This is a genomic window from Testudinibacter crocodili, from assembly GCF_006228025.1.
GTDB lineage: Bacteria > Pseudomonadota > Gammaproteobacteria > Enterobacterales > Pasteurellaceae > Chelonobacter.
This window is the reverse complement of sequence record NZ_VDHF01000078.1, coordinates 1-56,223: the sequence shown is the minus strand read 5'-3', so window position 1 is coordinate 56,223 and position 56,223 is coordinate 1. Positions and strand designations below refer to the sequence as shown.

Annotated in this window: 55 protein-coding genes, 1 tRNA gene and 1 pseudogene; 20 read left to right on the top strand and 37 right to left on the bottom strand. The window is 46.4% G+C overall.

What is annotated here, in order from left to right; all coding sequences use genetic code 11:
* Positions 1–164: 164 nt before the first annotated feature.
* Positions 165–647, top strand: coding sequence for an SsrA-binding protein SmpB (gene smpB, locus FHQ23_RS08970; RefSeq protein WP_139614027.1), 483 nt, complete (start codon positions 165–167; stop codon positions 645–647).
* A gap of 79 nt (positions 648–726) precedes the next feature.
* Here smpB and truB read toward each other — a convergent pair whose 3' ends face one another.
* The 9 genes from truB to FHQ23_RS08930 all read right to left on the bottom strand — a co-directional run bounded on the left by truB (position 727) and on the right by FHQ23_RS08930 (position 8,938).
* Complete coding sequence (truB, locus tag FHQ23_RS08965) at positions 727–1,653, bottom strand: tRNA pseudouridine(55) synthase TruB (protein WP_139614026.1); 927 nt, start codon at positions 1,651–1,653, stop codon at positions 727–729.
* A gap of 11 nt (positions 1,654–1,664) precedes the next feature.
* A complete protein-coding gene (gene rbfA, locus FHQ23_RS08960; RefSeq protein WP_139614025.1) occupies positions 1,665–2,051 on the bottom strand; it encodes a 30S ribosome-binding factor RbfA in 387 nt (128 codons plus the stop codon).
* Positions 2,052–2,190: 139 nt separating this feature from the next.
* Positions 2,191–4,851: a translation initiation factor IF-2 gene (gene infB / locus FHQ23_RS08955; RefSeq protein WP_139614024.1), complete on the bottom strand. Its 2,661-nt coding sequence runs from the start codon at positions 4,849–4,851 to the stop codon at positions 2,191–2,193.
* Positions 4,852–4,866: 15 nt separating this feature from the next.
* Entirely contained in the window at positions 4,867–6,351 is a 1,485-nt protein-coding gene (nusA, locus tag FHQ23_RS08950; RefSeq protein WP_139614023.1) for a transcription termination factor NusA, read from the bottom strand.
* Between the two features lie 47 nt (positions 6,352–6,398).
* Entirely contained in the window at positions 6,399–6,860 is a 462-nt protein-coding gene (rimP, locus tag FHQ23_RS08945; protein ID WP_139614022.1) for a ribosome maturation factor RimP, read from the bottom strand.
* 240 nt (positions 6,861–7,100) lie between these two features.
* Positions 7,101–7,177, bottom strand: a tRNA-Met gene (locus tag FHQ23_RS08940).
* Between the two features lie 124 nt (positions 7,178–7,301).
* Complete coding sequence (locus tag FHQ23_RS12595; protein WP_267963674.1) at positions 7,302–7,436, bottom strand: hypothetical protein; 135 nt, start codon at positions 7,434–7,436, stop codon at positions 7,302–7,304.
* Complete coding sequence (locus FHQ23_RS08935; RefSeq protein WP_176552291.1) at positions 7,433–8,170, bottom strand: phosphotransferase; 738 nt, start codon at positions 8,168–8,170, stop codon at positions 7,433–7,435. Before FHQ23_RS08935 ends, FHQ23_RS12595 begins: the two co-directional genes overlap by 4 nt.
* A gap of 75 nt (positions 8,171–8,245) precedes the next feature.
* The gene (locus FHQ23_RS08930; RefSeq protein WP_139614020.1) at positions 8,246–8,938 is read right to left on the bottom strand and encodes a hypothetical protein; all 693 of its coding nucleotides are present in this window, start codon (positions 8,936–8,938) and stop codon (positions 8,246–8,248) included.
* Between the two features lie 157 nt (positions 8,939–9,095).
* On the opposite strand from FHQ23_RS08930, the gene FHQ23_RS08925 reads away from it, so the two are divergent.
* The gene (locus FHQ23_RS08925; RefSeq protein WP_176552290.1) at positions 9,096–9,674 is read left to right on the top strand and encodes a YceB family lipoprotein; all 579 of its coding nucleotides are present in this window, start codon (positions 9,096–9,098) and stop codon (positions 9,672–9,674) included.
* Between the two features lie 3 nt (positions 9,675–9,677).
* Here the strand turns inward: FHQ23_RS08925 and nagK are convergent, their stop codons facing one another.
* Positions 9,678–10,595, bottom strand: a complete 918-nt coding sequence (gene nagK / locus FHQ23_RS08920) for an N-acetylglucosamine kinase (protein WP_139614018.1) — start codon at positions 10,593–10,595, stop codon at positions 9,678–9,680.
* Positions 10,596–10,799: 204 nt separating this feature from the next.
* Here nagK and ribA point away from each other — a divergent pair, with 204 nt between their 5' ends.
* Complete coding sequence (ribA, locus tag FHQ23_RS08915; protein WP_139614017.1) at positions 10,800–11,474, top strand: GTP cyclohydrolase II; 675 nt, start codon at positions 10,800–10,802, stop codon at positions 11,472–11,474.
* A 117-nt stretch (positions 11,475–11,591) separates the two neighbouring features.
* Here the strand turns inward: ribA and FHQ23_RS08910 are convergent, their stop codons facing one another.
* The 3 genes from FHQ23_RS08910 to FHQ23_RS08900 form a co-directional block, all read right to left on the bottom strand.
* Entirely contained in the window at positions 11,592–13,217 is a 1,626-nt protein-coding gene (locus tag FHQ23_RS08910) for a peptide ABC transporter substrate-binding protein (RefSeq protein WP_139614016.1), read from the bottom strand.
* Positions 13,217–13,864 carry a YchE family NAAT transporter gene (locus FHQ23_RS08905; protein ID WP_139614015.1) on the bottom strand — a complete coding sequence of 216 codons (648 nt, stop codon included), beginning with the start codon at positions 13,862–13,864 and terminating at the stop codon, positions 13,217–13,219. The genes FHQ23_RS08910 and FHQ23_RS08905 overlap by 1 nt, the downstream gene beginning before the upstream one ends.
* A 72-nt stretch (positions 13,865–13,936) precedes the next feature.
* Complete coding sequence (locus FHQ23_RS08900) at positions 13,937–14,596, bottom strand: hypothetical protein (RefSeq protein ID WP_139614014.1); 660 nt, start codon at positions 14,594–14,596, stop codon at positions 13,937–13,939.
* 296 nt (positions 14,597–14,892) lie between these two features.
* Between FHQ23_RS08900 and parE the strand changes: the two genes are divergently transcribed.
* Together parE and parC are read left to right on the top strand one after the other, a co-directional pair.
* Positions 14,893–16,836, top strand: coding sequence for a DNA topoisomerase IV subunit B (parE, locus tag FHQ23_RS08895; RefSeq protein ID WP_139614013.1), 1,944 nt, complete (start codon positions 14,893–14,895; stop codon positions 16,834–16,836).
* Positions 16,837–16,855: 19 nt separating this feature from the next.
* Positions 16,856–19,099: a DNA topoisomerase IV subunit A gene (gene parC / locus FHQ23_RS08890; protein ID WP_139614012.1), complete on the top strand. Its 2,244-nt coding sequence runs from the start codon at positions 16,856–16,858 to the stop codon at positions 19,097–19,099.
* A 78-nt stretch (positions 19,100–19,177) separates the two neighbouring features.
* Here parC and ptsG read toward each other — a convergent pair whose 3' ends face one another.
* The 4 genes from ptsG to FHQ23_RS08870 all read right to left on the bottom strand — a co-directional run bounded on the left by ptsG (position 19,178) and on the right by FHQ23_RS08870 (position 23,053).
* Complete coding sequence (ptsG, locus tag FHQ23_RS08885) at positions 19,178–20,617, bottom strand: PTS glucose transporter subunit IIBC (protein ID WP_139614011.1); 1,440 nt, start codon at positions 20,615–20,617, stop codon at positions 19,178–19,180.
* A 249-nt stretch (positions 20,618–20,866) separates the two neighbouring features.
* Positions 20,867–21,526 (bottom strand): M15 family metallopeptidase, encoded by a 660-nt coding sequence (locus FHQ23_RS08880; RefSeq protein WP_139614032.1) that lies wholly within the window; start codon positions 21,524–21,526, stop codon positions 20,867–20,869.
* Between the two features lie 36 nt (positions 21,527–21,562).
* Positions 21,563–22,693 (bottom strand): succinyl-diaminopimelate desuccinylase, encoded by a 1,131-nt coding sequence (gene dapE, locus FHQ23_RS08875; protein ID WP_139614010.1) that lies wholly within the window; start codon positions 22,691–22,693, stop codon positions 21,563–21,565.
* Positions 22,694–22,705: 12 nt separating this feature from the next.
* Entirely contained in the window at positions 22,706–23,053 is a 348-nt protein-coding gene (locus FHQ23_RS08870) for an ArsC family reductase (RefSeq protein ID WP_139614009.1), read from the bottom strand.
* Between the two features lie 150 nt (positions 23,054–23,203).
* Here FHQ23_RS08870 and FHQ23_RS08865 point away from each other — a divergent pair, with 150 nt between their 5' ends.
* Complete coding sequence (locus tag FHQ23_RS08865; RefSeq protein WP_139614008.1) at positions 23,204–24,583, top strand: sodium-dependent transporter; 1,380 nt, start codon at positions 23,204–23,206, stop codon at positions 24,581–24,583.
* Positions 24,584–24,883: 300 nt separating this feature from the next.
* Here the strand turns inward: FHQ23_RS08865 and pheA are convergent, their stop codons facing one another.
* From pheA to pntA, 9 genes are all read right to left on the bottom strand, one after another.
* Positions 24,884–26,044 carry a prephenate dehydratase gene (pheA, locus tag FHQ23_RS08860; protein WP_139614031.1) on the bottom strand — a complete coding sequence of 387 codons (1,161 nt, stop codon included), beginning with the start codon at positions 26,042–26,044 and terminating at the stop codon, positions 24,884–24,886.
* A 114-nt stretch (positions 26,045–26,158) separates the two neighbouring features.
* Positions 26,159–26,482 carry a ribosome-associated translation inhibitor RaiA gene (gene raiA, locus FHQ23_RS08855; protein ID WP_132964684.1) on the bottom strand — a complete coding sequence of 108 codons (324 nt, stop codon included), beginning with the start codon at positions 26,480–26,482 and terminating at the stop codon, positions 26,159–26,161.
* Positions 26,483–26,742: 260 nt separating this feature from the next.
* A complete protein-coding gene (locus tag FHQ23_RS08850) occupies positions 26,743–27,009 on the bottom strand; it encodes a GNAT family N-acetyltransferase (protein ID WP_139614007.1) in 267 nt (88 codons plus the stop codon).
* A 14-nt stretch (positions 27,010–27,023) separates the two neighbouring features.
* Positions 27,024–27,239 carry a DNA gyrase inhibitor YacG gene (gene yacG / locus FHQ23_RS08845; RefSeq protein ID WP_139614006.1) on the bottom strand — a complete coding sequence of 72 codons (216 nt, stop codon included), beginning with the start codon at positions 27,237–27,239 and terminating at the stop codon, positions 27,024–27,026.
* On the bottom strand, positions 27,229–27,852 hold the full coding sequence (coaE, locus tag FHQ23_RS08840; RefSeq protein ID WP_139614005.1) for a dephospho-CoA kinase: 624 nt from the start codon (positions 27,850–27,852) through the stop codon (positions 27,229–27,231). Before coaE ends, yacG begins: the two co-directional genes overlap by 11 nt.
* A 9-nt stretch (positions 27,853–27,861) precedes the next feature.
* On the bottom strand, positions 27,862–28,143 hold the full coding sequence (locus FHQ23_RS08835; protein WP_139614004.1) for a type II toxin-antitoxin system RelE family toxin: 282 nt from the start codon (positions 28,141–28,143) through the stop codon (positions 27,862–27,864).
* On the bottom strand, positions 28,133–28,387 hold the full coding sequence (locus FHQ23_RS08830) for a type II toxin-antitoxin system Phd/YefM family antitoxin (RefSeq protein WP_139614003.1): 255 nt from the start codon (positions 28,385–28,387) through the stop codon (positions 28,133–28,135). The genes FHQ23_RS08835 and FHQ23_RS08830 overlap by 11 nt, the downstream gene beginning before the upstream one ends.
* Positions 28,388–28,515: 128 nt before the next feature.
* The gene (gene pntB, locus FHQ23_RS08825; protein WP_139614002.1) at positions 28,516–29,889 is read right to left on the bottom strand and encodes a Re/Si-specific NAD(P)(+) transhydrogenase subunit beta; all 1,374 of its coding nucleotides are present in this window, start codon (positions 29,887–29,889) and stop codon (positions 28,516–28,518) included.
* A gap of 10 nt (positions 29,890–29,899) precedes the next feature.
* Complete coding sequence (pntA, locus tag FHQ23_RS08820) at positions 29,900–31,432, bottom strand: Re/Si-specific NAD(P)(+) transhydrogenase subunit alpha (RefSeq protein ID WP_139614001.1); 1,533 nt, start codon at positions 31,430–31,432, stop codon at positions 29,900–29,902.
* 251 nt (positions 31,433–31,683) lie between these two features.
* Here pntA and sfsA point away from each other — a divergent pair, with 251 nt between their 5' ends.
* The 4 genes from sfsA (at position 31,684) to FHQ23_RS08800 (ending at position 34,754) form a co-directional block, all read left to right on the top strand.
* Entirely contained in the window at positions 31,684–32,415 is a 732-nt protein-coding gene (gene sfsA, locus FHQ23_RS08815) for a DNA/RNA nuclease SfsA (protein ID WP_139614000.1), read from the top strand.
* A gap of 386 nt (positions 32,416–32,801) precedes the next feature.
* A complete protein-coding gene (gene tyrS, locus FHQ23_RS08810) occupies positions 32,802–33,989 on the top strand; it encodes a tyrosine--tRNA ligase (RefSeq protein WP_139613999.1) in 1,188 nt (395 codons plus the stop codon).
* Positions 33,990–34,152: 163 nt separating this feature from the next.
* Positions 34,153–34,356, top strand: a complete 204-nt coding sequence (locus tag FHQ23_RS08805; protein WP_139613998.1) for a YMGG-like glycine zipper-containing protein — start codon at positions 34,153–34,155, stop codon at positions 34,354–34,356.
* 95 nt (positions 34,357–34,451) lie between these two features.
* Positions 34,452–34,754 carry a hypothetical protein gene (locus tag FHQ23_RS08800; protein ID WP_139613997.1) on the top strand — a complete coding sequence of 101 codons (303 nt, stop codon included), beginning with the start codon at positions 34,452–34,454 and terminating at the stop codon, positions 34,752–34,754.
* A 136-nt stretch (positions 34,755–34,890) separates the two neighbouring features.
* On the opposite strand, the gene FHQ23_RS12590 is transcribed toward FHQ23_RS08800, so the two are convergent.
* Together FHQ23_RS12590 and FHQ23_RS08790 are read right to left on the bottom strand one after the other, a co-directional pair.
* Complete coding sequence (locus FHQ23_RS12590; protein WP_267963673.1) at positions 34,891–35,034, bottom strand: hypothetical protein; 144 nt, start codon at positions 35,032–35,034, stop codon at positions 34,891–34,893.
* A 167-nt stretch (positions 35,035–35,201) separates the two neighbouring features.
* A pseudogene (locus tag FHQ23_RS08790) lies at positions 35,202–35,402 on the bottom strand (XRE family transcriptional regulator); the annotation flags it as partial.
* A 296-nt stretch (positions 35,403–35,698) separates the two neighbouring features.
* On the opposite strand from FHQ23_RS08790, the gene glnE reads away from it, so the two are divergent.
* The 3 genes from glnE to FHQ23_RS08775 all read left to right on the top strand — a co-directional run bounded on the left by glnE (position 35,699) and on the right by FHQ23_RS08775 (position 40,709).
* Positions 35,699–38,596: a bifunctional [glutamate--ammonia ligase]-adenylyl-L-tyrosine phosphorylase/[glutamate--ammonia-ligase] adenylyltransferase gene (glnE, locus tag FHQ23_RS08785; protein WP_139613995.1), complete on the top strand. Its 2,898-nt coding sequence runs from the start codon at positions 35,699–35,701 to the stop codon at positions 38,594–38,596.
* A gap of 84 nt (positions 38,597–38,680) precedes the next feature.
* On the top strand, positions 38,681–40,048 hold the full coding sequence (gene argA, locus FHQ23_RS08780) for an amino-acid N-acetyltransferase (RefSeq protein WP_139614030.1): 1,368 nt from the start codon (positions 38,681–38,683) through the stop codon (positions 40,046–40,048).
* Positions 40,014–40,709, top strand: a complete 696-nt coding sequence (locus FHQ23_RS08775) for a hypothetical protein (protein ID WP_267963671.1) — start codon at positions 40,014–40,016, stop codon at positions 40,707–40,709. Before argA ends, FHQ23_RS08775 begins: the two co-directional genes overlap by 35 nt.
* Here FHQ23_RS08775 and bacA read toward each other — a convergent pair.
* Both bacA and epmA read right to left on the bottom strand, forming a co-directional pair.
* Positions 40,706–41,509 carry an undecaprenyl-diphosphate phosphatase gene (bacA, locus tag FHQ23_RS08770; RefSeq protein ID WP_139613994.1) on the bottom strand — a complete coding sequence of 268 codons (804 nt, stop codon included), beginning with the start codon at positions 41,507–41,509 and terminating at the stop codon, positions 40,706–40,708. The genes FHQ23_RS08775 and bacA overlap by 4 nt on opposite strands.
* 48 nt (positions 41,510–41,557) lie before the next feature.
* On the bottom strand, positions 41,558–42,529 hold the full coding sequence (gene epmA, locus FHQ23_RS08765; protein ID WP_139613993.1) for an elongation factor P--(R)-beta-lysine ligase: 972 nt from the start codon (positions 42,527–42,529) through the stop codon (positions 41,558–41,560).
* A 504-nt stretch (positions 42,530–43,033) separates the two neighbouring features.
* Between epmA and frdA the strand changes: the two genes are divergently transcribed.
* Genes frdA through frdD form a run of 4 tightly spaced genes read left to right on the top strand, consistent with a single transcriptional unit; the run spans position 43,034 to position 46,329 of the window.
* Entirely contained in the window at positions 43,034–44,821 is a 1,788-nt protein-coding gene (gene frdA / locus FHQ23_RS08760) for a fumarate reductase (quinol) flavoprotein subunit (RefSeq protein WP_139613992.1), read from the top strand.
* 3 nt (positions 44,822–44,824) lie between these two features.
* Entirely contained in the window at positions 44,825–45,565 is a 741-nt protein-coding gene (locus FHQ23_RS08755) for a succinate dehydrogenase/fumarate reductase iron-sulfur subunit (protein WP_139610293.1), read from the top strand.
* Positions 45,566–45,575: 10 nt separating this feature from the next.
* Positions 45,576–45,974, top strand: a complete 399-nt coding sequence (gene frdC / locus FHQ23_RS08750; protein ID WP_139613991.1) for a fumarate reductase subunit FrdC — start codon at positions 45,576–45,578, stop codon at positions 45,972–45,974.
* Positions 45,975–45,984: 10 nt separating this feature from the next.
* A complete protein-coding gene (gene frdD, locus FHQ23_RS08745) occupies positions 45,985–46,329 on the top strand; it encodes a fumarate reductase subunit FrdD (protein ID WP_139613990.1) in 345 nt (114 codons plus the stop codon).
* Between the two features lie 76 nt (positions 46,330–46,405).
* Here the strand turns inward: frdD and modC are convergent, their stop codons facing one another.
* From modC to modA, 3 genes are all read right to left on the bottom strand, one after another.
* Positions 46,406–47,464, bottom strand: a complete 1,059-nt coding sequence (gene modC / locus FHQ23_RS08740) for a molybdenum ABC transporter ATP-binding protein ModC (protein ID WP_139613989.1) — start codon at positions 47,462–47,464, stop codon at positions 46,406–46,408.
* A gap of 4 nt (positions 47,465–47,468) precedes the next feature.
* Positions 47,469–48,194 carry a molybdate ABC transporter permease subunit gene (gene modB / locus FHQ23_RS08735; protein ID WP_176552289.1) on the bottom strand — a complete coding sequence of 242 codons (726 nt, stop codon included), beginning with the start codon at positions 48,192–48,194 and terminating at the stop codon, positions 47,469–47,471.
* A 181-nt stretch (positions 48,195–48,375) separates the two neighbouring features.
* The gene (gene modA / locus FHQ23_RS08730) at positions 48,376–49,155 is read right to left on the bottom strand and encodes a molybdate ABC transporter substrate-binding protein (RefSeq protein WP_139613988.1); all 780 of its coding nucleotides are present in this window, start codon (positions 49,153–49,155) and stop codon (positions 48,376–48,378) included.
* A gap of 150 nt (positions 49,156–49,305) precedes the next feature.
* Between modA and FHQ23_RS08725 the strand changes: the two genes are divergently transcribed.
* On the top strand, positions 49,306–50,073 hold the full coding sequence (locus tag FHQ23_RS08725; protein ID WP_139613987.1) for a TOBE domain-containing protein: 768 nt from the start codon (positions 49,306–49,308) through the stop codon (positions 50,071–50,073).
* Here FHQ23_RS08725 and FHQ23_RS08720 read toward each other — a convergent pair.
* Genes FHQ23_RS08720 through FHQ23_RS08705 form a run of 4 tightly spaced genes read right to left on the bottom strand, consistent with a single transcriptional unit; the run spans position 50,068 to position 53,957 of the window.
* Positions 50,068–50,769, bottom strand: coding sequence for a prepilin peptidase (locus FHQ23_RS08720; protein ID WP_139613986.1), 702 nt, complete (start codon positions 50,767–50,769; stop codon positions 50,068–50,070). The two genes, FHQ23_RS08725 and FHQ23_RS08720, sit on opposite strands and share 6 nt — an antisense overlap.
* Before the next feature lie 10 nt (positions 50,770–50,779).
* Positions 50,780–51,973, bottom strand: coding sequence for a type II secretion system F family protein (locus FHQ23_RS08715; protein ID WP_139613985.1), 1,194 nt, complete (start codon positions 51,971–51,973; stop codon positions 50,780–50,782).
* Positions 51,960–53,477 carry a GspE/PulE family protein gene (locus FHQ23_RS08710; protein ID WP_139613984.1) on the bottom strand — a complete coding sequence of 506 codons (1,518 nt, stop codon included), beginning with the start codon at positions 53,475–53,477 and terminating at the stop codon, positions 51,960–51,962. Before FHQ23_RS08710 ends, FHQ23_RS08715 begins: the two co-directional genes overlap by 14 nt.
* Positions 53,478–53,492: 15 nt before the next feature.
* Positions 53,493–53,957, bottom strand: a complete 465-nt coding sequence (locus FHQ23_RS08705; RefSeq protein WP_139613983.1) for a prepilin-type N-terminal cleavage/methylation domain-containing protein — start codon at positions 53,955–53,957, stop codon at positions 53,493–53,495.
* A 115-nt stretch (positions 53,958–54,072) separates the two neighbouring features.
* On the opposite strand from FHQ23_RS08705, the gene ampD reads away from it, so the two are divergent.
* Together ampD and FHQ23_RS08695 are read left to right on the top strand one after the other, a co-directional pair.
* A complete protein-coding gene (ampD, locus tag FHQ23_RS08700) occupies positions 54,073–54,633 on the top strand; it encodes a 1,6-anhydro-N-acetylmuramyl-L-alanine amidase AmpD (protein ID WP_139613982.1) in 561 nt (186 codons plus the stop codon).
* Positions 54,634–54,769: 136 nt separating this feature from the next.
* Positions 54,770–56,140 carry a hypothetical protein gene (locus FHQ23_RS08695; protein WP_139613981.1) on the top strand — a complete coding sequence of 457 codons (1,371 nt, stop codon included), beginning with the start codon at positions 54,770–54,772 and terminating at the stop codon, positions 56,138–56,140.
* Positions 56,141–56,223 lie beyond the last annotated feature (83 nt).

Sequence of the window (56,223 nt, the reverse complement as noted above, 5' to 3'; positions counted from 1 at the left end):
GCCTAGATTGTGCTCATTTTAAAACAACAACTCAAAATATAAACAAAGATCAACAGACCCTAGGCTCTGTTGAAATTTTATTGCGCTTTTTCCTTTATGCTTTGTCGACTTATTGATACAATTTGCGCTATCTTTTAACTAAATGACTTTGAAGCAGAAAAATAATGACCAAGAAAAAACCAAAAGTCGGTTCCAACACCATCTCCCTCAATAAAAGAGCGCGCCACGACTATTTTATTGAAGAAGAGATCGAAGCCGGTTTGTCGCTGCAAGGCTGGGAAGTCAAGTCAATGCGTGCCGGCAAAGCAAATATCAGTGACAGTTATGTAATTTTCAAAGACGGTGAAGCCTATCTGTTCGGTGCAATGATCACCCCGTTGAATGTTGCCTCTACCCATGTGGTCGCTGATCCGACCCGCACCCGCAAATTGCTGCTCAGCAAACGAGAGCTGGACAATTTGTTCGGCAAAGCCAACCGTGACGGCTTCACCATCGTCGCCCTCTCCTTATATTGGAAAAATGCTTGGGCAAAAGTCAAAATCGGCTTGGCAAAAGGTAAAAAGCAACATGATAAGCGTGATGCGATCCAAGACCGAGAATGGCAGCGCACGAAAGAACGGATTATGAAACACAGCAGTAGAGGTTAATTATCTAACTGATGGAAAGATTGAAGCCAAATCTGTAACCCAGATTTGGCTTTTTTATCGATATCAAATTGAATTAGGGCTAGACTAAAAACTGAGTCACCAGCCGTTTCGGGTGAATCACGCTGTATTGGTCCACTTCTGCCACGCCTAAAAAACGCCCTTGATCGCTGTACAACCGCACTTGCCCTTGTAGCTGTTGCGGATTATCAAAACGCAGCCGCTGCCCAAAGCTGATTGCTCGGGTCTGTTCTGGGTTCAGATCGATTTTTGCCAAGTTTGCCACCGCAGTATCTGCCGCCAACAAATGTTGATCCAATAAGTTCAACGCTTGCTGTTCCGCCAGTTGTTGCAGGGTCTGCAGCGTCACCATCGACTGGGTTGGGTAATTCGCCACCGCACTTCGGTGCAACACGGTAACGTGTGCGCCACAGCCGAGAAATTCACCGAGATCGTCAATCAAAGTCCGAATATAAGTACCTTTTGAACAATGTACCTCAAGGGTTAAAAATGGCGCTTGATAATCAATAAATTCCAATTCAAAAATCGTAATCGGGCGAGCTTCACGTTCAACCGTAATGCCGGCACGGGCATATTCGTACAACGGTTTGCCTTGGTGTTTCAAGGCCGAAAACATGGTCGGCACTTGTTGCAACTCACCACGGAAGTGCGGTAGCGCCGCCAAAATGTGCTCCAGACCGCACTTGACTTCACGCTCGGCAACCACTTGTCCTTCGGCGTCGGAGGTGTCGGTGCGCTCTCCCAATTTTGCGGTGACACGATAGCGTTTATCAGCATCCAACAGAAATTGAGAAAACTTGGTCGCTTCGCCCAAGCAGATCGGCAACATTCCGGTTGCCAGCGGATCCAAAGCACCGGTATGCCCGGCTTTATTGGCTTGATACAGACGTTTGACTTTCTGCAACAGATCGTTGGAGCTCAACCCTTGTGGTTTATCGAGCAGCACGATACCGTCAATATCACGCCCTCGTTTTCTTGGTTTAGACACAATTTTTCCGTTTATTCACTATCATCTTTATGTTTGGCTTTGTCTTCATTCAACACTTGGCTGACTAAGTTTGACATCCGCATCCCTTCGACCAACGAATTGTCGTATTCAAAACGCAATTCCGGTACAATTCGCAACCGCATCGCCTTGCCAAGTAATGAACGAATATAACCGGACGCCTGATGCAGCCCTTCCATACCATTTTTTACCGCTTCCTGATCTTGATCGAACAAGAACGTGACAAATACTTTGGCATACACCAAATCACGCGAAAGCTCTACATCAGACACGGTTACCATGCCGATACGCGGATCTTTCACTTCACGCTGCAAAATTACTGCGATCTCTTTTTTTATCTCTTGCGCCACTCGCTGCGAACGGCTAAATTCTCTCGCCATTTTATTTTCCTTTGTTTATGCAAAAGGCGATCAAATGATCGCCTCGGTTTCTTGACAAAGATATTTGATGAGGCAACGTAGGGGCAGATTGTATATCCGCCCCTACTTTTGTCATAACGCTCGTATTATTATGATACGATTAAATACTGCGCTTAACCTCAATCGTTTCAAATACTTCAATTTGGTCGCCGACGCGAACATCATTGTAGTTTTTAACCCCGATACCGCACTCCATGCCGTTACGCACTTCGTTGACATCATCTTTAAAGCGACGTAATGATTCCAGTTCACCTTCATAGATCACCACGTTATCACGCAGAACCCGAATCGGATTATTACGTTTCACCACCCCTTCTGTGACCATACAACCAGCAATCGCACCCAGTTTAGGTGATTTGAATACATCACGCACTTCTGCCAAGCCGATAATTTGCTGCTTGAATTCCGGCGCCAACATGCCACTCATCGCGGCTTTCACTTCGTTGATCAAATCATAGATCACCGAGTAATAACGCAAATCGATATTTTCCGATTCCACCACACGGCGGGCAGAAGCATCGGCACGCACATTGAAACCAACCAGAATCGCATTCGACGCTGCTGCCAAGGTTGCATCGGTTTCTGAGATTCCACCAACACCGGAGCCAACAATTTTCACTTTCACTTCATCGGTCGACAATTCAACCAAGGATTGGCAAATTGCTTCGACCGAACCTTGAACATCGGCTTTCACCACAATATTCACTTCGGCAACATCGCCTTCGGTCATGTTGGTAAACATATTTTCCAACTTGGCTTTTTGCTGACGAGCCAGTTTTACTTCACGGAATTTTCCTTGGCGGTGCAATGCCACTTCGCGCGCTTTTTTCTCGTCACGCACTACCGTCGCTTCATCACCGGCTGATGGTACGCCGGAAAGTCCCAAAATTTCGACCGGAATAGATGGACCAGCTTCGGCAATTTCTTTACCGTTTTCATCACGCATCGCACGCACACGACCATATTCCAAACCGCACAGGACAATATCGCCACGACGCAAGGTACCGGATTGAATCAGCACGGTTGCAACCGGACCACGCCCTTTATCCAGATAAGACTCAATCACCACACCACTTGCCATTGCCTCGGTGACGGCGGTCAGTTCCAACACTTCTGACTGCACCAAAATCGCATCCAGCAACTCATCAATCCCCAAGCCTTTTTTAGCGGAAACATGGATAAATTGCGTATCGCCGCCCCACTCTTCGGAAATAACATCATATTGTGATAATTCATTTTTGACACGATCTGGATCAGCTTCCGGTTTATCAATTTTATTCACCGCCACCACCAACGGCACTTTTGCCGCTTTGGCGTGTTGAATCGCTTCGATAGTTTGTGGCATCACACCGTCATCAGACGCTACCACCAATACCACGATATCGGTGGCTTTGGCACCACGCGCCCGCATCGAAGTAAACGCAGCGTGTCCCGGTGTATCCAAGAAGGTGATCATGCCGTTATCGGTTTCAACATGATAAGCCCCGATATGTTGGGTAATCCCGCCGGCTTCACCGGAAGCCACTTTGGTTTTGCGGATATAATCCAACAATGAGGTTTTACCATGGTCAACGTGTCCCATAATGGTCACCACTGGCGCACGGTTGACTTCCACCGCAGTGCTGTCACGATCACTGAGCAACGACTCTTCCAGTTCGTTCTCACGGCGCAACATCACTTTATGCCCCATCTCTTCCGCCACCAGTTGCGCAGTCTCTTGATCGATCACCTGATTAATAGTCGCCATAGCGCCCATGCCCATCATGGTTTTGATCACTTCCGTGGCTTTCACTGCCATTTTTGCCGCCAATTCGCCGACAGTAATGGTTTCACCTATCACCACTTCACGGTTAACCGGTTGTGCCGGTTTGGTGAACTCTTGCTGTAGCGAGCTGCCACGGCGTTGATTTTTGCCACCTTTGATATTTTTCTGATTGCGGCGATTGGCTTCGCGCTCAGTTTTGGTGCTTTTATCATCATCACGACCGCCTTTTTTGGCTTTTTTCGCACGACCACGCCCTTCTTTACGCAGTTCTTCCTCACTTTCCGCTTCTTGGGCGTAACGTGAAGTCAGATGCAGATCGGTGAAGCTTTCGGTTTTTGGTTGCTCTTCTTTATGATGAGCGCTCAATTCCGCTAGCTTACGCGCTTCTTCTGCGGCTTTACGTGCTTTCTCTTCTGCTTTTTGTTGTGCCAACGCTTCGGCTTTACGGCGCAATTCGGCTTCTTGAGCTTTTAATTTCTCTTTTTCCGGATCGGTTTTCTTGCTCTCTTTGGCTTCAACCGCACTTTGTTCAGCTTTAGCCGCCGCTTCTTGTCGTGCTTTCTGTTGTGCTTCACGTTTGGCTTTTTCTTCCGCTTCCCGTTTTGCTCGCAGTTCAGCTTCTGCTTTGGCTTTCTGTTCGGCTTCACGTTTTGCCGCAGCTTCTGCTTCCAGACGAGCTTGCTCTTCGGCTTTTTGTTTCGCGATATCCTCAGCAGATGTCGGAGTAAAGGTTCGTTTTTTCCGCACTTCTACCTGAACTTCCTTGTTTTTACCACCGGAACCGGCGATTTTCAAGGTGCTGCGCTCTTTTTTCTGTAGCGTTAATTTTTTTGGTTTAACGCCTTCGCCACTCAACGATTTCAACAACTGTCGTTCTTCTTCTGCCGTAATCGGATCGCTCTCAAGTTTTTTGATCCCGGCATCAGATAATTGTTTTAATAACTGTTCAAGCGGGGTGCTAATCTCATTAGCAAGCTGTTTAACTGTTTTACTCATCTATTCCCCCTCAATTTACTCTGCGCCAAACCAGCAGATATTTCTCGCTGCCATAATCAATGTTGCAGCTTTTTCTTCGCTTAATTCTTCGATATCGGATAAATCGTCAACACTCTGTTCTGCCAACTCTTCCAAATTGGTAATCCCTTTTTCAGCAAACTTAAAGGCTAAATGGCGATCCATACCGTCCAATTCCAGTAATTCCGGCTGAATATTTGACTGCGACAACTTTTCCTGTTCGGTCAACGCAATGGTAGTTAACGCACTTTTCGCGCGATCACGCAGCTCTTCGATCAAATCTTCATCCATGCCATCAATTTCCATCAAATCATCGGTCGGCACATAGGCGATTTGCTCCAGTGAGGTGAAGCCTTCATCAACCAACAACTCAGCAAAGTCTTCATCGATATCCAGATGTTGCACAAACAGATTCAATGATTTGCTGGTTTCCTGCTGATGTTTCTCGTTCAGCTCTTCAGTGGTCATCACATTCAGTGTCCAACCGGTCAACTGGGTTGCCAAGCGTACATTCTGACCGTTACGACCGATGGCTTGTGCTAAATTCGCTGACTCTACTGCGATGTCCATCGAATGTTTATCTTCATCGACCACAATCGAGCTGACATCGGCAGGTGCCATCGCATTAATCACAAATTGCGCCGGATTGTCATCCCATAATACGATATCGACACGCTCACCACCCAATTCATTGGTGATCGCCTGCACCCGAGCCCCACGCATACCGACACAAGCCCCGACCGGATCAATTCGGCGGTCGTTGCTTTTCACTGCAATTTTAGCGCGTGATCCCGGATCGCGAGCCGCACCTTTGATTTCAATCAGCTCTTCGCCGATTTCCGGCACTTCGATACGGAACAGTTCAATGATCATTTCCGGTTTAGCACGCGTAACGAACAGCTGTGCGCCTTTGGACTCTGGTTTAATTTGATACAACACACCACGCACCCGATCGCCCGGGCGGAAATTTTCACGCGGCAGCATATCTTCTTTCATAATCACGGCTTCCGCTTGGTTGCCCAAATCCAGTTGAATCACATCACGGCTGACTTTTTTCACCACACCGGTGACGATTTCCCCCTCTTGGCTACGGAACTGCTCTAGCACTTTGTTTCTTTCCGCTTCACGAATTTTGCTGCTGATCACTTGGCGTGCGGTCTGCATCGTGATGCGGTCAAAAGCAATGGATTCGATTTCATCTTCAATGAATTCGCCCAACTGAATTTCCGGCTCTTCGTAACGCGCAGCCTCCAAAGTAATCTCTTTGGTTGGCGCAGTGACTTCTTCGACCACTAACCAACGGCGGAAGGTTTCAAAATCGCCGGTTTTACGGTCAATAACCACACGCACATCGATATCCATTTCATGTTTTTTCTTGGTCGAAATTGCCAAAGCATTTTCCAACGCATCAAAAATCTTTTCACGCGGTAATAATCTTTCGTTAGATACGGCTTCGGCCGCTAATAAAATTTCTTTACTCATTTTCGCCTCTGTCTACATCACCGCACTTTGCTGTGCCATGATCAAAATTAATCTTCAAATTTATAAACAATATTGCCTTTTTGGATATTCCCAAAGGCAAATACTTGCGGGTTGCCATCCACGGTCAGGGTAATCACATCGCCTGCAACACCGTCCAGTTTGCCGGTCCATTTACGGCGATCCAACACCGGCACACGCAAATGTACGCTGACCTCTTGTCCGATAAAACGCTGATAATGCGCTAAGCTGAACAGCGGTCTGTCCAATCCCGGCGATGACACTTCCAAATTATATTTGTCGGCGATCAAATCTTCGACATCCATAATCGCACTGACTTGGCGGCTGACATCGGCACAATCATCAACACTCACGCCGCCGTCTTTATCAATATAGACTCGCACCGTCAGAAAACGACCGCTGCGTTGGCACTCAATGCCGACCAACTCACAATTCAGTGCCTCAATGGAATCCTGTACCAATTCCTGTATTTTTTGTTCCAATGTTGCCAAGACAACCCCCAATCAAGAAAACGATTTATTGAAAAATAAGATATAAAAAAAGGGCTGACAGCCCGTTTCAAAATGGTTCAGCCAAGGCTAAACAGTCAAAATTATTGCACAAAAAAACCCCATATCGGGGCTTTGTAGGCTAGAACCGGAAGCTGATGTTTTTGTTTTAAAACCGCTAAAACAAAGCACCCGTTGCGTTTTGGCTTTACATTGAAACTTGAGCTGAAAGCAAATTTCAATTGGTTGCGGGGGCTGGATTTGAACCAACGACCTTCGGGTTATGAGCCCGACGAGCTACCAAGCTGCTCCACCCCGCGTCCGAAAATATGGGCGTATTGTAATGAGTTAAACCAGAAATAGCAAGTTTTCCGTCAATAAAAAGCGCTGAAATCCAAATTCAATCCGATTATTACCTCAACAGCACACAAAAGTGCGCTACCTTTAAAGCCCGATGCCACCGGAAATCCCGATTTGACCGCCAATACCAATGCTACCGCCACCAACACCGCCGCTGATACTGCCATTGTTGCAAGCCGCCAACCCCAGCGCTAACACAACGATTAAAATCCATTTCATTTATTCACCTCTTGCTTGCCATTATTCTTTTGCCAATACTCAAAAAGCTTTAAACCTGCCAGCAGATCTTTGCCAGCAATCGAATAAAACGGTTTAAATAACGGATATAAAAAACGGTATTTATGTAATATCTGCAATGCATATTGCCAATTTTGCTCACCGTTTGCCTGCTGACAATAGCGGGATACCGCACTTTCAACCATTTGCTGAGGCAAACTGTTACGATAAAGATCGTGAATAAAAATAATCAAATCTCTGGCTTTATTCCACTGCAAACGGTCGATATTCAACGTTGATTCGAAATCAATAAACCGCACTTTGCCATTTTCCCAGCCGATATCCCGTGTTGCCGGACGACCATGCACCAGATCCAAAGCATGCAATTCTGCCAAAGCGATTGCACAATCATTGATGATCTGCTGTTTTTGTTGTTGGTCACAGGCAGAATTTTGCAGCCATTGATCGACCGTTGCGCCAACATCCTTCAGCACCAAATAATCATCGTCCCACGCCACCAGCTCGGCACAAGGCGCCCCCACTTTATTCAGGTATTGCAGCGCCTGAATTTCTTGCGCCAGCGCCCGCTGCGGATTCGCTTTCAAAATACGCATAAATCCAGTACTTTTTTCCGCTTGTTTCAGCCAATATTTCTGATGGCCAACATCGAACGCAACGACACGTTCACCTCGATTGGCATTTAACACTTGCACAATAGTTTGCTGTAAATTTGTCATTATCATTTTTCAAAAAGGCAAAGAGCGGTTGGCACTCCGAACCGCTCTTTTATATTCCCATCCGGTTTAGATAAATTATTTTTGAATTAAACTCAGCAACACGACACGCTCACCCTGTAGTTGACAATCCATATTGTAATACTGGTTGCCATTCAAACGTACATCTGCGGTCAAGCGACTGGTGCTGCCGGCTTTATTCGGTGAGCTGCGAAATACCCGTTTGGTCGATGCCACTTGTTGAATTTTGGCAATACACAAATAATTTAGCTTAGCATCGCCACCGGTTCTGATCGATCCGACCGAGCGATCCGCTGAATTGCTGCTCAACATTGCGGCTAATTTTTTGCCAGTGGCATTCAATTCCTGCTGTTTTTTCGCCAGCGCTTCAGCCGACAATGACAAAGCATTACCGCTAGAATTTAACGCAGTGATCAATTTTCCAGCTGCATCAAATTCGTAACTGCCCTCGGCATCTTGTACCCCATACAGTTTTCCTGCTTTATAAAAAACTTTACGCTCACCTTTTTCACCCTGCTGCAACACATAGCTGAGTGAACCACCATTGAAATAAGCTTTATACATCTCTTTATTCAATTGGTACTGAAAGCTGTTTTGATTAGCCGCCGCTTGCTCCAACTGAGCAAAAGACTGATTCAACACTGATTGAGCCGATGTTGAACTTGTGCCGCTTTGATCGGTCAAATGACTACAAGCGGTCAATGCTAACACCGCAGACAGCACTGCTGTTTTTATAAGAGAGTTTTTCATAGAATTCCTTATTTTATTTGAAACGGATTCATTGAGAATCACTTAATGAAAAATAGATTGGCTCAAAACCAAGTGATTAAAATTTATTCACAAAATAGAAAAATTGCTTCATTCTATCGTTTTTTTTCACTGATTTAAACCTTCAAGGATGTTTTTTATGCTTCAAATGCCCGTTATTCGTATTCTGTTCATGCTGTTTTTTATGTTGCCGTTTGCCTTGCCGTTGTCGGCTAATGCCAACAACATCGAGATTAGTGAGGCACAAATCAATCACTATCTGAGCCAAAAATTGGGCTTTAACGATCAATTTAATCTGCCCGGAATAATCAATATCCGCTATAAAGTCGATCAAATGCAAGCAAACGTCGGGCGCAATAACAGTAATAAAATCGAGTTGGACGGCATTGTCAGTGCAGCATTTTCTTATAACAACCAGCAATTCGACAGTCGGATTAACTTGGTATTTGATGTGGAACCCGAATATAACGCCGAGCAGGGCGCAGTTTATCTGAAAAACTTGCGGATGTTGCGCTGGTCGTCGCAGCCGCAAAAATATGCCGACCAGCTGCAATTGATTATGCCGATGTTAAACAGTACTGTGCAAACGCTGCTGAACCAATTTCCGGTGTACACTCTCGACAGCAACGATACCACCCAAAATATGATTAAACAGATGGTGAAAAAATTGCGTGTCAGCGACGGGAAAATCGTATTGGAAACTTCAACGTTGTTATAAATTCTAACGGCTCAAGAAGAGTGCCGCTGCACCACGCACACCGCCGGAGTCACCATATTTGGCTTTTTTGATCACCGGCACCACCGCACTTCGCATCAAATGCGCCGGCAAGGCTTTCGGCAACGCTTGGTACAGATAATCAAAGTTAGACAAGCCACCGCCCAGTACGATCATATCCGGATCCAATGCCGTAATAATATTGCCGATGCTGATCGCGGTTAATTCAATAAATAGCTGTACGAAACTGACTGCTGTGGCATCGTTGGCATAAAATCGTTCAATAATGGTTTTTGCCGACAGCGCCTCACCTTTGAGATCACGATACAACATTTCAAAGCCGCGACCGGACAGGTAAGTATCCAAACAGGCACGATTGCCGCAACCGCACTCATAGATTGGGGCTTTATCCCAACCTAATAATTTTAAGGCGTGATAGTTGAGTTGAAGATGTCCCAACTCGCCTGCCATACCGACATGGCCGGCATGGGCTTTGCCATTGAACACCAAGCCACCGCCAAAACCAGTGCCCAAAATCAAGCCCAACACAAACGGATATTGCTGATTCTCTTCCGCCCAAGCTTCGGAAATAGCAAAACAGTTGGCATCATTTTCTGCCCGCACTTCACGATCTAAACGCTGGCTCAAATCAAAAATAATCGGGCGATTATCCGCCGCACGAATATTGGTGATCTCCGCTAATCCACTTTCACGATTGACAAATCCCGGAATCCCGATTCCCACCGTTCCCTTACATTCAAAACGGCTGTCGGCACGCTCCACCAAGCCGGCAACCGCTTCAAGCCACTCATGGTAATCCTCTTTCGGGGTGTTGACCCGCTCACTGTGCAATTTTTCCAACTTTTGGTTAAAAACCGCCAATTCAATTTTGGTGCCGCCAATATCCAATCCGTAATAATACATAATCTACTCCGTTAACAATGATTGCTTAGATTCTAGCGAAAAACGGCGGTTATTTCTTTGATACATTGCACGGAATCGCAAAAAAAGGTGGAAAAATGCAAAAGGTGGCGCTGTCTATTGAATCCATTTAAAAAAAGAGACAAGCTTTAAGCTAAGTGCGGTTATACTGCCGTATGTTAAATCAGCATAGAACAAGGAAAAATAATGTCAAAAATTCAATTAGTCGCGGAAGCTCAGTTGCCGACTAAATTCGGTATTTTCCGGATGGTCGGTTTTGAATTTCCCGATACCCACAAAGAACATGCGGCTCTGGTGATGGGCGACATCAGCGACAGTGAACACAATCCGGTGCTGGCACGAATCCACTCCGAGTGTTTAACCGGTGATGCCTTGCACAGCCTGAAATGTGACTGCGGCTTTCAATTGGAAACCGCACTTCGCCAAATCAGTGAAGCCGGGCGTGGCGTGCTGATTTATCACCGTGAAGAGGGGCGCGGAATTGGCTTGATCAATAAAATCAAGGCGTATTCACTGCAAGATCAAGGCTTGGATACCATCGAAGCCAATGAAGCACTGGGTTTTGCTGCCGATGAGCGCAATTTTGCGGTCTGTGCTGATATTTTCGAGCTACTAGGCGTTAAAAAAGTGCGGTTGCTGACCAACAATCCCAACAAAATCGACACAATGCGCGAAGCGGGCATCAACGTGGTCGAGCGAGTGGCACTGAATGTGGGCGAAAACCGTTATAACACTGCTTATTTAAGCACTAAAGCCGAGAAAATGGGGCACTTGATTGTGCATAGCCATGAGCATAGCGAACATAGCCATCATCAACACGGCGTTTGCTGCTCTTGCCAACGTGAACAAATTGGCGAATAAGTTAACACTACCAACAGTGCCAACCACCATTGCAAGTTGAAAGTACGGTTCCAGTTCACCTAATAATGGGGTTGGCAATTTGGCATGGGCGCTCACAACAGGTTTTGATCTGGCACGTTACTGCTCAGCCTGCCCAGGTAGTTGTTCTGATTGAGTCAGGCGGATTCTGCGGTACAAATCACGGCTATAAATACTGCTAGTAACTGCTGGATTGGCATAGCCCGCCAAATCAGATTTGATCAAATAGTAGTTATAATACTGAAACAGTGGCAATACCAACTGTTCCTGATTGATCACTTGCTCAATTTGTTGATAAATTTGCAACCGTTCGGCTTCAGTTACCGCACTTTCAACACTTTTTTGCAACAGCTCGTCCAGCTGTGGGTTGTGGTAAGCGACTTTGTTATTGGCGCTCTGGCTGTGAAAAATACTAAAAAAAGCCGAAGGATCGGGATAGTCTGCACACCAACCGGAACCAATCAAATCAAAATCCCCTTGCTCTCGTTGTTGCAACAATTGCTGGCGTGTGACCGCCTGCGCCTGGATCTGAATCAAGTCAGACTGTGACAACATCCGAATCAAGCGTTGTGCAAGTTGTGGGTGAATACCCTGCTGCTCATAAGTCAAACGCAAACGCAGTGGCTGACTGCCATCCACCCCTGCCTGTGCCAGCAATTGTTCGGTCACTGTTGGCGTCCAGCTCTGCTCCGCCTGTTGTGACTGCATATCGCGTGGTAAAAATTTGGTATTGATCCGCCCGATATTCGCAATATCGCTATTGATTTCCGGCAGAGAGATCATCGCTGTCAATGCTTTACGCACCGCACTTTGCGCTAGCCGTGGATGACGAAAATTAAATTCGTAATAATAACTGCAGAGTGTCGGCAGTGCCAATTGTTGCATCTGCGGCGGAGCAGGCTGTGCTATTTGACGCACCAGATCATAGTGCGCCGGATTATCGCTGCTGTCGAGCGCATGATAACTGACATTACGGAACGAAACATTATCAACATCCCAATAAAATGGATTTTTTTCCAACAATAAATCGGTCGTGTGACGGTATAGCAGATTATAAGCACCGTTGCTAACCAAGGTGCCATTGCTTTCCCCTTGATATTGTGGCAACAACGCAACATGGCTTAACATTTGCGGTAGATAGGGCATCGGTTGCGATAAGGTGATTTGTAGCGTCTCGGCATCCAACGCTTTAATACCCAACATTTCGACACCATATTCTTTGCTCAACACTTTTTCCGCATTTTCAATCGCCATAAAGCGCAAATATTCGCTGAGTGGATTGTCCGGTGCCTGCACTGCCAACGCATACCAACTTTGTACAAAATCCTGCGCCGTCAACGGTTCTCCATTTGACCAATGCAGCCCCGGTCTTAACTGAAAGGTCCAAATTTTATACTGTTGCTGCTGCCAAGATTGCGCCGCACCACCCTGCACTTTGCCATCTTGATCAATACGTACCAGACCTTCATATAAATCCTGAATCAGTGGCAATTGTGAGTCATCAGACAACTGTTGTGGCTGTAAAGTAAAGCCGGAAGTATAAAGCCCGCGTTTTAATAGATAACGGCTTTGATCCGGCAGCTCAAGCGTACTTTGCGGTTGCTTGGTTTCAGGCTCAGGCGACTGCCAATCGCAACCAAAAAGTGAGATCAGCAGCGACAAGCTGCCGAACATCAGTAGTGTTTTGCAACGGCAGTAATGTCTTTGCTTAAACCACTTCATCATTAACCATTCACCAAGCCGGGAAAGAGATTGCCGATCCCTGCAGCAGCAACTTCAATACCCAGCGCCATTAAGATAACCCCCATAATCCGTGTGACCACATTGCTGCCGGTATTACCCAAGGTTTTCACCACAAACGGTGCAGAACGGAACAAGAAATAACAAAATACGGAAAAGACTAAAATGGCAAGGGTGAAGCCGATGAAATCCAGCCAACTATGATAGCGCGAAGCCCATACGATGGTCGAGCTGATCGTGCCCGGCCCTGCCATAATCGGCATTGCCAGCGGCACCACTGCAATGTTGCCGTAATCAGATAGATCCGCACTTTTCTCCTCTTTGTTTTGTTTTTGTTCGCCCAATTTACCGCTGATCATGCTCATTGCAATCGAGACAATCAAAATACCGCCGGCGATACGGAACGCATTCAGTGAAATATTAAAAAGATTGAGAATGATCTGCCCCAAATACAGGCTGGTCAACAGAATCACCGCAACGGAAATACACATCGTTAAGTTGGTTCTATTGCGCTGCGCTTCGTATTGGTTAGAGGTCATACCGACGAAAATCGGTAGTACACCGAATGGATTCACCACCGCCACCAAGCCGATAAAAAATTGAATATAAATAGAATAATTAAAATCCGCCATCCCCAATGAACCTCTTTCAACAGCATAATATATTACCTATTATGCCATACCTGAGAGATAACGGCTATTGTGTTAGCCCAACTGATTAAGCAACACGCTGTAACCGACCGCAAGGGAACTGTCGTCAGTTTCAACCAGTGTTGCCGAACAGACCGCATTCATCAGCCAACGCTGTGCCGTTCCTTGACGCGGGGTTTCCCAGGTAGATTCCGGTGCGAACACTTGTGTTTCGTCGGTATTGGCGGTATAGGTGTAAGTAATCGCCGTGATACTACTACGTTCGCTACAGTTGTACACTTGGATATTGGAATAGATCTTACTTTTGTCACTTGAACCCAGCGATGCCAGACGATAATCGGCAAAGGCCCCCAAGCCAACCCGCACTTTGCCTAAACGCACATTGTACTCATCAATATAAAGGTAGGCATTTGGATTAACAGTATCAATATTGTCCAGTTTCACCGGCTTAAATTGTTCTACGGTTTTGCTTTGTTGGCTCAGTTGGTTGACCCAATCTCGGTTTTTTTGTAGGCGTTTGAGGTTATATTCATTCTGTGTACTTTGATTTGCGCTGCTAATATCATAGGAGATCTTGATGACGCTCTCGGTATTATTCCCGATGTGCAGCGAAGGGCGCGAATGTTGTTCATCCCATTGTTTAATAGCGCTATTTTGACAGCCCACGACAGACAACGATAGTGATACGATTATTCCAATTGTATTTATATTCATCTTATTTTTATACCGTTATCAAAATTGACGCTCACCAAACAAATCTCAGTGTTTTTACTTATGCCAATGACTTGATTTAAAAATACTAACTATAAGTTATTACTTTAAAAACTGGAGCCTATTCTATAGCGAATTACAATAAATGTAAAAACACTTTTCTTATTTTATCTCACTGAGATTGCCAGCAAAATAGTTAATCAGCAGCAAATAAACCGAATTAAGATTGTCGATTTCATGGCAGGTTTGATAGAATTGGGCAATTTTGCATTTAACCTGACATCTGAACAAAAGCTGATATGACAACCTCGAACTACCAAGCCGACGACATTACCGTCCTCAAAGATCTGGAACCGGTGCAACTACGACCGGGCATGTACACCGACACTACCCGTCCCAACCACTTAGGGCAAGAGGTGATTGATAACAGCGTCGATGAAGCCCTTGCCGGTTACGCCAGCAAAATCGAGGTGATTTTGCACGAAGATCAATCGCTGGAAGTGATTGATAACGGACGTGGCATGCCGGTGGATATTCACCCGATTGAAAAAATTTCCGGGGTAGAATTGATCCTAACCAAGCTGCACGCCGGCGGCAAATTTTCCAATAAAAATTACCAGTTCTCCGGCGGTTTGCACGGCGTGGGGATCTCGGTGGTGAATGCGCTGTCGGATCGAGTCGAAGTGACGGTAAAACGCAACGGCGAAATCTATCGTATTGCTTTTGCCAACGGTAAAAAAATCGAAGAGCTACAAGTGATTGGCAGCTGCGGACGGCGCAATACCGGCACCATGGTGCGTTTTTGGCCAAATCCGAAATATTTCGACTCGGCAAAATTTTCGGTTAGCCGTTTAAGCCACCTGTTACGCGCCAAAGCAGTGCTGTGTCCGAAATTGGAAATCAGTTTCACCGATAAAGTGAACGGTACGCAGGAAAGTTGGTGCTACCAAGACGGTTTGTCAGATTACCTGCAAGAAAGCGTGCAGGACGTCGCCACCATTCCTGAAATTCCGTTTGTTGGTGAATTTAAGGCTGATACTGAAGCCGTCACTTGGGCATTGATGTGGCTGCCAGACGGTGGCGAATTATTGGGCGAAAGCTATGTCAACCTGATCCCAACCCCGCAAGGCGGCACGCACGTCAACGGCTTACGCCAAGGCTTGCTCGATGCGATGCGTGAATTTTGCGAATTCCGCAATTTGTTGCCGCGCGGCGTGAAGCTGACCGCTGATGACATTTGGGATCGCTGTGCTTATGTGCTGTCACTGAAAATGCAAGATCCGCAATTTGCCGGACAGACCAAAGAACGGTTGTCATCACGCCAAAGTGCGGTTTTTGTCGCCGGCACGGTGAAAGACGCCTTCAGTTTGTGGCTGAACCAAAACGTACAACAGGCGGAATTATTGGCGGAAATGGCGATCAACTCGGCACAACGCCGTTTACGTGCCGCCAAAAAAGTGGTACGTAAAAAACTGGTCAGCGGTCCGGCACTACCCGGCAAACTCGCCGATTGCAGCAGCCAAGATCTGAATAAAACCGAACTGTTTTTAGTCGAAGGCGACTCCGCCGGTGGCTCTGCCAAACAGGCGCGCGACCGTGAATTTCAGGCAATCTTACCGTTGCGCGGCAAAATTCTGAACACCTGGGAAGTGGCTTCCGATCAAGTATTGGCATCTAACGAAATCCACGATATTGCGGTGGCGCTGGGCATCGACCCTGACAACGATGACTTATCGCAACTGCGTTACGGCAAAATCTGTATCCTCGCCGATGCCGATTCCGACGGGCTACACATCGCCACCCTGCTCTGTGCACTGTTCCTACGCCACTTTCCGAATTTGGTGCAGCAAGGGCATGTCTATGTGGCAATGCCACCGCTCTACCGTATTGATTTAGGCAAAGAGGTGTTTTACGCTTTGGACGAGGGCGAAAAAGAGGGTATTTTAGATCGCCTAAAAGGCAAGCGCGGTAAGCCGAACGTACAGCGCTTCAAAGGGTTGGGCGAAATGAATCCGCTACAACTGCGCGAAACCACCATGGATCCGAACACTCGCCGTTTAGTGCAATTGACCTATCAACAAGCAGAAACAGAAACCATAGCGCAAGATGAAAGTGCAGTTGAGCAACATCAATCGACCAACCAAACGCTTGAATTAATGGATATGCTGCTGGCGAAAAAACGTTCTGAAGATCGTAAAAACTGGCTGCAACTCAACGGCAACCACGCCGATTTAGCAGTTTAATCCTCGCAGGTAATAAAACATGAGTGAACAACAAATTAACTACGAAGGCGTAGAACAAATGCCACTGGCGCATTTCACCGAGAAAGCCTATTTAAACTATTCGATGTATGTGATTATGGATCGCGCCCTGCCGTTTATCGGCGACGGCTTGAAACCGGTGCAACGGCGGATTATTTATGCGATGTCTGAATTGGGGCTGAATGCCTCCGCCAAATACAAAAAATCGGCACGTACCGTCGGCGATGTGCTAGGCAAATTCCATCCGCACGGTGACAGCGCCTGTTATGAAGCGATGGTGCTGATGGCACAGCCTTTTTCCTATCGTTATCCGTTGGTGGACGGGCAAGGCAACTGGGGCGCAGCGGACGATCCGAAATCTTTCGCAGCAATGCGTTACACCGAATCGCGTTTGTCGAAAATTGCCGAAGTGTTGCTATCCGAATTGGGGCAAGGCACGGTCGATTATCAACCAAATTTTGACGGCACATTAGAAGAGCCGCAATATCTGCCGGCACGCTTGCCACATATTTTGCTCAACGGCACCACCGGCATTGCGGTCGGGATGGCGACTGACATTCCGCCACATAATCTGAATGAAATTGCCGAAGCAGCAGTGCTGTTGTTGGATAATCCGCAAACCACGCTTGAACAGTTATTAACCATTGTGCAAGGCCCTGATTTTCCGACCGAAGCAGAAATTATCACGCCGAAAGAGGAACTCGCCAAGCTGTACCAAAACGGGCGCGGCTCGATCAAAATGCGGGCAATTTGGAAGAAAGAGGACGGCGAAGTGATCATAACCGCACTTCCGCACCAAACCTCTGGCTCCAAAGTAATCGCACAGATTGCCGAACAGATGCGCAATAAAAAATTGCCGATGGTCGATGATTTGCGTGACGAATCCGATCACGAAAATCCGACCCGGATCGTGATTGTGCCACGTTCCAATCGGGTCGATCTCGAACCATTGATGGATCACCTGTTTGCCACTACCGATCTAGAAAAAAGCTATCGGGTCAACATGAATATGATTGGCTTGGATCAAAAACCGGCAGTCAAAAATCTACATACGATTCTCAGAGAATGGCTGACCTTCCGCCGCACCACCGTCACACGTCGTTTGCAATATCGCTTGGACAAAGTGTTGGCTCGGCTGCATATTTTGGACGGTTTGATGATCGCCTATTTAAATATTGATGAAGTGATCGAAATTATCCGCCACGAAGACGAGCCAAGAGCGGTATTGATGCAACGTTTCAATCTCAGCCAAATCCAAGCTGATGCGATTCTCGACTTGAAATTGCGCCATTTAGCCAAATTGGAAGAGGTCAAAATTCAGGCGGAACAAGACGAATTAGCGCAAGAGCGCGATCAATTGCAACTGGTTTTAGGATCAGAACGCCGTCTCAATACGTTGATCAAAAAAGAGATTCAGCAAGATGCCAAAACCTATGCCAGCCCACGCCGCTCACCGATTGTAGAACGAGCCGAGGCCAAAGCGATTTCCGAAACCGACATGCTGCCTGCCGAGCCGGTGACCGTCATTCTCTCGGAAATGGGCTGGGTGCGCTGCGCCAAGGGACATGAAATCGACGCGCAAGGCTTGAACTATAAGAGCGGCGATAAATACCTGCAGCACGCCAACGGTAAAAGCAACCAAGCGGCGGTGTTTATCGACAGCAGTGGTCGCAGCTATGCGCTCGATCCGCTCGCCTTGCCGTCCGCCCGCTCCCAAGGCGAACCCCTGACCGGCAAACTCAGCCTACCAAGCGGCGCTGTGGTGGAACAATTATTGATGGATAACGAACAACAAGACTATCTGATGGCGTCCGATTCGGGCTATGGCTTCGTGTGTAAATTTGAAGATCTGATTTCACGTAACAAAGCGGGGAAAGCCTTGATCAATCTGACCGAAAACGCCAAAGTGTTGCCACCACAAGCCGTATTAGAGGATGATATGTTATTAGTCGCGATCTCTTCGATCGGCAAAATGCTAATCTTCCCGGTCACCGATCTACCGAGCCTGTCGAAAGGCAAAGGCAATAAAATGATCAGTATTCCGCCCGCCAATGCAAAATCGCGTGAAGAGCTGTTAAGCCGAATCCTGTTAATCAAACCGGAAAATAGCCTGATTTTCCATGCCGGACGGCGCAAAGTCACGTTGAAACCGGAGGATTTGGAGAAATTCAAAGGCGAACGTGGTCGCCGTGGCGGACAATTGCCGCGCGGATTGCACAGTAGTATGGAGATTGAAGTAGTGTGACCGCACTTTAAAGTATAAAAACAAAAGCCTTGTGCCAATTGAATGACATAAGGCTTTTTAATCGCTCAACCGATTTGATTAGTTTTTATGAATCCAGTGATCCATATCGGTTTTCAAGTTTTCAGATTTAGTACCAAAAATCGCTTGGATACCACTACCCACTACCACCACACCAGCTGCGCCCAGTGCTTTCAAGCGTGGTTGATCCACTTTACTGACATCGTTGACGCCGACACGCAGACGAGTGATACAAGCATCTAAACTTTTGATATTTTCTTTGCCACCGAAGGCCGCTACCAGATTGGCTGACATTTCGTCGCCACTGCTTGCCGCTGCAGCACCCTTCTCTTCGCTGTCGTCTTCACGACCCGGCGTTTTCAGATTCAAGGCTTTGATCACAACCGTAAATACCGTGAAATAAATCACCGCATAGATACCGCCGACCACCGGGAACAACCACAGTTTATGTGAATTGGCTGATAACAAAGTGAAGTCGATGAAACCGTGTGAGAAGGTCATACCGTGCACCATGCCCAGCATATTGGTGACCACATAAGCAGAACCTGCTAATAATGCATGGATTGCATACAGAATCGGCGCAACGAACATGAAAGAGAATTCTAACGGTTCAGTGATTCCGGTCAAGAACGACGTTAAGGCTGCCGAGATCATGATACCACCGACACGGGCACGATTTTCCGGTTTTGCCGCACGCCAAATTGCGATGGCAGCAGCCGGTAAGCCGAACATTTTGAACATATAACCACCCGCCAACTGCCCGAAATAACTCATTTCAGGGGTACGGCTGGCTTCAGTCGCTGATAAGAAACAGGTAACCACGCCGTGTTGGGTCACGCCACTGGCGTCGACACAAGTCCCAGCTTGGAAAAAGAACGGTACGTTCCAGATATGGTGCAAACCGAATGGAATCAAGCTACGTTCAACCACGCCATAAATCCCAAATGCCAATGCCGGATTTTGTTCCGCAGCCCAGCGTGAAAACGTATCGATTAACCCACCGACCGGAGGCCAAACCAATGACAACACCACGCCCAGTACAATTGCCAACGAACCGGTGACAATCGGCACAAAGCGTTTTCCGGCAAAGAAGCCAAGATACGCTGGCAATTGAATGCGGTAGAAGCGGTTAAACGCCCAAGCGGCAACGGCCCCGACCAAAATTCCACCGAGCACCCCGGTTTCGATATGTTCAACACCGACCACCGGCGCCATTACTTTCAGCGTCGCAACCATAATCCCATAGCCGACAACCGACGCTAATGCGGCTACCCCGTCATTGTTGGTGAAACCCAACGCAACCCCGATAGCAAACAACAGCGCCATTTGCCCGAACACTGAGCCACCGGCCTGTTCCAATAAATTGGAAACAACTTCCGGCATCCAGCTGAAATGCGCCGCCCCGATCCCTAATAAAATCCCCGCAATCGGCAATACCGATACAGGCAACATTAATGCTTTACCGATCTTTTGCGCAACCGCAAACAGATTACTTGACATACTAACCTCTAATAAATTGGTTCTTTTGAAGAGTATCTAAACGAGACCGCCGCTTTTCAGCCAACAACAAACAGTCCCTATAAAATATGTGGTATTACGCCCGATGGATTGCTCCATAGCATAATCGAGGCGCACTATAAACGATTTGGCTAAAAAGTGCCAATGACTTTCTATTATTAAATTCAAAAAATAAAATCTAGATCACATTTTTTTAATTTAGAAAAATAAATAGGAATGTAACGATAACAATTATGCAATAAAGCGTTTGAAAATTTCCGTGATCTTTGTTGCCAACAACTCACTGCCCTCAACACGTTCATTTTGCCAACTATCTAGTAAAATTTCCGGAGTGAACCGCACTTTGGCTTGTTCCGCAAGCGGTTGGTAGCTGATATGCCAGGGTTCGCGTCCTATTTCCAAACTAGAGACGGCTTGAAACGGTAGGGTAAAGTCAAAGTGCGGTAGTCGTTCGCTCAGCCAACAGGCTAAATCATAGAAATAACCGCTTTCTTCATATTCCCACGGCTCAAGCTGCAACGCTTGCCCCTGCGGTAAGCGCGTAGGGTCGTAAATATCAATTTCCGTTCCCCAATGATGGCGGCTGGCACCCGGCAACGCCGACCAACGTAAAATCGCTTGCACTTTTTGCCAATCATCAAGGCACGTCAAATCCAGCGGGTTACCGTCATCATCATGTACTTTGCGCTGACACAAAAACTTGCCGTTCCAGATCTGCTGCTGGCGTTTAAAATCACGAAAACTGCTTGCCGGTTGCAAATCAAAACCAGCCTTGACCGCACTTTGCTGTAGTGCGCTGAAAGCACGCTGCGTATCGGCTTGCAAGCGGTGATGAGTAGCGTAGGCTGATGGCAACGGCACCAGATGGACATCCGTTTTGCCGGTCAGCATTTGGTCAGTAAACAAAAATCGGGTCACAATTTAGCCTTAGCCTAATAAATTTTGTAGTAATTGACGATGCACCAAGCCCAAACGATACAGATCTTGACAGCTCACACACTCATCAACTTTATGAATCGTCGTGTTTAGTGGGCCGAGCTCTACCACTTGCGTGCCCATCTGGGCGATAAATCGCCCGTCGGACGTGCCGCCGCCGGTATCCAGTTTCGGCTCAATATTAAGATGTTGCTTGACCGCACTTTTCACTGCCTGAATAAAGTCTCCCTGTTCAGTCACAAACGGCAAGCCGGATAGATTCCAATCCAGCCGATATTGCAATCCATATTTCGCCAATAGATCCATCACCCGCCGTTGAATCAATTCCGGCGTCATTTCGGTGGAAAAACGCAGATTAAACTGCACCAACAGCTCGCCCGGAATCACATTATTGCTGCCGGTACCGGCGTGGATATTCGCGATTTGTAAGGTGGTCGGTGGAAAAAACGCATTGCCGCGATCCCATTCGATGTTCACCAATTTATCCAACATCGCAAGGGCTTTATGCACCGGATTATCCGCCAAGTGCGGATAAGCAACGTGCCCTTGAATGCCTTGAATCGTCAAATTGGCAGTGATCGAACCACGCCGCCCGTTTTTAATCATATCACCCAGCTTGACCGCACTTGAGGGTTCGCCGACCATGCAAAAATCCACTTGCTCGCCACGCGCCATCAAGGTTTCGACCACACGTACTGTGCCGTCGGTTGCCGCCGCTTCTTCATCAGAAGTGATCAAAAAGGCAATACTGCCCTGATGATCGGGATTGGCTTGCACATAGTGTTCTGCAGCAATCACCATTGCCGCCAGCGATCCTTTCATATCGGCTGCGCCACGCCCGTATAACATATCGTCAACGATTTCGGCAGCAAAAGGCGGATATTGCCAGTGGCTTTGCTCGCCGGTTGGCACCACATCGGTATGCCCGGCAAAGGCGATACACGGGCGTTGCGTGCCACGGCGCGCCCATAAATTCAAGGTGTCGTTAAACGGTAACCATTCAATTTCAAAGCCGACTTTTGCCAAACGTTCTGCAATCAGTTGCTGACAGCCCAAATCTTGCGGGCTGATTGAAGGACGGCGGATCAGATCCTGCGCTAATTCAATAATTGTCTGTTTCATCCGACCGCACTTTTAACCGTTAAACACGTTCGTATACTGTTTATCATTAAAACCGATTAACGCTTTTGCCGCGCCCAACACAATCGGACGTTTAATCAAAGTCGGCTGCGCCAACAACAATGCAAGTGCGGTCTGTTGGTTCAGCCCGTCTTTAGTGGCTTGATCCAAATTACGCCATGTGGTGCTGCGCTTGTTCACTAGCTCCTGCCAGCCGAATAACGCCTCGACTTCAGCGAGATAAGCCGCATCAATTCCGTCGACACGATAATCATGCAATTTGGCTTCAATGCCGTTCGCCGCCAACCACGTCAATGCTTTTTTGACCGTATCGCAATTTTTAATACCGTAAACCGTCACCATTGTTTTTTATTCCTTGTTATTGATTTTAGGGTCTGTCGCAGAATAATAGCAAACTTAGCCGTTTTTTGCAGAACGATTTACATTGCCGACAAGGTATGTTAAAAAGTCGGGCTAAAACTTAGCTTTACCCCTAATTTTATCAGGCAAACTATGACAACAACCTCTCAAACACGGCAATCTCCCGAAAGACAGACTTGGAGCAGCCGCCTTACTTATATTATGACTGTCGCCGGTGCAACGGTCGGTTTTGGTGCCACTTGGCGCTTCCCTTATTTAGTCGGCGAAAACGGTGGCGGCGCTTATGTTTTGCTGTTTTGTATCGCAATGATCGTAATCGGCATTCCGATGATTTTGGTGGAAAATGTGATTGGCCGCCGTATTCGAGTTAATGCCATTGACTCCTTTAGCGGCACTATCAACGGCAAACCGATCGCCACCGGCTGGAAATATTTGGGCTATTTGGGAATGCTCGGCTCGTTCTGCATTATGGCGTATTACATGGTGCTGGGCGGCTGGGTGATCAACTATATTATCAGCTTGTTCAACGGAAATTTGGAGATTTCACAGCCGGTGAGCAAAGAGCTGACAGCGGAATTTTTTAACCAAAGCATCAACAACAGCCCATTGATGATCAGCCTTTACACCCTGCTTTTTGTGATTATCAATTATATTATTTTGGTCAAAGGCGTTATCGGCGGCATTGAAAGAGCGGTGAAATATTTGATGCCGTTGCTGTTTGTGTTTTTGATTTGTATGGTGATCCGCAATGTCACCCTGCCCGGCGCCGCCGAAGGGATTCGATTCTATCTGCAACCGGATTTCAGCAAAATCACGCCACAACTGTTTATGTTTGTTTTGGGGCAGGTCTTCTTTGCGTTGAGTTTGGGCTTTGGAGTGATCATCACCTTATCCAGCTATCTGAAAAAAGGCGAAAATCTGGTACAAACTGCGGTGATCACCGGTTTTACCAACACGTTAATTGCGGTATTAGCCGGTTTTATGATCTTCCCCTCGCTGTTCAGTTTTGGCGTTGCACCCGATTCGGGGCCGACGTTGGTATTCCAAAGTCTGCCAATTGTGTTTTCCCACCTGTGGGCTGGCAAATTTTTTGCCGTCATCTTCTTCTCACTGCTGCTAGTCGCCGCTCTCACCACGTCGTTGACGATTTATGAAGTGCTGATCACCGCCTTGCAAGAAAAAACCCGCATGAATCGGCGCAAAGCAATTATTCTGGTGCTGGCAGCGATCTATATTTTGGGCAACTTACCGTCGATTTTAAGCTATGGTCCTTGGGCGGAATGGAAAATTTTCGGCAAAAATATCTTTGATGCCTTTGATTATTTCAGCGGCAACATTCTGTTTATGCTGACCGCACTTGGCTGCGCGCTGTTTGTCGGCTTTGTGATGAAAGACGAGGCAAAGCAAGAATTGACCGCCAACAGCAACTCCAAGTTTGCCAATATATGGTTTAACTATGTCAAGTATGTGGTTCCGCTGGTGATTTTGTCTATTTTTATCAGCAACTTTTAAGCTATATAGAAGCCAAAGTGCGGTCGAGTTGACCGCACTTTTTTACTTAGTAAAAATCTAGGGTGTGTTGATCTTTTAAGTATATTATTTGAGCTAAAACTATCCCTTTAGCCTAGCACGGCAAAGCCGTACTAGGTTACGCATAGATCAGCCGCTTTGCGGCTGCTTCAGAGAGGCAAAGCCTCTCATCAATGCTTAACCGATTGCGACCGTAGGTCGCTGTCGGATAAAATCACACTCTTTTTGTTTGATTTATAAACACAAAAGATCAACAGCCCCTAGATTTAAGCCTGAACGACCTTAAGCCGGATCGACCGGTTGCACAATTTCACTGGGATAACAGCCGAGAATTTTAAGGTAGGTGCTGACCTGTTTCAGTTCCTCAAGTGCGGTTTGGGTTTGCGGATCGTTGATATTGGCTTCGATCTCCAGATAGAACATCTCCTCCCACGGGCGGCCGTAGATTGGGCGTGATTCCAATTTGCTCATTTGAATATGATGGTTTTTAAACACTAATAACGCATCTACCAAAGAACCGGCAGTTTGCGGTGTGCTCATCAACAGCAATGTTTTAGTTTGCAGTTGAGGCGAAACCGTAATGGCGTTTTTGGCAATCACGATAAAACGGGTGATGTTGTTCGCTTGGTTGGCAATCTCCGTTTTCAGCACGCGCAAACCGTACAGCTTGCCACCATCGGCATTGCCCAGTGCGGCAATATTCGCTGTATTCAGTTGTGACACCAACTGCATGGCATGCGAGCTGCTCTCGCAATAGTTGATGTGCACCCGCTCCAATTGTTGAATAAATTGGCTGCATTGGGCAATCACTTGCGGGTGGCTGTATAAGGTATCAATCTGTTCAAGTGCGGTATCTCCGGCAACCAGCACGCAGTGTTTGATCGGGTAGGTCAGCTCACCGACAATCGATAATTGGGTGTGTTGCAGCAGATCATACACATCATTGATCGCCCCCGAGGTGGTGTTTTCCAACGGTAGAATACCGTAATCTGCTTCGCCACTCTCGACTTTATCAAAAATTTGCTGAAAACTGTCACTGCTCAGTTCGACTAACTGCTTTTTATAGCGTTCGGCATACTGACGCGCCGCTAGATTAGAATACGAACCGCGCACGCCCAAAAACGCAATACTGATGCTGTTTTCACGCTGTTGATTGAGTTTATTCTGCAAATATGCCTGTTGGGTCAACACCGAATCCTCAATAATTTTCTGAAAAATTTGGGTGATATATTGCGCTTCCAGTGGGTAGTTTTGTGCTTCAGCAAAATGAATCAACTCTTGCAGCAACTGCTGTTCACGCCCGGTGTCACGCAGTGGTTTTTTGCTGTGCTCTTTACTGCGTGCCACATCATAAGCCAAGCGGTGGCGCTCGGACAGTAGTTTCAGTAGATGGCGGTCTAGCTGGGTAATCTGTTGGCGGATTTCGTTCAAATCTTTTGGCATCATTTTTTCCGTTTAACGATAAGTTGTTTCATTCTATGTAGTAACCGCACTTTTCTCAAGTTCGGAACGCAAAAAACCCGGCTTTTTTGCCGGGTTGCTCGCATCACATCGTTATCACTGTTCGAAGGAGTCTTTTAATCTTTCACTCGCACGCCGAGCTTCACCTTTATGTTGTAATTTATTGAGTTGGCGCTCCAGCTTTTCTTCTAACTCATTAATGGTTTTATACATATCTTCTCCTTCGGCACTGGCGAACAGATCACCTAATGGCGTGCCGATGGAGGCTTCCGCCGAAAAACCTTTCGGGGTTTTGTTCAAAATAAGATGCGGATTAATCAGTTGGGTTTGCCACTTTTCCAGTTTTGCGATGCGATCTTCAACGTGAGCGCGAATGGCAGGGGTAATTTCCATTTGTTTGCTTGTAATGTTTACTGTCATAGTATTTACCTCTTTTTTAGGTAGGTTGCCGAGTGCGAACACTCAAGAAAAATCCATTTAACGTTAGTTACAACATAGTCCTACTATCAACAGATTTCAAGCCTTTTTCTTTGTTTTGTAACACAATTTATCAAAAAATAGGCATAAGGCAAAAAATCGGATAATTTCCCTTTTATTTTACGTTAAAATTGCTATGATAATCGAGATATATCACATCCGCCATCGATATAACTAATTATTTTTATTATATTTTTTGCTTATTATAACCGCTTCTCACGCCGCATTTTACTTTCAATATAACTACAGCTTGGTTTCACTTGGTAGCCGTTTTGATCAACAAATTCGATAAACGCCTGATAGAGTTTATCCGCCACGCCCTGTCCGCGCAACGAGGGATCGACGTGGGTGTGATAGGCATCAAGCGTATTCTGATTTAAAGTGCGGTATGCCAACTCTGCAATCCGCGCGCCGTCACGCTCGATCACAAATACGCCTTGCCCTACCTGTTGTTGGTGTTGAATCTGCATATCATTCTCCTTTTTTAATGTTTAACCCAATCCTGTGCCTCAGGGGTGACACTGCTATCGAGCGCAAAATCGGCAGTATCCGAAGCAATAGTTTTCTCTTCATTTGCCCATTCGCCCAGATCGATCAATTGGCAGCGTTTGCTGCAAAACGGGCGAAACGGGCTGTTTTCGCTCCACTCGACTGATTTACGACAAATTGGGCACCGTACGCTGACTATCTCATTTTTCATGTTTTTTCCCTGCTAACGCTAAATAATGTTGATGTAATTGCAGCACTTGCGCGCGTAAATCATTTTTAGACTCAGATAAGATGCGATCATTGTTAATCACATCATCGGCTTTTGCCAAACGCTGCTGGCGGCCGACTTGTGCCTGCATAATTTTTTTGATCTGTTGAATATTATTGTTGTCACGCCGCACCGCTCTTTGCAGTTGAACGGCTTCACTAACGTCCACCACTAAGACCCGATCACAATACTCGGTTAATTTATTTTCAATCAACAACGGCACTACCCACAACACATAAAGTGCGGTTTGTTGTTGTAGCTGGCTCAACATACGTTGCCGAATTGCCGGGTGCAGCAGTTGATTCAGCCATTCGGTTTTCTCTTTGTCAGCAAACACGATTTGACGCAACGCCGCTCGATCCAGCACACCCTCGGCGGTGATCACCTGCTGCCCGAAATATTCGGCAATCTGCACTAATAACGGCGATCCTGGCGCCACCACTTCGCGTGCCACCACATCGGCATCCACAATCGGCACGCCCAGCTCAGCAAACAAATCGGCAATCGTACTTTTGCCACTACCAATGCCACCGGTTAGTCCTATGATATAGGCCATTTGATTTCCCTAAGGTTTATCTGCTGTCTTATACACTTCTGCGCCTTCACACTTACCAATCGCCAAAACTAGCACCGTGATTGTATTATTATTCACTTCATATACCAAACGATAACCCGAAGTACGCAGTTTAATTTTGTAACGCGCTGAATAGCCGGATAATTTATCACTCATAGTGTGCGGTGCAATCAACCTTTCTGTGAGCTTCTTTTTAAATTGCATTCGTACCGTTTCACCCAGTTTACGCCACTCTTTTAATGCACGTTTATCAAAAATTAATTCATAACTCATCAAGTGAAACCTTTACCGCTTCCAATGTTTTCAAACGTTCGTCTGCAATTCGGTTTAATCTTTGGTCTTCCAGTATTTCTTGAAAATACTCAAATAATTCCGGCGTTACGCAATAAAACGCCGGTTCGTTGCGATTTAAGATCGCAATTGCGCCACTATCACTGGCTGCAACGGTTCCCATTGGGTTTTTCTTGAGATCAGTAATGCTGGCAACGGTATTGGTTAAAATTTGATGTATAGCCATATTGCTCTCCTATATTTAAAAATTCAGAATAGCACCAATAAAAGTTTTTTTAAAGTAGCACAAACCGCACTTTGATCATAAAAAAACCTGCTGTCAACAACAGCAGGTTTGATCTTTAATCGAATAGCTTACAGTGCTTTCAAAATATCATCCACGCGCTCTTTAGCATCGCCGAACAACATTTGGGTGTTGTCTTTGAAGAACAATGGATTTTGCACCCCGGCATAACCCACCGCCATGGAACGTTTGAACACGATGACGTTTTGCGCTTTCCACACTTCTAACACCGGCATGCCGGCAATCGGACTATTCGGATCGTCTAATGCCGCCGGATTGACGGTGTCGTTGGCACCGATCACCAACACCACATCGGTGTCTGGGAAATCTTCGTTGATTTCATCCATTTCCAGCACTACATCATAAGGCACTTTGGCTTCTGCCAATAGCACGTTCATGTGTCCCGGCAAGCGACCGGCAACCGGGTGGATCCCGAAGCGGACATTGATACCTTTGTCACGCAATTTCTGGGTGATTTCCGCCACTGGATATTGCGCTTGCGCCACTGCCATGCCGTACCCTGGGGTGATGATCACCGAGCTGGCATTTTTCAACAATTCCGCCACTTCTTCAGCATTGGTTTCACGGTGTTCGCCCTGTTCTTCATCCGAACTGGCCTGCACATCGTTACCAAAGCCGCCAGCGATAACGCTGATGAAAGAGCGGTTCATGGCTTTACACATAATGTAAGACAGAATCGCACCGGAAGAACCCACCAATGCACCGGTGACGATCAGCAAATCGTTATTTAGCATAAAACCAGCCGCTGCCGCTGCCCAACCGGAATAGGAGTTCAGCATGGAGACCACCACCGGCATATCGGCACCGCCGATAGAAGCCACCAAATGCCAACCGAATGCCAAAGCAATAATTGTCATCAGAATCAACGGGAATAAGCTGGCGTCGCCAACAAACGTGAACATCAACAATACAGAAACCACCACCGCAGCCAAATTCAATTTATGGCGGTGTGGCAAGCTCAACGCTTTGGAATTGATGATGCCACGCAATTTACCAAACGCAACAATCGATCCAGTGAAAGTGACCGCACCGATAAAGATGCCTAAAAAGACTTCGACATCGTGGATATTCTGCATCACAGAATCCATCACGCCATGTGGGGCAAAATAGCTGTTAAAGCCGACTAATACCGCCGCCAAACCAACGAAGCTGTGCAAAATCGCCACCAGTTCCGGCATTTCGGTCATTTCGACTTTCAGCGCACGTTGGATCCCCAGCACTGCCCCGATCACCATCGCAATCACGATCCACCAATGACCTTGTGTTTCCGGCCCGAAAATTGTTGCCACCAACGCAATCGCCATCCCGACGATGCCATACCAACAACCGGCTTTGGCAGTTTCATGTTTAGAAAGACCGGCTAAGCTCATAATAAATAGTAGTGCTGCTACAATATAAGCGGCTTGTACAAAACCTGCAGACATGTTTTTCTCCTTAACCTTTTCTAAACATTGCCAACATGCGTTGTGTCACTTTGAAGCCACCAAAAATATTGATGCTGGCGACTAACACCGCAATAAATGACAGGAATGTCACGACCCCGTTGCCGTGCCCGATTTGCAATAATGCACCGACAATGATAATCCCGGAAATTGCATTGGTTACCGCCATCAATGGCGTATGCAACGCATGGCTGACGTTCCAAACCACATAATAACCGACCACACAAGCCAGTACGAAAACAGTAAAGTGCGACAAAAATGCCGCCGGTGCAACCGAAGCTAGCCACAAGAAGGCGGCGGCAACTGCTGCCATAATGCCGTATTTCACAGCCGGATTAACTGGTTTCTCTTCTTTTTTCGCAATCGGCGCCGCTGCTGCTTTTTGCTGTGGCTGTGCCGATACTTGAATCGGTGGCGCCGGCCAAGTCACTTCGCCGTCACGTACGATAGTCACGCCGCGTAAAATCACATCGTCAAAGTCGATATTGATCTTGCCATCTTTCTCTTTGCACAACAATTTCAATAAGTTGACTAGGTTTGTGCCATACAGTTGTGAAGATTGGGTTGGTAAACGGCTTGGCAAATCGGTATAACCGATGATTTTCACTTGATTTTCGGTAGTGACCACTTCACCGGCTTTAGTCAACTCGCAGTTGCCGCCAGTCGCCGCCGCTAAATCGACGATCACGCTGCCCGGTTTCATTGACTCAACCATCTCTTTGGTGATCAAGCGTGGCGCCGGTTTGCCCGGAATCAGTGCGGTCGTGATGATAATATCCACTTCTTTCGCTTGCTCGGCATACAGTGCCAACGCACGACGATTAAATTCATCAGACATCACTTTGGCATAGCCGTCGCCGCTGCCGCCTTCCTCTTTGAAATCGATCTCCAGGAACGAAGCGCCCATGCTTTGTACTTGCTCTTTCACTTCCGGACGAGAGTCAAACGCACGCACAATAGCGCCCAAGCTGTTTGCCGCTCCGATCGCTGCCAAGCCTGCGACGCCAGCACCGATAATCAACACTTTCGCCGGTGGTACTTTGCCCGCCGCTGTGATTTGCCCGGTGAAGAAACTACCAAATTCGTGAGCCGCTTCCACCACTGCACGATAACCGGCAATATTTGCCATCGAACTTAAGGCGTCTAATGCTTGTGCCCGTGAGATACGCGGTACAGATTCCATGCCCAGCACGTTAATTTTTTTAGCTGACAGCTTTTCGACTAATTCCGGATTTTGCGCAGGCCAGATAAAGCTAACCAAGGTTGCGCCTTCTTTAATGGCAGCAATTTCCGCATCGGTTGGTGCGTTTACTTTAAAAATGATGTCAGAATTCCAAACATCGGTCGCCGTTCCGACCGTTGCGCCGGCTTCGGCGAAAGCCTGATCTTCAAAGCTGGCTTTAAAACCGGCATTATGTTCCACAACCACTTCAAACCCGAGCTTCAAAATCTGCTCGACGGTTTTCGGTGTTGCCGCCACCCGACTCTCATTGTCGAGCAGTTCTCTAGGTACACCAATTCGCATAATCGTTAACTTCCTTAATTGACTGGTTAAAAAAGTTTGGACATTCAAATGCCCAATCCAAAAAGCATAGACTGACTCCAATCCTTGCTACTATTTTTACTGCGACCGCACTTGGCAGCAGCAAAAAATAAATCCGGTTAACTTTATCACTTCTTACAGAAAATGGGGGAAAATTTTTAAAAAAATCTGTGCACTCAAAGCAGAATATGCTATTAAAAGCGCTCTATTGATTTACCGAAAATAAAAATACCATGCAACTACCACAATTACAGTCCGCTACATTACTTCGTCGTTATAAACGTTTCCTCGCCGATATTGAATTATCCAACGGCGAAATCATGACTATCCATTGCGCCAACACCGGCGCGATGACCGGCTGTGGCGAAGCCGGCGATACCGTTTGGTACTCCACCTCCGATAATCCGAAACGTAAATATCGTCATTCATGGGAACTGAGCGAAAAAGCCAACGGTGATTTGGTGTGTGTCAATACCGCACGCGCCAACCAATTGGTGCAAGAAGCATTGCAACAAGGCAAAATCGCAGAATTAGCGCAATATCAAATAATTAAACCGGAAGTGAAATACGGCACAGAAAACAGCCGGATTGATTTTTTATTGCAAGCAAACAAGCCGCAAACCGCACTCTCCGATTGTTATCTTGAAGTCAAATCCACAACCTTATTGACTGAAAGTGCGGTCGGCATGTTCCCAGACGCCAAAACCGAACGCGGGCAGAAACACTTGCGGGAATTAATACAAATGCGGCAACAGGGACAAAGTGCGGTGATCTTTTTTGCGGCACTGCACAGCGGAATTCAGCGTTTTCAAGTTGCCGAACAGATTGATCCGCATTATGCGACATTACTGAAACAAGCGCAGCAAGCTGGCGTGCAACTGCTTTGTTATAACTGCGTCTACCATCTCGAAAACACTGCCCCGAGCGCACTTTGTTTAAATCACGCAATTCCGATTCAACTATAAAGAATTGTAAAGACACTTTTAAACATAAATGATAAGAATTATCATTAGCGCCACTAGATAAGAATATAAATAAATCTAGATAATCACTCCAACATTTCACGCCTCTCCCCACAAGAGGCTTTTTTTTGCTTAAAATTTGGTGGGTTAATCAACAAAACTCCAACATTTCACGCCACTATGCCAATTCTCCCACAACAGGCTTTTTTTTGCTTAAAATTTGGTGGGTTAATCAACAAAACTCCAACATTTCACGCCACTATGCCAATTCTCCCACAACAGGCTTTTTTTTGCTTAAAATTTGATGGGTTAACCCTTTCTATTTGCGTTTTTATGCTTATAATAATCCGTTTATTATTTATCAATATCCAATCACATTTGAGAATATTATGACTGAATTAAATACTGTGCTCGCCGAGCTGAAACGCGGTGTAGAAGAAGTGCTTTCCGAAGCGGATTTAATTGAAAAATTGAAAGAAAACCGCCCGTTGCGCATCAAACTGGGCGCTGATCCGACTGCACCGGATATTCATTTGGGGCACACGGTGGTGTTGAATAAACTACGCCAATTCCAACAATTAGGGCATGAAGTCTATTTCTTGATTGGTGATTTCACCGGCATGGTCGGCGATCCGTCCGGTAAAAACACTACTCGTCCGCCATTAACCCGCGAAGATGTGCTGGCGAATGCGGAGACCTACAAACAACAAATTTTCAAAATTCTCGATCCACAAAAAACTAAAATTGTGTTTAATTCCGAATGGTTAGGACAATTAGGCACCGAAGGTATGATCCGCCTTGCCTCGAATTACACGGTTGCACGGATGTTGGAACGGGACGATTTCAAAAAACGCTTCACCAACAATCAACCGATTGCGATCCACGAATTTATCTATCCACTGCTGCAAGGGCACGACTCGGTTGCATTACAGGCAGACGTGGAATTGGGCGGCACTGACCAAAAATTCAACCTGTTGGTCGGACGTGAACTGCAAAAATCCGCCGGACAAAAACCACAAGTGGCGATCACCCTGCCATTGCTCGAAGGCTTGGACGGTGAGAAGAAAATGTCAAAATCACTCGGCAACTATATCGGCATCAGCGAAGCGCCGGACGAAATGTTCGGCAAAGTGATGTCGATTTCCGATGACTTAATGTGGCGTTGGTATGATCTGCTCTCTTTCCGCCCGTTAAGCGAAATTGCACAATTCAAACAAGAGGTTGCCAACGGTAAAAATCCGCGCGATCTGAAAGTGTTGTTGGCAAAAGAGATTATCGCCCGTTTCCACAGTGAAGCCGACGCTGACGCTGCCGAACAAACTTTTATCAACCGTTTCCAAAAAGGCGCGATGCCCGACGAAATGCCGGAATTTGAATTCCAAGGCGAAATCGGTTTGGCAAACTTATTAAAAGAAGCCGGCTTAGTCGCTTCCACCTCCGAAGCCAACCGCATGGTGCAGCAAGGCGGCGTGAAAATTGACGGTGAGAAAGTGGAAGACGCCAAATTGGTGATCACCGCCTCAAGTGCGGTTTACCAAGTCGGCAAACGCAAATTTGCCCGCGTCACAGTAAAATAAGCACAATTTAAAAATCAATAAATGGCAAGGTAAACACAGCCTTGCCATATTCATTTGAAGCAATCCTTTTCTCATTCCCCCACATAGTTTTACACTAAAAAATACAAAATCACTGATTTCTTGTTAAGCTGAACACGATTTATTTAAGAAGTTAGGAGTTATTATGAAGAAAATTGCCTTTAAATCGACTATTTTAGCGTTAGCATTGTTATTTGCTGCTGGTTGTTCCAATATGAACACTCGACAAAAAAACACTGCAATTGGTGCGGCAATCGGTGGTGTTGCCGGCAATGTTATCGGCAACAGCACCGGTGCAACCCTTGGCGGTGCCGCGCTGGGTGGCGTTATCGGCAGCCAAATCAACTAATCATACTTCCAAGCGGGATTTTTCCCGCTTTATCTTTGCTGTTTTTCCCCGTATGCTACTAACGTTTGTTTCTCTTTTATCAAGGACAATCCGCTATGAAAAAGCCACAAAAATTTCAGAAAATGGTCAAAGTTGATGCCTATCTGATCCCCGAAAGCGAAGCCGAGCAATACATTGCCGACCGCACTTTAACTGCGCAACGTTTAGAAAAAGCGATGCTCACCTTCTGTGAACGCATCGAATACGGTGGCAAAGGCTCAGAAGACGGCGAATTTATCACCGGCATCGACCAACACGGCGAATATCAAGTTTTAATGCACCTCAGCCCGGAAGAGGTGGAAATGGTCATGGGCTGCGCAACCGAAGAAGAACTGGTTGCGTTGTTGAAAGCGCAGTAGCAGAATTATAGGTTAAACGCAAATTTCATTGTTTCTTGTTCAGATCTTGGAATACCTATTTCAAATGCGATTTTTTGCCAGTTTTTGACAGAAAAAAATGACAAAAACGGAGGCGCAGCAAGTTGTTTATTATTATCTAAAATTCACCATTCAAATCTGTTTTAAACCGTAGTGCACCCATTCGGTTCATATCGTGCACACCGAGCAAATAGTCACTATCCATTAGTGTGGCAGGACGACGATTTTCTTGATGAGCTAATGCAGCCTCACGACATTTCATCAAGAGACGCCCCCAACGATCGGGATTTGTTGAGCGAAGGGGGAAACAAGCCAATCAATATCGAAAATTTTCCTTGCCACGCACCATATCGGAAATAAGTGTTCCCACCAAAATAGGCGAAGTAAATTGTTCCCAGTGTGCAAAAACATAAATATGTCTACTCATTATTATTTTCTCAACAATTCAATATCTTGTAATTTTCTGCCTAATTCATCATCCTGAGCGACTAACTGTAAATCTTGCTCCAAACCTAAAATTCCAAGTATCATCACATAGTATCCTATTGCCACATTAGGATCACCGTGCTCAATTTTACGCACAGTATGACGACTAAGTCCTGAGCGTTCAGCAATTAAGGTTTGGGTTAATTTTCGTCTTTTAGCTGCTAATAATTTACGTTTTCACCACCGGATAATACGGATCGCCACACCTGTTCAAGTGCCATTTTATGCGTGTGGTTGCTGATGTTGGCGCTTCTCCTCGTACCTGTTCTCTGTTTAGATATTGATTTTGCATAACTCCCCTGCTCACTCATGTTTTTGCGATAGTATGCAATAACTAAAAGGCAGCGGATGCCAAACAAAACCCTAAAAACAAATTTCCTGTTTGTACTTGCGATATGCTAAATTGACCGCACTTTCACTGCTTTTTTAAGGATTCAGCCATGTCGTCCGAACTTTGTTATCCTGTGGAAAAATTTCAATCTTTGTTGCAAGCTGCCGAATTATCAACGCTTGCCGATGCTGATTTTTTATCTCAGCTGAATACCGCACTTGCGATGTCGGATTTTGTTGTTGAAGTACTGCACAAGCAACCGCCATTATTGGCACAATGGGCGCAACAGCCGCCGTCGTTGCAGACCTGTGCCGATTACCCTGCCCGCTTGCAAGCCGAATTAGCTAATATAACAACAGAAGAACAGCTTTATACCTTACTGCGCCAATTTCGTAATCGGGAGATGGCGGCGTTGAGTTTTTGTCAGAGTTTGAATCTGATGTCGGTGGAACAAACCTTTACCGCACTTTCACAATTGGCGGAGAGTCTGATTGTGGCGACGCGCGATTGGCTCTATCCGAAAATCTGTCAGGAACTGGGTACGCCGGTCAACAAGTGCGGTCAGCCACAACCGCTGTTAATTTTAGGTATGGGCAAATTAGGCGGCTTCGAACTGAATTTCTCCTCCGATATTGATCTGATTTTCACCTATCCGGAAAAAGGCGAAACCGTCGGTGCAAGACGCAGTGTCGACAATTCACAGTTTTTTATCCGCTTGGCGCAGCGGATTATCAAAGCCTTGGATCTGCACACCATCGACGGCTTTGTATACCGCACCGATATGCGGCTGCGTCCGTTCGGCGATGCCGGCGCATTGGCATTGAGTTTTGCCGCGATGGAAGATTACTATCAAGAACAGGGGCGCGATTGGGAGCGTTATGCGATGATTAAGGCTCGGCTGATGGGCGAGGACGACAGCAATCCGTATCATCAACAACTGAAAAAAATGCTGAAGCCGTTTGTGTATCGGCGCTATATTGACTTCAGTGTAATCCAGTCGTTGCGCGATATGAAAGCGATGATCGAACGTGAGATCCGGCGTCGTGGGCTGGTGGATAACATCAAACTGGGTGCCGGTGGCATTCGCGAAGTGGAGTTTATCGTACAAGTATTCCAACTGATCCGTGGCGGACGTGAGCCAGCACTGCAACACCGCAGTTTGCTGACAGTGCTACCGCACTTGGTGCAGTTGAATCTGATTCCGGCAGAAGAAGCACAGGCACTGCAAGCAGCTTATCTGTTTCTGCGCCGAGTAGAAAACGTGCTGCAAGCGATTGATGATAAACAGACGCAACTGCTGCCGCAAAACGAGGGTGACCAAGTGCGGTTGGTACATGCCTGCCGCCGCTTCCGCTGCTTAAGCCAAAACGGACAATGGATTGAGGTTGAAAATCCGATTGGCGATTGGCAGACATTTTATGCTTATTTGCAGCAACAGCAGCAAAATGTCCGTAATGTGTTTCAGCATTTGATTGGCGACGACAACGAGAATCAGTCAAACCAAGAGCATGATTCAATATGGCGTGATTTTTTGAATAGTTATCAAGATGACGAGCTCAGCAGCTTGTTACAGCAATATTCGTTTGCAGAAACGACACACAACGAATTGCTAGCGGTTTTAAGCCGTTTCCGCAGCGAAATTCAACGCCGCCAAATCGGACAACGTGGGCGTGAAGTGCTGAATAAGCTGATGCCGTGTGTATTAGATAAACTGTTTGTCCGGCCGGATATCAGCAATGTGCTGCCTAAAATTTTGAATATCATCAGCAATGTCGTCACTCGCACCACCTATCTAGAGTTGCTGCAAGAACACCCAGCAGCGTTGGATATGCTGATTCGCCTCAGTGCCGCTTCGCCGATGATTGCCGAACAGATCGCTAACTTTCCGATTCTACTCGATGAGTTGCTAGATCATAAAACCCTGTTCAATCCACCACCGTTCACCGAATATCACAACACGCTGAAAGAGTATTTAATGCGTATTCCGCAAGACGATGAAGAACAACAAATCGACGCCCTGCGCCAATTCAAACAAGCCACCCTGCTGCGCACCGCCGCCGCTGATATTTTAGAGGTGCTGCCGGTGATGAAAGTCAGCGATCACCTCACCTATTTAGCTGAAGCAATGATTAGCGCCGTGGTCAATCTGGCATGGCGACAAACTAGCGAACGTTTCGGTACGCCGGATCATTTGCAACCGGAACAGAAAAACTTTTTGGTGATTGCTTACGGCAAACTGGGCGGCATTGAGTTGGGCTACAATTCGGATTTGGATCTGGTTTTTTTATACGATGCACCGCCGAACAGTCAAACCATCGGTGGCAAACGCAGCATCGACAGCAGCCAGTTTTACTTGCGGCTGGCACAAAAGATTATCAGCATTTTCAGTATGAATACCCGTGCCGGCATTTTGTACGACGTGGATATGCGCTTGCGTCCATCCGGCGCAGCAGGCCTGCTGGTCAGTAGCCTGACGGCGTTTGAAACCTATCAACAGCAAGACGCTTGGACTTGGGAAAAACAGGCGTTGGTTCGCACTCGTGCAATCTATGGCGAAACCGCACTTCGCCAACGCTTCGAGCAGATCCGAGCCACTATTTTGGCAACACCACGTGATGTGGCGCAGTTGCGGCAAGAGGTCAGCCAAATGCGGCTAAAAATGTATGAACATCTTGCCGGAACCGAAGTAGATTGCTTTAATATCAAAACCGATCCAGGCGGCATCACCGATATTGAGTTTATCGCCCAATACTTAGTACTTGCCAACACCCCGAATCACCCCGAACTGAGCCACTGGTCGGACAACGTACGGATTTTTGATAGCATGGCGCAAGTCGGGGTGCTCAGTGCGCAACAAACCAAGCAATTAAAACGCTGTTATGTCGATTTGCGCAATGAAATTCACCATTTGAACCTGATTGGTAAAAAATCGATTGTCAATGCTGAGCAATTTAGTGTAGAAAGGGCGTTTGTCAGAGAAATGTGGCAAAGCTTATTGGGCGATTAGCCAAAGTGGCTTGTGTATTTTGTATAAAAATGCAAAATAACTAAGGTCTGTTGATGTTTATACGTTTTAAATAGGATGATTATGATACGCGATACCGAATTAGTCGAATGGTTCCGAGAATCCACGCCTTACGTCAGCCTGCACCGTGATAAAACCTTTGTGATTATGCTGGACGGCGATACGATTGCTTCAAAAAACTTTATTAATATTATCAATGATATCAGCTTATTACACAGCCTCGGTATCAAATTGGTGGTGGTATTCGGCGTGCGTCATCAAATCAACGAAACCCTACAAGCCCATGATATTGCGCCTGTCTATCATAAAAATATTCGGGTAACCGATGCTGAAACGTTGGAATTGGTGAAGCAGGTAGTCGGTAAATTGCAATTTGACATCAGCGCCCGCCTGTCAGTGCGCAGCTTTAATGCCGGCAACCACAGTAACACCAGTATTAACGTGGTCAGCGGCAATTTTGTCATCGCCCAACCGATCGGTGTTGATGATGGCGTGGACTATATGTTGAGTGGCAAAATCCGCCGGATTGATATCAAAGCCATCAAACAGCAGCTCGACAACGATGCGATTGTGTTGTTAGGCCCCATCGGCGCCTCCGTCACCGGGGAAAATTTCAATATGCCGTTTGAAGACATTGCCACCCAAGTCGCCATTAAGTTGAATGCCGAAAAACTGATCGGTTTTTGTGCCGACGACGGCATCCGTGATGAGGCAGGCGACATCATTGCCGACCTCTTCCCGCAGCGTGCAGCAGTGCATCTGCATCAACTGATCGAAAGCGGGCAATATCACAGCTCACAAGCCCGCTTCCTGCAAGCGGCAATTGATGTTAGTCGTGCCGGTATCAAGCGTTCGCACTTGCTCAGCTACGAAGAAGACGGCACGCTATTGCAAGAACTGTTCTCACGTGATGGGATCGGTACTCAGGTGTCGATGGAAAGCTCGGAAACTATTCGCATTGCCACCATTCAAGATATCGCAGCACTACTGGCACTGATTCACCCGCTGGAGCAGCAAGGTATTTTGGTCAAACGCTCGCGGGAACAGCTGGAAATGGAGATCGGCAACTACACTATTATTGAACGTGACGGAGTGATAATCGCTTGTGCCGCCTTGAATGTTTACGCTGAAGAGAGCATGGCGGAAATGGCGTGTGTGGCAGTGCATCCGGATTATCGCAACTCCTCTCGCGGCGATATTCTGCTGGAAGAGCTACAAAAACGGGCTCGAAAACTCAAAATCAAACAGCTGTTTGTGCTGACCACTCGCACGGTACATTGGTTCCAAGAGCGTGGCTTTAAAATTGCCAATGTCGAGGATTTGCCGAAAGACAAGCGTGAACACTACAACTATCAGCGCAAATCTAAAATATTAATCCAAAACTTATTTGACGGCGAACATGGGCATCGCAGCGAACGCACCGAGCGAGGCTAAGTTGTTCCTGCACAATCACCCCTATCCGCCCTTTATTCCCCCCAATGCCGACAAACTGATTGTCGGCACCTTACCGCCGCCACGCTTTTCGCAAGGCTGTCTGAAGCCTGATGATGTAGATTTTTGCTACGGCAGCCGCGACGGGCAACTCTGGCTGATTTTAGGCAAAATTTTTGGCATCGATTTTCAGTTTGAAAACAGTCAAAGTGCGGTGCAACAGCGACAACATTTTCTATGTGAACACAAGATTGGGATTTGCGATATGGTGCAGCAGTGCCAACGAGCCAAAATCGACGCCTCTGATATTGGCATGCAGCAGATCGTGCTGCGTCCGCTGTTGCACTATTTAAGCGAAAATCCGACGATAAACACACTACTATTCACCGGCGGCAACAGCAAAAATGGGCCCGAATACCTGTTTCGTCAACACTTAAAAACAGCGGGTTTAAGCCTGACATTGGTCAACAACACTATTCCGCGAATCCACCAATTTACATGGCAAAACCGCACTTTCACCACCGTCTCGCTCACCGCCCCCTCCGGCGCAGCCAATCGTGCGGTCGGCAGTATGGCTGAATATAAACGGCTGAAAGCACAACACCCTGAATTCAATACAATTGATTTCAGGGTGTTGCAATATCAGCGTTTTTTTAAAAACTAATACAAAAACACAAAATATAATACAATTGCGACCACAAAGCGGTAAATGGCAAACGGCACAAATGAAATCCGTTTAATCAGATTCAGTAGCCATTTGATGGCCAACATCGCTACCACAAACGCAGTGACGAAGCCGACGGCAAACATCGGTAAATCGTCAAGCGTCAGGAAATGCCAGCTTTTATACAGATCTAATGCGGTAGCCCCCATCATCATCGGGGCAGCTAAGATAAAGGAGAATTCAGCGGCAGCATGGCGACCGACCCCCATCAGCAATCCGCCAGAAATGGTTGCCCCAGAGCGGGAGAAGCCCGGTGACAGTGCCAAACATTGGAATAAGCCGATGGCAAATGCTTGTTTATAACTGATTTGATCCAGCGTATTAGCACTGACCTGCGGACGAAACTTTTCTGCCAACAGTAATAAAATCCCACCAACAACCAAGGCATAAATCACATTCTGAATACTGAACCATGATTTGATGGTGCTGTGAAACAGCAAACCGATCACTACCGCTGGAATCATGCCCAAAATAATGTGCAACAAGGTCAAGTGCGGTTGGTGCTGATCCGGTTTTTCGCCAAAATGAATGCCGATCAAACCGAACATTTTGCGCCAAAACACCACCACCACGGCTAGAATCGAGCCTAGCTGAATCATCACCTCGAAAGTTGCCGCTTTTTCGCCGGTGAAGCCTAAAAACTCACCAGCAATAATCAAATGCCCAGTGGAGGAAACCGGTAAAAACTCGGTCAGCCCCTCGACAATCCCCATTATTACGGCAATAAATATCTCTGACATTTTCTCTCCTATTTCCTGTCACCTAATCTTTGTTACTACCCACTAGAACTATGCATTATCAATACTAAAACTGATCACATCGGCAATATTTTGTTGCCCCAAAGCAATCATCAACAAACGATCAACACCCAGCGCCACACCAGCACACTGCGGCATACCTTGCTGCAAAGCGGCAATAAAACGTGGGTCAATTTCACGCAGTGGCAAGCCGCTTGCTGTGCGCTGCTTATTGTCTCGTTCAAAACGGTGCAATTGTTCGTCAGCATCGGTCAGCTCATTAAACCCGTTCGCCAGCTCCAAGCCTTTGTAATAAAACTCAAATCGTTCCGCCACACGGTGATCTTCCGAGCTGATTTGCGCCAGTGCCGCTTGCGAGGTGGGAAAATAATAGACCGCTGCCGGACGCTCCTGCCCGATATTCGGCTCGACAATTTGGCTGAACAAAAATTGCAGCAGCATATCGCGCGACTGCTTGGCGGCATCGACCAAGCCATGTTCGGCCGCTTTTTTTGCCAGCTCGGTTTTTTCTGCCGACAGCGGATCCAAACCAACATATTCCTGAAAAATAAACTGGTAACTAAACGATTCTGCCGGTTCGCAGTCCAGAATCTGTTGCAGCAAATCATCGACTTCATTAATCAGGCGATACATATCAAAGTGCGGTCGGTACCACTCCAACATCGTGAATTCAGGATTGTGATTCCGCCCAGCCTCTTCATTGCGGAACACTTTGCAAATCTGAAAAATCGGTCCACTGCCGGCAGCCAGCAAACGTTTCATATGATATTCGGGGCTGGTGCCTAAAAAAAGCGGTTTAGCTTCCGATTGAAAAGGTGCGTTAAACTGTGTTTCAAACACCGCAAGATGCACATCGGTGACTGCATATTCGCTTAAAATCGGGGTATCCACTTCCAATAAACCACGATCAATAAAAAAACTGCGTAATTCCGCAATAATCTTGGCACGGGCAATAATATTTTTTATCGCCGCACTGGGTTGCCATTGTTGCTGTAAAATCATACATAGGATCCCAAAAGTAAATCAAGGCATCGGCAAAGCGTTAAACACACGGTCTAGATTGCAGTAGTCGGGGCGGATTGTATATCCGCCCGTTTGCGAAGTGCGGTATAAGCATTTAATCAATAAAGAATAAATACAAAGTGCGGTTCGGGCGGATATACAATCCGCCCCTACTTTGCTACTTTGACCCTACTTTGTTTCTACTTTGCTTCTGTTGCCAATAAACATTAAGTGCGCATTTTATCGGTTATCCCGTAAAGTCACAATCGAATCTTACACAAAGGAATACCCAATACTTGACTATAAGAGTAAGTTATTAAATCTACTAACTTTTTTGAGGTAGATCACGAAACGTCCCCTTTTTCAGGGCATTTATCAAAAAACAATTAAACTGTTGGAGAAAAAATGGCAAAATGACTTTGATCAAAAAATCATACTCACGGTTTATATTACTTTTTGACTCTAAATCATTACTTTTACTTACATCTATCCTGGAGGAATATCGTGCAAACTATCAATGTCGATATTGCAATTGTCGGCGCCGGTGGCGGCGGTTTACGGGCTGCGATTGCAGCTGCGGAAGCTAACCCGAATCTCAAGATTGCCTTAATATCAAAAGTGTATCCGATGCGTAGTCATACTGTGGCAGCCGAAGGCGGTGCCGCAGCCGTCATCAAATCCGAAGATAGTTATGACAAGCATTTCCATGATACGGTAGCCGGCGGTGACTGGCTGTGCGAACAAGATGTGGTTGAACATTTTGTTGAGCATTCACCGATTGAAATGACCCAGTTAGAGCGTTGGGGCTGCCCGTGGAGTCGTCGTGACGATGGGGAAGTCAACGTACGTCGTTTCGGTGGTATGAAGATCGAGCGCACTTGGTTTGCTGCCGATAAAACTGGGTTCCACCTGCTGCACACCCTATTCCAAACCTCGATTCAGTTCCCGCAAATTATCCGCTATGACGAACACTTTGTGCTGGATATTCTGACCGACGACGGTCATGCCCGTGGTGTGGTGGCAATGAACATGATGGAAGGCACCTTGGTACAAATCAATGCCAATGCGGTGGTGATCGCTACCGGCGGCGGCTGTCGTGCGTTCCGTTTCAACACCAACGGTGGCATCGTCACCGGTGACGGTTTATCCATGGCTTACCGCCACGGTGTGCCGTTGCGTGATATGGAATTTGTACAATACCACCCGACCGGATTGCCGAATACCGGAATTTTGATGACCGAAGGTTGCCGTGGTGAAGGCGGTATTTTGGTCAATAAAGACGGCTATCGTTACCTGCAAGATTATGGTTTGGGACCGGAAACGCCAATCGGCAAACCGGAAAACAAATACATGGAATTGGGCCCACGTGACAAAGTGTCGCAAGCATTCTGGCAAGAATGGCGCTTGGGTCGCACGCTAAAAACCGCTAAAGGCGTGGATGTGGTGCATCTGGATCTGCGTCATTTGGGTGAAAAATACCTGCACGAGCGTCTGCCGTTCATCTGTGAACTGGCGAAAGCCTATGAAGGTGTGGATCCGGCGAAAGCTCCGATTCCAGTACGCCCGGTGGTGCACTACACCATGGGCGGTATTGAAGTCGATCAACAAGCGGAAACTCGCATCAAAGGATTGTTTGCAGTAGGTGAATGTGCTTCTTCTGGCTTGCACGGTGCGAACCGATTAGGTTCGAACTCTTTGGCGGAATTGGTGGTTATCGGTAAAGTGGCCGGTGAATACGCCGCACAAAGAGCGGTCGAAAGCCAAAACGTCAACACTGGGGCTGTCGATGCGCAAGCCAAAGATGTAGTCGGTCGCCTGCACGCCCTGTTGGATCAAGACGGCAATGAAAGCTGGTCGAAAATCCGTGATGAGATGGGCGACTCGATGGAAGAAGGCTGCGGTATCTACCGTACCGAAGAATCCATGCAAAAAACCGTGGATAAAATTGCCGAATTGAAAGAACGCTTCAAAAAAGTGCGGGTGTCCGACCGTTCCAGCGTATTCAATACCGATATTCTCTACACCATTGAATTAGGTACGATTCTCGATGTGGCACAATCGATCTCTTCTTCTGCGGTTGCACGAAAAGAATCACGTGGCGCACACCAACGTTTGGACTACGTTGAACGTGACGATACCAACTACTTGAAACATACTCTCGCCTATTACAATGCAGACGGCGCACCACGAATTGAATACAGTGATGTGAAGATTACCAAATCGCAACCTGCTAAACGTGTATATGGTGCGGAAGCAGAAGCCGCAGAAGCAGCAAAGGCAAACAAGGAGTAAGCAATGGGTAATCTAGCTAACAAAACAATGACTATCGAAGTGCTTCGCTATAATCCCGAAGTTGACAAAGAACCCTACTTGAAGGCTTATCAAGTACCTTATGATGATCAAACTTCATTATTGGACGCCTTGGGCTACATCAAAGACGAACTGGAACCGGAACTGTCCTACCGCTGGTCTTGCCGCATGGCAATCTGCGGATCTTGCGGCATGATGGTCAACAACAAACCAAGTTTGGCGTGTAAAACATTCTTGCGTGATTACAGCGGTTTTATGCGGGTTGAGGCACTGGCCAACTTCCCGATTGAACGTGACTTAGTGGTGGATCTCAGCCACTTTATCGAAAGTTTAGAATCGATCAAACCGTATATTATCGGCAACAAAGCACCTCCGGGCGAACGGACCAAGCAAACACCGGCACAGTTGGAAAAATACCGCACTTTCTCGATGTGTATCAACTGTGGCTTGTGCTATGCCGCCTGCCCGCAATTCGGTTTAAATCCTGAATTTGTCGGTCCGGCAGTGCTGACACTGGCGCACCGCTACAATCTGGATAACCGTGATCACGGCAAAGCCGAGCGTTTGAAAATCATGAACGGTAAAAACGGGGTGTGGAGCTGTACCTTTGTCGGTTACTGCTCGGAAGTCTGTCCGAAACACGTTGATCCGGCGGCGGGTGTGAACCAAGGCAAAGTCGAGTCAGCCAAAGACTACGTTATCGCCATGCTGAAACCGCAAAAGTAAGGAGCAAAGAATGACAACTACAACCAGCAAGCGCAATAAATATGTGCGTGAAGTCAAACCCAACTGGTGGAAAAAAATAGAGTTTTATAAGCTTTATATTCTGCGCGAATCAACCGCACTTCCGACTATTTGGTTCTGTATCGTGTTGCTGTACGGTTTCTTGTGTTTAGGCAACGGAACATTTGAAAGCAATTTCGTTTCATTCCTGAAAAATCCGTTAGTGATTATCCTGAATGTTATCACTATGGCAGGCGTGGTCTATAACACATTAACGTGGTACGGCTTAACACCAAAAGCGTTAAATTTAATCTATAAAAATGAGCGGTTACCGCAGTCTGTAATCCGAAACCTGATGTGGGTGATTACCATTGCAGCATCGGTATTAACACTTATTCTGGTTTATATCTAAAAAGGGGGAAATGATGAAACAAGCTCCAAAACGTTCCAACGAACCGGTCGTATGGCTGCTCTTCGGCGCAGGCGGAACCATCAGTGCCATTATTTTCCCGGTGTTGGCATTAATTCTGCTGTTCCTTTATCCGTTAGGCTTAGTCGATGCCAATAATATGGTGGCATTTTCACAAAGTATTATCGGAAAATTGATTTTATTAGCCGTAGCAATCTTCCCGATGTGGTGTGCCATGCACCGTTTACACCACGGATTGCATGATTTCAAAGTCCACCTGCCTGCCAGCGGTGTGATTTTCTATGGCTTAGCGGCGCTGTATTCTGTGTTGGTGTTTTTTGCAGTCATCAATATTTAATCAGTTGAAGTTTTAACAAAAGATCCCTTTTACACAAATCGTATAAAAGGGATTTTATTTTGTATCGAATAAAGAATTAAGCAATCACCGACACACTTTTCACCTGCGCATACACCCACATGCCGACCGAGAGTTTTAATTCCGCCAGTGCCCAACGGCTGATCGACGCACCGAACTGCAAGCCGTCGGCGTTTAACCGCACTTCCACCTGTTGCGCCTGAGTTTCTATATCAGTGATTTGGCACGCCAACACATTGCGGATACTGCTGCCCTTTGCCGGTTGGAGAATAATCGACACATCGGAGCTATAAATACAAATCCGCACCGAATCGCCCACGCTTTTTTCAACTTGTTGAATCCACAAGTGCTGTTCGCCAAATGCCAGTGCGGTCATTTGATACAACGGGTGCTGCATCTCAATCGGAAGGTTAAAAACCGCACTTTGCTGCTGCACGCCTTTCCAAGGCAAAAAATGCGGACTTTGCCAAATAGTTTCCAACTTGCCAAACGCCAGCACTTTGCCCTGTTCCATCAAAATCACCCTTTGCGCCAACCGCAGCAGCTCTTCCAGACTATGGCTGACATACAGAATTGGGATTTTGATCTCTTTCGCCAGGCGATCGAGGTAATCCAATAACTCCTGTTTACGTGGTAGATCCAAGGCGGCCAACGGTTCGTCCATCAGCAGCATCTGTGGTTGGGTCAGCAATGCTCGCCCAATCGCCACTCGTTGCTTTTCGCCACCGGACAGGGTGAGCGGATAACGTTTCAACAAATGCTCAATGCCCAATAATTCGATAATTTCTTGATAAACGGCTTTGCTGACATTTTTCTTGCCGTAAGCCAAGTTGCCTTTCACGGTGTAATGCGGAAACAGGCGCGCATCTTGGAACACATAGCCAAGATGGCGTTGTTCCGGCGGTAAATTGATTTTGCGTGTGGTATCAACCAAGGTGCGGTTGTTAAGCTGAATATAACCTTGATCAGGGGTTGATAAACCGCTCACTAAATTAATCAGCGACGATTTGCCGCTGCCGGATAAGCCGAAAAGTGCGGTCACACCGTTGGATGGAATTTGCAGGTTAGCCGATAACGCCAAGCTACCAAGCTGTTTTTTTACATTAATTTCAAGCATTTGGTTATCCTTGCGCCTGCTGCCCCAACCGATATTTGGCACGCTGCGCCAACCATTCGGACAAGACCAGCGACAGCAAGGCAATAATAATCGCAATAATACACAGGCGAGCCGCCGCTGCTTCTGCCGAGGGGGTTTCGATAAAAGAGTACATCGCCAGCGGAATGGTTTGGGTTTCGCCGATAATATTCGAGACAAAGGTAATGGTTGCGCCAAATTCGCCCAACGAACGGGCAAACCCCAATACTAAACCAGCCAAAATGCCGGGAAAAGAGAGTGGCAAGGTAATGGTGAAAAACACCCGCCAGCTGTTTGCGCCCAACGTGCGAGCCGCCTGCTCCAACTTAGGATCGACATTTTCCAGTGCCAAGCGAATCGCCCGCACCACCAACGGAAACGCCACCACCGCTGAAGCAATCACCGCACCACGCCAACTGAATGCCACGCTGAAATCAAACCATTGATGCAAATATTTACCAATGAAACCGTTACGTCCAAAAGCCAGCAACAACAAATAGCCAATCACCACCGGCGGCAGCACCAGCGGTAGGTGGATAATCCCGTCCAGCAGATTCTTTCCCCAGAAATCACGACGTGCCAGCAACCAGGCAAAAAATACCGCTGCTGGCAAACTGAGCAGCATTGAAAACAGCGCAACGTTTAAACTAAGCTGAATCGCGCTGATTTCCGCCGCACTGAGGCTGAGCGTTTGGATTATGCTGTCGATCAAAAAAATGTCCTTGATAAATTTTTAACATGAAAGCGCCATCAAAGTGCACGCTATCACAAAAGTAGAGCGGATTATATATCCGCCCGTTTACGAAGTGCGGTATAACCATTTAATCTAAAATAGAAAAATGTAAAATTTAGTTCGGGCGGATATATAATCCGCCCCTACACTGCCTAAGCAATTATTCTACGCTGAAACCATATTTCTGCAAAATAGCTTTCGCGTTGTCAGTGCCCAAGAATGCCATAAATGCCTGTGCTGTTTTGCTGTCATGGCCGCTGACAATTGCTGCCGGATACTCCACCGCTTCATAGCTGCCGTCCGGAAACACGCCGACGATCTGCACTTTATCGCTAGCGGCTGCATCGGTGGCATACACAATACCCAACGGGGCTTCGCCACGTTCAACCAACGTCAACGCCGCACGTACATTGGCTGCACGTGCCAGTTGTGTTTCCACTTTCTCCCATTGCTTCAACTTGGTTAATGCTGCTTTGGCATAAATTCCTGCCGGAACGTGTTCCGGATCGCCGACTGACAAAAAGTTTTTGCCCAAATATTTCAGCCATTCGTCGTTGTTCAAATCAAATTTCAATTCTCCGGCACTTGTGGGCGCAATCATCACCAATTTGTTGCCGGCAACGATTTTACGCGAATCGGCAATAATTTTACCTTTTTCCTGCAAGAAATCCGCCCATTTTAAATTTGCCGAAACAAAAATATCTGCCGGAGCACCCTCGTCAATTTGCCGTGCCAGCACTGAAGAGGAGGCAAATGAAAATACCACATCGGTTTGCGGCTGTGTCTGCTTAAATTCAGCCGACAGATCCTGCAATACATTGGTCATCGAAGCGGCGGCAAATACCGTCAACTTGTCATTTGCTAGTCCTGAAAATGATACTGCTGCCAAAGCCAGCGCCAAAACCGCACTTTTGCCGCCACGAATAATGTATTTCAACATAATCTCTCCTAATATAGATAATAAAAATTCGATATGCAATTAATTATATAACGATAAAAAAAGATGTCTATCCAGATTCCGAGTTTTCTTTTAAAATGCGAAGATAATCACAAACCTTCCTAAACAACAAGATAAGCAACAGGAATTTTTATGGCAGATATTGATATCGATCTCAGTATAAAACTGCAACAGCAACTGTTTGTCGATCCAAGACGCATTCGTCTGCTGCATGAGATCGAAAAGTGCGGTTCGATTTCACAAGCTGCGAAGCAGGTACGAATCAGCTATAAAACCGCTTGGGATAATTTAAATACAATGGACTTAATCAGCCCAAGACCGTTATTACAGCGCAGCACCGGCGGCAAAGAGGGCGGCGGCACCACACTGACCGCCTACGCTAAACGGGTGTTGCAGTTATATCAATTGCTGGAGCAAACTCAACAACGAGCATTTGTTATTTTGCAAGACGAAAACATTCCGCTCACCAGTCTGCTGTCTGCCACAGCCAAATTTAGCCTGCAAAGTAGCGCCAGAAACCAATTGATCGGCAGAGTACAACAACTTTGTATACAAGGATTGAATTGCCAAGTGCAAATTGCAGTTGAGGGGTTAGATAGTCCAATCAGCGCTTCGATCACCCAAACCAGTGCCGAACGTTTGCAGTTACAAGCAGAGCAAGAATTACTACTGATGTTTAAAGCGCCATGGGTCAGCCTGCATCAACACGCACAAAAAACCAACAGTTTTAAAGGTCAAATCCGCGCGCTGCAACAACAGCAAGACAGCCACGAAGCGATTATTCAGCTCAGTCCGCAAATCGAGTTTTGCGCCAGCTACCACTCTGCCGATCAACATCAAATCGGTGATTCAATATATGTCAGCATTGATCCGGAGAAGATTATTCTATTAGCACTATAGCAAAAATAGCACTATTGCCGATATATTCAATGCAGGCGCGAAAGGCAGCTGTTGTGTTTTCCAATCAGCCCGGCGGCGACCAACAAACAATGCTGCCAGCAACGTTAATACACTGGCAAACAGTAGTAATAACGGCAATTGCTGCCACGGATAAAACATCGCGAGGGCGCTGATTAGCCAACAATCGCCTTCACCAAATACTTCCTTACGATAAATCCAATGGCTGATTTGGAAGAACAACCCACTCACCACCGCAGCCGACAACAGGCTTTGCACACTCTGCTCCAGTGACACCAAGCCAATCTGCTGCCAAGCCCCAAACAATGCCAGCAGTGCCAATGCTTGGCAAAGTGCGGTCGAGATCAAACGGTAGTAAAAATCCAGCACCCCAATTGCTGTCAATAAGCCCAACAGCGCCAACAACCACATTTGGGTTAAGAAATCAGAAGAAAACCAACTCATCAGCAAACTCAAACCGACAAAAATCGGCGGTAATCGATTCAGCACACGGCTTTTGATTGGTAACAGCCAGTGATAATCTGCAGCTAGTGGCTGCTGCGTGTGTGGCAAATAGCAGTCTTGATACTGTTGGCGCAAAGTGCGGTTCAAGCGTTCAGCAAAATTTGCCAATGCATATTTCAACCATAACCCGATAGCCAGTGCCAAAAAAATTAACAACAGTAAGCTCGGTTGCATTATTCCAACATCATCCTAACATTGCTCCCATATCAAAAATCGGCAGGTACATCCCCAACATTACCGCACCGATCAGCCCGCCAATCAACAGCATTAGCAATGGTTCCAACAGTTGCGACAACAAATCGATCTGATGATTGAGCTGGCGTTGATAATTGTCAGCAATATGTTGCAGCATCTGTCCCAAGCAACCGCTCTTTTCGCCTACCACCAACATCTGCTGCGCCTGCTGCGGAAACCAACGGCTGCTGACACTTTGCGAAAAAGCGTACCCCTGTTGTAGCAACTGCAAACTCTGGCTAATCTCCTGCTGTAACAGGCTGTATTCCGCCGACTTCTGTGGATTTAAAAACGTTTGCAACGCTTGGTTCAATGAAATCCCGGCATTCAGCATCAACGCCAGATTGCGACTGGAATCGACAATCAAGCTAAGCTGATTTAAGCGCCCAAATAGCGGCAACATCTCCAACCATTGCGCCAACTTGCGACGCATTCTGCCATTTTGGCGGTAAACACGGATTATGATGGCGATCAGCAAAGCGAATAACAGTGCCAAACGTCCGCCGTAATCCTGCAAGATCTGTGATTGTTGCAACAAAAATTGAGTAAATAGCGGCAATTGCTGCTGATTTTGTTGATACATTTCGGCAAATTGCGGCACCACAAACAGCAACAACAGCACCGTCAAACTAAAAGAGATTAGCAGCACCATCATCGGATATAACAAAATTTTCTGCAATTTGCGCTGTAATGCTAATTTTTTGGCTTTATCTTCGCCGATTTGACGACATATCTGTGCAAGCTGTCCGCTGGTTTCACCAATTCTAATCAACTGCCGATCACGCTCGCTCAAAAACTGTGGATCTTGGGATAAGGTCTGTGAAAACGAATATCCCGCAGCGATTCCATATTCTAACCGCTGTAACCAACGCTGTAATTTTTCGCTTTGGCAATTCAGGCTCAACATTTGTAACACGGTTTTTAACGGCAGCGTTGCTTGCAGCAACATCGCCATTTGCTGCATCAATTCGCACATCTCGGCATGACTGACTGCCGATGACAAGCGCCAATTGCGCCGCACTTTCACCTGCTGTAAACCACGCGCCAGTAACTGCACTTTTGCCTGTTCGACATTTGGCGCTAAAATCATACCGCTCTGTTGCCGTTGCAACTGATTCACTGCCTGCCAGCTAAATTCCGCCATTGCCGTCTCCCAATACTCGCTGGATCTCTGCCAGATCGGTCACGCCAGACCGCACTTTTTCGATTCCACTGTGATACAAACTGTCAAAATCCAACTGATATTCCACCGTCGGTAAGTGACGGTTGGTTTTATCGTTAAAGTGCGGTTGAGCAAAGCTCGATTGAAAAAAGTGCGGTTGTAAAAATTGATAAGTGCCAATTCGACCGTAATAGCCTTGATGACATTTGCCACAGCTATCTTGCCCCACTTGCCGACATTCACAACGACGGCGCAGCAAGCGTTGCGCAATCACCAATAACAGACAAGACGCCAGTTCATATTCTGGGACGCCCAACTGTTGCAAACGCCCAATCGCCGCTGGTGCATCATTGGTGTGTAAAGTGGACAGCACTAAATGTCCGGTTTGCGCTGCCCGAATCGCCATCTGTGCGCTCTCTTCATCACGAATTTCACCCAACATAATCACATCCGGATCTTGACGCAAAAAAGTGCGCAACAGTTGCTTGAAATCTAAGCCAATCGCCGGATTAATCTGGGTTTGTACAATGCCCTGCAAACTGATTTCAATCGGATCTTCAGCGGTCACTATATGTTTTTCCGGTTGGTTCAAGCTGTGAAGTGCGGTATACAGCGAAATACTTTTACCACTGCCGGTCGGCCCGGTCACCAAAATCAACCCCTGCGGTTGCCGCAACGCCTGCTGAAAACAGTGCTGTTGCTGCTTGGTCATGCCCAATTCGGAAAATGCCAGTTCAACCGGTTTGTTCTGTTGCAGCCGCAGCACCGCTTTTTCGCCCAACTGGGTCGGCAAAATTGACAAACGGAAATCCAACACATCATTAAAAGCGGTGGTAAATTGAAAGCGCCCGTCTTGCGGCAACCGCGTTTCGGCAATATCCAGATGTGCCAACAATTTCACTCTTGAAATCAAACGGCTGGCAAAATCAGCCCCAACTTGTCGATTGACTGTCAACACACCATCCACCCGGAACCGCACTTGCAACGCCTGTGTATTTAGCTGCGCCAGTGATTTTGGCTGTGATACCGGCTCAAAATGAATATCCGATGCCCGTTGCGCCAACGCCTGTTCAAAAATCGTTTCCAATAACTGAATCACCGGTTCATCACGACTCTCTGCTGGCTCGGTTGGTATATCGTGGCGATATACCGCCTGAGCATAGTCTTGCAGTTGATCTGCTGTGCCGTCAGATAGCGTAACGGTTAATTGCTGCAACGCACTTTTCAACACACTATTATCCAAAATCACCGGTTCCACGCTTTTATCATGCAAAAACGCAAATACCTCACAAGCATTCAAATTGTCCAGCGAATCCAGTCCCAACCATAACCGCTGTTGATCTTCTTGCAGCGGCAAGGCGAAATAGCGTAGCAGCAACGATTGCTCACGACAATTGCGCTGCCACAGCCATGGCTCGATATCAAACACTTGCCCGTCCAGACTGCTGACCTGAATCTCGTTTGGTTGTGGACTACTCTCTTTCATCACACACTCCTGACGTTACGAACAAAAACCAACCGGGAAAATAGCCGTATCTGAATTCGGCGCAATGCAAGCCACCGCCCAACTGATTTCACTGCCGTTGCCACCGCTCGGCGTCAGGGTATAGCCGTAGCCCTCTAAACTGCTTTTACCGCTGACACTGATTTTGCCTGCTGCGGTGGCGATGGTTTTGATATATTTCGATTTATTCTCTGCCGTTTTATCCGGCTGAATGCCATTGCTACCACCGCTGCAACCCGTCGTTGCGCCGGTATTATAAATACACAGCTCCACCTCGCCACGATAGGGGGTTGAAGCTTGCAGCAGCTCCGACAGCGCCGCTTTGCGGGTGTAGCTTTGATAAGACGGTACGGCAATGGTCGCCAGCACGGCAATAATGGCGATAACAATCATCAACTCCACCAAGGTAAAACCGTGTTTAAGCTTGTTTTTCACATTGCATTTTAGATTAAAGTGTTGCATGATTTTTTCCTCATTTAGATAAAAATTGACGGCTCAAAATTGACCGCCTCAGCATCGCAAAGCTGCATACAAAAATCTAAAAACGGCAAAATTACTGGAATTGAGATCGCAAAATATGATATTGCCCCCGCAAAGAATTCAGCACGGCTGGTTGCAGCCGGTGCGCAAGATTTCGTCACCGCACTTTGATGCACGCCCTGATCCCGACGATATTTCCCTGCTGGTGATTCACTACATCAGCCTGCCACCAGAGCAGTTTGGCGGCAATTTTATCGATCAACTTTTTCTGGGCAAACTAGAGCCAAATATCCACCCCTATTTTGCCGAGATTTACCAGCAACGGGTTTCGGCTCATTGTTTAATTAATCGTTTGGGCGAAATTACCCAATACGTCAGCTTTGCTGATCGTGCTTGGCACGCCGGTTTATCCTGCTTTCAGGGACGGGAAAAATGTAATGATTTTGCCATTGGTATTGAATTGGAAGGCTCAAATAATCAACCTTTTACAGCGGCGCAATACCGCACTTTGCAGCAACTGACCACGTTGATTATGCAAAACTATCCACAAATTACCCCAGAACGAATTGTCGGGCATAGTGATATTTCACCGGGAAGAAAAATCGATCCGGGTCAATTTTTTGATTGGCAACGCTATCTTAGCGGAATATCCGCCTAACAGTAGAAATACTATTTAAAATAAGAATTTGTGATATATCTCATACAGATAATCATGTATCACATCACTGCTTGTGATCAATATCTTTTTATTATATGGTCTGTTTATAATAAAAACTAAGTGAGCGCAGCCTAAGATGAAAACATATTACACCCTGCTATTTAACCGCACTTTTAAGCTTTCGCTACTCTTATTGCTGATACAACAGTTTATTATCGCCTCTTCAACCTATTGGATTGCGATCAGTGCTGAAAGAATTGCCACACAACAGCCCTATTTTCTGTATTTATCACTGTTTATTGTGTCATTAATTATTGTGTATATTCCGTCGGTCATTTCTATCAGCTTATTGGAAAAAGCCAAAATAATTGCATTAAACAGCTACCATACTCAATTCAGAACACTGTTTTACGGCTTAAGCAACATCAATGCTGATAAAAACCAGAAAAAAATCATGATGCCCTATTTATCGTCTGAATCTTTTCTTGTAATTGATGAATCTTATCGCTTTATTTATGATTGGATTGCCGTGATATTAAATGTACTGTTTAATATCATTACTCTAGCCTTTTTGTTAGAAGCCAATATTATTTATGCTTATTTTATCGGACTGTTATTAGTATTAGGCTTTATCCTGAAATTCAACACTAATGTCGCTGAAAAAAGTCGCCAAGCACAACAAGATCGTACCGAATTGCAACATCACTTGTCCCAAATCTGGGATAACTGTACGTTGGGCAATCAATATAATGATCATCTTTATCAACAAGACTTACTGAAAAAACAACAATCTTTATTATTCTCCGCGGTCAAAAGCAAACAATTTAATAATATTGTCTCCTCTGTTGGTATGTTAATTATGATGTTGCCGGTTATTATGCTGATTCTATTTCTGTTTTATCAATACCGCACTTCGCCAGCAATGTTAGCGGTGCTGATTGCAACGTTACCAAGGCAGGTCATTATGCTGCAATATTGCTACAGTATTATTTCCTATATTACCCAATGGTCTGCATTAAAAGCCAAATTAAACGGATTACTTCAAGCTCTGATACCGCCGCCAACAAACAGTGATATTTATCAGCGAATTTTATGGGATAAATTTAACGTTAGCACATCTGCTAATCTTAATATTGAAATGATCAACTTGGAATATTTAAAAAATAATCTACCTAAACAGGGAAGAATTACAATTCAAGCGCCAAACGGCGCCGGAAAATCGTCTTATTTAATATGGCTGAAAACACAATTGGCAGAACAAGCTTATTACCTGCCAACTTATCACCATCTACAGTTTTCACAAACAAATACAACGCATTGCTCTACCGGAGAAGTATTAAAATATAATCTCAATGAACTGCAACAACATTTAGACCAAAAAATTAAAGTGATCATGTTAGATGAATGGAATGCTAATCTTGATGCTGCGTCAACAAATGAAGTGGATCAATTAATCGAAAAACTAAGCCAACTATTTTTAATAGTTGAGGTGAGACATCATATTTAAATCATTCAAGTCGATTTATAATATCTGCCCAAATCTGCTAGGTAATTTAAATATACGATTCATGTTGTAAAAGTAGGGGCGGA

Excerpts from the sequence above, each read along its gene's own strand:
- pntB (WP_139614002.1), bottom strand. The coding sequence starts at position 29,889 with ATGTCTGCAGGTTTTGTACAAGCCGCTTATATTGTAGCAGCACTACTA.
- FHQ23_RS08870 (WP_139614009.1), bottom strand. The coding sequence starts at position 23,053 with ATGGTGACGGTTTACGGTATTAAAAATTGCGATACGGTCAAAAAAGCA.
- FHQ23_RS08755 (WP_139610293.1), top strand. The coding sequence starts at position 44,825 with ATGGGTAATCTAGCTAACAAAACAATGACTATCGAAGTGCTTCGCTAT.
- FHQ23_RS08710 (WP_139613984.1), bottom strand. The coding sequence starts at position 53,477 with ATGAAAGAGAGTAGTCCACAACCAAACGAGATTCAGGTCAGCAGTCTG.
- ampD (WP_139613982.1), top strand. The coding sequence starts at position 54,073 with ATGATATTGCCCCCGCAAAGAATTCAGCACGGCTGGTTGCAGCCGGTG.
- FHQ23_RS12595 (WP_267963674.1), bottom strand. The coding sequence starts at position 7,436 with ATGAAATGGATTTTAATCGTTGTGTTAGCGCTGGGGTTGGCGGCTTGC.
- FHQ23_RS08880 (WP_139614032.1), bottom strand. The coding sequence starts at position 21,526 with ATGCTGACCGGCAAAACGGATGTCCATCTGGTGCCGTTGCCATCAGCC.
- FHQ23_RS12590 (WP_267963673.1), bottom strand. The coding sequence starts at position 35,034 with ATGAAATGTCGTGAGGCTGCATTAGCTCATCAAGAAAATCGTCGTCCT.
- frdC (WP_139613991.1), top strand. The coding sequence starts at position 45,576 with ATGACAACTACAACCAGCAAGCGCAATAAATATGTGCGTGAAGTCAAA.
- FHQ23_RS08720 (WP_139613986.1), bottom strand. The coding sequence starts at position 50,769 with ATGCAACCGAGCTTACTGTTGTTAATTTTTTTGGCACTGGCTATCGGG.
- FHQ23_RS08905 (WP_139614015.1), bottom strand. The coding sequence starts at position 13,864 with ATGGCGGATTTTAATTATTCTATTTATATTCAATTTTTTATCGGCTTG.
- parE (WP_139614013.1), top strand. The coding sequence starts at position 14,893 with ATGACAACCTCGAACTACCAAGCCGACGACATTACCGTCCTCAAAGAT.
- bacA (WP_139613994.1), bottom strand. The coding sequence starts at position 41,509 with ATGTCAGAGATATTTATTGCCGTAATAATGGGGATTGTCGAGGGGCTG.
- FHQ23_RS08715 (WP_139613985.1), bottom strand. The coding sequence starts at position 51,973 with ATGGCGGAATTTAGCTGGCAGGCAGTGAATCAGTTGCAACGGCAACAG.
- dapE (WP_139614010.1), bottom strand. The coding sequence starts at position 22,693 with ATGAAACAGACAATTATTGAATTAGCGCAGGATCTGATCCGCCGTCCT.
- FHQ23_RS08800 (WP_139613997.1), top strand. The coding sequence starts at position 34,452 with ATGAAAAAGCCACAAAAATTTCAGAAAATGGTCAAAGTTGATGCCTAT.
- infB (WP_139614024.1), bottom strand. The coding sequence starts at position 4,851 with ATGAGTAAAACAGTTAAACAGCTTGCTAATGAGATTAGCACCCCGCTT.
- FHQ23_RS08865 (WP_139614008.1), top strand. The coding sequence starts at position 23,204 with ATGACAACAACCTCTCAAACACGGCAATCTCCCGAAAGACAGACTTGG.
- FHQ23_RS08935 (WP_176552291.1), bottom strand. The coding sequence starts at position 8,170 with ATGACAAATTTACAGCAAACTATTGTGCAAGTGTTAAATGCCAATCGA.
- smpB (WP_139614027.1), top strand. The coding sequence starts at position 165 with ATGACCAAGAAAAAACCAAAAGTCGGTTCCAACACCATCTCCCTCAAT.
- sfsA (WP_139614000.1), top strand. The coding sequence starts at position 31,684 with ATGCAACTACCACAATTACAGTCCGCTACATTACTTCGTCGTTATAAA.
- FHQ23_RS08725 (WP_139613987.1), top strand. The coding sequence starts at position 49,306 with ATGGCAGATATTGATATCGATCTCAGTATAAAACTGCAACAGCAACTG.
- FHQ23_RS08805 (WP_139613998.1), top strand. The coding sequence starts at position 34,153 with ATGAAGAAAATTGCCTTTAAATCGACTATTTTAGCGTTAGCATTGTTA.
- FHQ23_RS08910 (WP_139614016.1), bottom strand. The coding sequence starts at position 13,217 with ATGATGAAGTGGTTTAAGCAAAGACATTACTGCCGTTGCAAAACACTA.
- pntA (WP_139614001.1), bottom strand. The coding sequence starts at position 31,432 with ATGCGAATTGGTGTACCTAGAGAACTGCTCGACAATGAGAGTCGGGTG.
- tyrS (WP_139613999.1), top strand. The coding sequence starts at position 32,802 with ATGACTGAATTAAATACTGTGCTCGCCGAGCTGAAACGCGGTGTAGAA.
- nagK (WP_139614018.1), bottom strand. The coding sequence starts at position 10,595 with ATGTATTATTACGGATTGGATATTGGCGGCACCAAAATTGAATTGGCG.
- FHQ23_RS08835 (WP_139614004.1), bottom strand. The coding sequence starts at position 28,143 with ATGAGTTATGAATTAATTTTTGATAAACGTGCATTAAAAGAGTGGCGT.
- pheA (WP_139614031.1), bottom strand. The coding sequence starts at position 26,044 with ATGCCAAAAGATTTGAACGAAATCCGCCAACAGATTACCCAGCTAGAC.
- rbfA (WP_139614025.1), bottom strand. The coding sequence starts at position 2,051 with ATGGCGAGAGAATTTAGCCGTTCGCAGCGAGTGGCGCAAGAGATAAAA.
- modA (WP_139613988.1), bottom strand. The coding sequence starts at position 49,155 with ATGTTGAAATACATTATTCGTGGCGGCAAAAGTGCGGTTTTGGCGCTG.
- parC (WP_139614012.1), top strand. The coding sequence starts at position 16,856 with ATGAGTGAACAACAAATTAACTACGAAGGCGTAGAACAAATGCCACTG.
- FHQ23_RS08900 (WP_139614014.1), bottom strand. The coding sequence starts at position 14,596 with ATGAATATAAATACAATTGGAATAATCGTATCACTATCGTTGTCTGTC.
- FHQ23_RS08925 (WP_176552290.1), top strand. The coding sequence starts at position 9,096 with ATGCTTCAAATGCCCGTTATTCGTATTCTGTTCATGCTGTTTTTTATG.
- FHQ23_RS08695 (WP_139613981.1), top strand. The coding sequence starts at position 54,770 with ATGAAAACATATTACACCCTGCTATTTAACCGCACTTTTAAGCTTTCG.
- frdD (WP_139613990.1), top strand. The coding sequence starts at position 45,985 with ATGATGAAACAAGCTCCAAAACGTTCCAACGAACCGGTCGTATGGCTG.
- raiA (WP_132964684.1), bottom strand. The coding sequence starts at position 26,482 with ATGACAGTAAACATTACAAGCAAACAAATGGAAATTACCCCTGCCATT.
- nusA (WP_139614023.1), bottom strand. The coding sequence starts at position 6,351 with ATGAGTAAAGAAATTTTATTAGCGGCCGAAGCCGTATCTAACGAAAGA.
- ribA (WP_139614017.1), top strand. The coding sequence starts at position 10,800 with ATGTCAAAAATTCAATTAGTCGCGGAAGCTCAGTTGCCGACTAAATTC.
- yacG (WP_139614006.1), bottom strand. The coding sequence starts at position 27,239 with ATGAAAAATGAGATAGTCAGCGTACGGTGCCCAATTTGTCGTAAATCA.
- FHQ23_RS08705 (WP_139613983.1), bottom strand. The coding sequence starts at position 53,957 with ATGCAACACTTTAATCTAAAATGCAATGTGAAAAACAAGCTTAAACAC.
- epmA (WP_139613993.1), bottom strand. The coding sequence starts at position 42,529 with ATGATTTTACAGCAACAATGGCAACCCAGTGCGGCGATAAAAAATATT.
- modC (WP_139613989.1), bottom strand. The coding sequence starts at position 47,464 with ATGCTTGAAATTAATGTAAAAAAACAGCTTGGTAGCTTGGCGTTATCG.
- coaE (WP_139614005.1), bottom strand. The coding sequence starts at position 27,852 with ATGGCCTATATCATAGGACTAACCGGTGGCATTGGTAGTGGCAAAAGT.
- ptsG (WP_139614011.1), bottom strand. The coding sequence starts at position 20,617 with ATGTCAAGTAATCTGTTTGCGGTTGCGCAAAAGATCGGTAAAGCATTA.
- FHQ23_RS08775 (WP_267963671.1), top strand. The coding sequence starts at position 40,014 with ATGGGCATCGCAGCGAACGCACCGAGCGAGGCTAAGTTGTTCCTGCAC.
- FHQ23_RS08830 (WP_139614003.1), bottom strand. The coding sequence starts at position 28,387 with ATGGCTATACATCAAATTTTAACCAATACCGTTGCCAGCATTACTGAT.
- FHQ23_RS08930 (WP_139614020.1), bottom strand. The coding sequence starts at position 8,938 with ATGAAAAACTCTCTTATAAAAACAGCAGTGCTGTCTGCGGTGTTAGCA.
- glnE (WP_139613995.1), top strand. The coding sequence starts at position 35,699 with ATGTCGTCCGAACTTTGTTATCCTGTGGAAAAATTTCAATCTTTGTTG.
- FHQ23_RS08850 (WP_139614007.1), bottom strand. The coding sequence starts at position 27,009 with ATGCAGATTCAACACCAACAACAGGTAGGGCAAGGCGTATTTGTGATC.